The 57,671-nt window shown below is 40.8% G+C and carries 54 protein-coding genes, 3 pseudogenes, 1 riboswitch and 1 other annotated feature (2 of these 59 cut by a window edge); of the genes and pseudogenes, 50 read left to right on the forward strand and 7 right to left on the reverse strand.

Features of this window, described 5'->3' with window-relative positions:
- The 4 genes from AC3E8G_RS04800 to AC3E8G_RS04815 all read left to right on the forward strand — a co-directional run.
- Positions 1 to 631, forward strand: the 3' portion of a protein-coding gene (locus AC3E8G_RS04800) for a rhamnan synthesis F family protein (RefSeq protein ID WP_233331367.1). 1,115 nt of this gene lie to the left of the window's left edge; the window shows 631 of its 1,746 coding nt (coding positions 1,116-1,746); its start codon lies off the left edge, out of view; the stop codon is at positions 629 to 631.
- 11 nt (positions 632 to 642) lie between these two features.
- Complete coding sequence (locus tag AC3E8G_RS04805) at positions 643 to 2,127, forward strand: DUF2142 domain-containing protein (RefSeq protein WP_414285828.1); 1,485 nt, start codon at positions 643 to 645, stop codon at positions 2,125 to 2,127.
- Between the two features lie 37 nt (positions 2,128 to 2,164).
- Entirely contained in the window at positions 2,165 to 4,693 is a 2,529-nt protein-coding gene (locus AC3E8G_RS04810; RefSeq protein ID WP_485770414.1) for an LTA synthase family protein, read from the forward strand.
- 129 nt (positions 4,694 to 4,822) lie between these two features.
- On the forward strand, positions 4,823 to 5,311 hold the full coding sequence (locus AC3E8G_RS04815; protein ID WP_233331370.1) for an EbsA family protein: 489 nt from the start codon (positions 4,823 to 4,825) through the stop codon (positions 5,309 to 5,311).
- On the opposite strand, the gene AC3E8G_RS04820 is transcribed toward AC3E8G_RS04815, so the two are convergent.
- Entirely contained in the window at positions 5,308 to 5,505 is a 198-nt protein-coding gene (locus AC3E8G_RS04820) for a ferredoxin (protein WP_334228028.1), read from the reverse strand. The genes AC3E8G_RS04815 and AC3E8G_RS04820 overlap by 4 nt on opposite strands.
- Before the next feature lie 45 nt (positions 5,506 to 5,550).
- Here AC3E8G_RS04820 and AC3E8G_RS04825 point away from each other — a divergent pair, with 45 nt between their 5' ends.
- The 7 genes from AC3E8G_RS04825 to AC3E8G_RS04855 all read left to right on the forward strand — a co-directional run bounded on the left by AC3E8G_RS04825 (position 5,551) and on the right by AC3E8G_RS04855 (position 10,211).
- Positions 5,551 to 5,991 carry an SAG1386/EF1546 family surface-associated protein gene (locus AC3E8G_RS04825; protein ID WP_233331371.1) on the forward strand — a complete coding sequence of 147 codons (441 nt, stop codon included), beginning with the start codon at positions 5,551 to 5,553 and terminating at the stop codon, positions 5,989 to 5,991.
- Positions 5,992 to 6,001: 10 nt separating this feature from the next.
- On the forward strand, positions 6,002 to 6,685 hold the full coding sequence (gene cmk, locus AC3E8G_RS04830) for a (d)CMP kinase (RefSeq protein WP_414285830.1): 684 nt from the start codon (positions 6,002 to 6,004) through the stop codon (positions 6,683 to 6,685).
- A 20-nt stretch (positions 6,686 to 6,705) separates the two neighbouring features.
- Positions 6,706 to 6,836, forward strand: a sequence feature (ribosomal protein L20 leader region).
- A gap of 15 nt (positions 6,837 to 6,851) precedes the next feature.
- Positions 6,852 to 7,382 (forward strand): translation initiation factor IF-3, encoded by a 531-nt coding sequence (gene infC, locus AC3E8G_RS04835; RefSeq protein ID WP_006597373.1) that lies wholly within the window; start codon positions 6,852 to 6,854, stop codon positions 7,380 to 7,382.
- 33 nt (positions 7,383 to 7,415) lie between these two features.
- Positions 7,416 to 7,616, forward strand: coding sequence for a 50S ribosomal protein L35 (gene rpmI / locus AC3E8G_RS04840; protein ID WP_003003453.1), 201 nt, complete (start codon positions 7,416 to 7,418; stop codon positions 7,614 to 7,616).
- Positions 7,617 to 7,665: 49 nt separating this feature from the next.
- The gene (rplT, locus tag AC3E8G_RS04845) at positions 7,666 to 8,025 is read left to right on the forward strand and encodes a 50S ribosomal protein L20 (RefSeq protein WP_000124834.1); all 360 of its coding nucleotides are present in this window, start codon (positions 7,666 to 7,668) and stop codon (positions 8,023 to 8,025) included.
- A 133-nt stretch (positions 8,026 to 8,158) separates the two neighbouring features.
- A complete protein-coding gene (locus AC3E8G_RS04850; RefSeq protein WP_006597396.1) occupies positions 8,159 to 8,626 on the forward strand; it encodes a deoxycytidylate deaminase in 468 nt (155 codons plus the stop codon).
- A gap of 91 nt (positions 8,627 to 8,717) precedes the next feature.
- Positions 8,718 to 10,211, forward strand: coding sequence for a hypothetical protein (locus tag AC3E8G_RS04855; protein ID WP_414285831.1), 1,494 nt, complete (start codon positions 8,718 to 8,720; stop codon positions 10,209 to 10,211).
- Between the two features lie 41 nt (positions 10,212 to 10,252).
- Here the strand turns inward: AC3E8G_RS04855 and AC3E8G_RS04860 are convergent, their stop codons facing one another.
- Genes AC3E8G_RS04860 through AC3E8G_RS04875 form a run of 4 tightly spaced genes read right to left on the reverse strand, consistent with a single transcriptional unit; the run spans position 10,253 to position 13,199 of the window.
- On the reverse strand, positions 10,253 to 11,110 hold the full coding sequence (locus AC3E8G_RS04860) for a cysteine ABC transporter substrate-binding protein (protein WP_414285832.1): 858 nt from the start codon (positions 11,108 to 11,110) through the stop codon (positions 10,253 to 10,255).
- 11 nt (positions 11,111 to 11,121) lie between these two features.
- Positions 11,122 to 11,880, reverse strand: coding sequence for an amino acid ABC transporter ATP-binding protein (locus AC3E8G_RS04865; RefSeq protein ID WP_129269452.1), 759 nt, complete (start codon positions 11,878 to 11,880; stop codon positions 11,122 to 11,124).
- 1 nt (position 11,881) lies between these two features.
- Complete coding sequence (locus tag AC3E8G_RS04870) at positions 11,882 to 12,559, reverse strand: amino acid ABC transporter permease (protein WP_238656669.1); 678 nt, start codon at positions 12,557 to 12,559, stop codon at positions 11,882 to 11,884.
- On the reverse strand, positions 12,519 to 13,199 hold the full coding sequence (locus AC3E8G_RS04875) for an amino acid ABC transporter permease (protein WP_233331375.1): 681 nt from the start codon (positions 13,197 to 13,199) through the stop codon (positions 12,519 to 12,521). Before AC3E8G_RS04875 ends, AC3E8G_RS04870 begins: the two co-directional genes overlap by 41 nt.
- A 238-nt stretch (positions 13,200 to 13,437) precedes the next feature.
- Here AC3E8G_RS04875 and AC3E8G_RS04880 point away from each other — a divergent pair, with 238 nt between their 5' ends.
- The 12 genes from AC3E8G_RS04880 (at position 13,438) to AC3E8G_RS04935 (ending at position 25,077) form a co-directional block, all read left to right on the forward strand.
- A complete protein-coding gene (locus AC3E8G_RS04880) occupies positions 13,438 to 13,896 on the forward strand; it encodes a hypothetical protein (protein WP_414285833.1) in 459 nt (152 codons plus the stop codon).
- A gap of 193 nt (positions 13,897 to 14,089) precedes the next feature.
- On the forward strand, positions 14,090 to 15,280 hold the full coding sequence (gene metK / locus AC3E8G_RS04885) for a methionine adenosyltransferase (protein WP_490677149.1): 1,191 nt from the start codon (positions 14,090 to 14,092) through the stop codon (positions 15,278 to 15,280).
- Positions 15,281 to 15,585: 305 nt separating this feature from the next.
- On the forward strand, positions 15,586 to 16,020 hold the full coding sequence (locus tag AC3E8G_RS04890; protein ID WP_490677150.1) for a CopY/TcrY family copper transport repressor: 435 nt from the start codon (positions 15,586 to 15,588) through the stop codon (positions 16,018 to 16,020).
- A complete protein-coding gene (locus tag AC3E8G_RS04895) occupies positions 16,017 to 18,245 on the forward strand; it encodes a heavy metal translocating P-type ATPase (protein ID WP_490677151.1) in 2,229 nt (742 codons plus the stop codon). Before AC3E8G_RS04890 ends, AC3E8G_RS04895 begins: the two co-directional genes overlap by 4 nt.
- A 47-nt stretch (positions 18,246 to 18,292) precedes the next feature.
- Positions 18,293 to 18,499 (forward strand): copper chaperone CopZ, encoded by a 207-nt coding sequence (gene copZ / locus AC3E8G_RS04900; protein ID WP_490677152.1) that lies wholly within the window; start codon positions 18,293 to 18,295, stop codon positions 18,497 to 18,499.
- Positions 18,500 to 18,758: 259 nt separating this feature from the next.
- Entirely contained in the window at positions 18,759 to 20,021 is a 1,263-nt protein-coding gene (murA, locus tag AC3E8G_RS04905; protein WP_061564092.1) for a UDP-N-acetylglucosamine 1-carboxyvinyltransferase, read from the forward strand.
- 12 nt (positions 20,022 to 20,033) lie between these two features.
- Positions 20,034 to 20,585 (forward strand): GNAT family N-acetyltransferase, encoded by a 552-nt coding sequence (locus tag AC3E8G_RS04910; protein WP_048688090.1) that lies wholly within the window; start codon positions 20,034 to 20,036, stop codon positions 20,583 to 20,585.
- Positions 20,578 to 21,855 carry a CBS-HotDog domain-containing transcription factor SpxR gene (gene spxR, locus AC3E8G_RS04915; RefSeq protein WP_233331383.1) on the forward strand — a complete coding sequence of 426 codons (1,278 nt, stop codon included), beginning with the start codon at positions 20,578 to 20,580 and terminating at the stop codon, positions 21,853 to 21,855. The genes AC3E8G_RS04910 and spxR overlap by 8 nt, the downstream gene beginning before the upstream one ends.
- A gap of 18 nt (positions 21,856 to 21,873) precedes the next feature.
- On the forward strand, positions 21,874 to 22,734 hold the full coding sequence (locus AC3E8G_RS04920) for a methionyl aminopeptidase (protein ID WP_125330045.1): 861 nt from the start codon (positions 21,874 to 21,876) through the stop codon (positions 22,732 to 22,734).
- An 88-nt stretch (positions 22,735 to 22,822) separates the two neighbouring features.
- Entirely contained in the window at positions 22,823 to 23,791 is a 969-nt protein-coding gene (locus AC3E8G_RS04925) for a YihY/virulence factor BrkB family protein (protein WP_490677153.1), read from the forward strand.
- Between the two features lie 117 nt (positions 23,792 to 23,908).
- Entirely contained in the window at positions 23,909 to 24,373 is a 465-nt protein-coding gene (locus AC3E8G_RS04930) for a MarR family winged helix-turn-helix transcriptional regulator (protein ID WP_490677154.1), read from the forward strand.
- Positions 24,370 to 25,077 (forward strand): B3/B4 domain-containing protein, encoded by a 708-nt coding sequence (locus tag AC3E8G_RS04935; protein WP_272083539.1) that lies wholly within the window; start codon positions 24,370 to 24,372, stop codon positions 25,075 to 25,077. Before AC3E8G_RS04930 ends, AC3E8G_RS04935 begins: the two co-directional genes overlap by 4 nt.
- Before the next feature lie 56 nt (positions 25,078 to 25,133).
- On the opposite strand, the gene AC3E8G_RS04940 is transcribed toward AC3E8G_RS04935, so the two are convergent.
- Entirely contained in the window at positions 25,134 to 25,571 is a 438-nt protein-coding gene (locus AC3E8G_RS04940) for a GtrA family protein (protein ID WP_490677155.1), read from the reverse strand.
- A 28-nt stretch (positions 25,572 to 25,599) separates the two neighbouring features.
- A riboswitch (PreQ1 riboswitch) is annotated at positions 25,600 to 25,736 on the forward strand.
- Between AC3E8G_RS04940 and AC3E8G_RS04945 the strand changes: the two genes are divergently transcribed.
- From AC3E8G_RS04945 to pulA, 4 genes are all read left to right on the forward strand, one after another.
- Positions 25,734 to 26,243, forward strand: a complete 510-nt coding sequence (locus tag AC3E8G_RS04945) for a QueT transporter family protein (RefSeq protein ID WP_490677156.1) — start codon at positions 25,734 to 25,736, stop codon at positions 26,241 to 26,243. Its footprint overlaps the riboswitch before it by 3 nt.
- A gap of 291 nt (positions 26,244 to 26,534) precedes the next feature.
- Positions 26,535 to 28,493, forward strand: a complete 1,959-nt coding sequence (gene ligA / locus AC3E8G_RS04950; RefSeq protein ID WP_490677157.1) for an NAD-dependent DNA ligase LigA — start codon at positions 26,535 to 26,537, stop codon at positions 28,491 to 28,493.
- Between the two features lie 8 nt (positions 28,494 to 28,501).
- Positions 28,502 to 29,470 carry a diacylglycerol kinase family lipid kinase gene (locus AC3E8G_RS04955; protein WP_490677158.1) on the forward strand — a complete coding sequence of 323 codons (969 nt, stop codon included), beginning with the start codon at positions 28,502 to 28,504 and terminating at the stop codon, positions 29,468 to 29,470.
- A 76-nt stretch (positions 29,471 to 29,546) separates the two neighbouring features.
- A complete protein-coding gene (pulA, locus tag AC3E8G_RS04960) occupies positions 29,547 to 31,844 on the forward strand; it encodes a type I pullulanase (RefSeq protein WP_490677159.1) in 2,298 nt (765 codons plus the stop codon).
- A 480-nt stretch (positions 31,845 to 32,324) separates the two neighbouring features.
- On the opposite strand, the gene AC3E8G_RS04965 is transcribed toward pulA, so the two are convergent.
- A complete protein-coding gene (locus AC3E8G_RS04965; protein ID WP_490677160.1) occupies positions 32,325 to 34,511 on the reverse strand; it encodes an LTA synthase family protein in 2,187 nt (728 codons plus the stop codon).
- A gap of 243 nt (positions 34,512 to 34,754) precedes the next feature.
- Between AC3E8G_RS04965 and AC3E8G_RS04970 the strand changes: the two genes are divergently transcribed.
- From AC3E8G_RS04970 to AC3E8G_RS05080, 23 genes and pseudogenes are all read left to right on the forward strand, one after another.
- Positions 34,755 to 35,918 carry a class I SAM-dependent rRNA methyltransferase gene (locus tag AC3E8G_RS04970; RefSeq protein ID WP_490677161.1) on the forward strand — a complete coding sequence of 388 codons (1,164 nt, stop codon included), beginning with the start codon at positions 34,755 to 34,757 and terminating at the stop codon, positions 35,916 to 35,918.
- Entirely contained in the window at positions 35,915 to 36,592 is a 678-nt protein-coding gene (aroD, locus tag AC3E8G_RS04975; RefSeq protein WP_272083554.1) for a type I 3-dehydroquinate dehydratase, read from the forward strand. The genes AC3E8G_RS04970 and aroD overlap by 4 nt, the downstream gene beginning before the upstream one ends.
- Entirely contained in the window at positions 36,582 to 37,457 is an 876-nt protein-coding gene (aroE, locus tag AC3E8G_RS04980) for a shikimate dehydrogenase (RefSeq protein WP_490677162.1), read from the forward strand. The genes aroD and aroE overlap by 11 nt, the downstream gene beginning before the upstream one ends.
- A 101-nt stretch (positions 37,458 to 37,558) precedes the next feature.
- Positions 37,559 to 38,623, forward strand: coding sequence for a 3-dehydroquinate synthase (aroB, locus tag AC3E8G_RS04985; protein WP_490677163.1), 1,065 nt, complete (start codon positions 37,559 to 37,561; stop codon positions 38,621 to 38,623).
- A 20-nt stretch (positions 38,624 to 38,643) separates the two neighbouring features.
- Positions 38,644 to 39,810 (forward strand): chorismate synthase, encoded by a 1,167-nt coding sequence (aroC, locus tag AC3E8G_RS04990; protein WP_490677164.1) that lies wholly within the window; start codon positions 38,644 to 38,646, stop codon positions 39,808 to 39,810.
- A gap of 12 nt (positions 39,811 to 39,822) precedes the next feature.
- Positions 39,823 to 40,929, forward strand: a complete 1,107-nt coding sequence (locus AC3E8G_RS04995) for a prephenate dehydrogenase (RefSeq protein ID WP_490677165.1) — start codon at positions 39,823 to 39,825, stop codon at positions 40,927 to 40,929.
- Positions 40,930 to 41,031: 102 nt separating this feature from the next.
- The gene (locus AC3E8G_RS05000; protein WP_490677166.1) at positions 41,032 to 41,370 is read left to right on the forward strand and encodes a YlbF/YmcA family competence regulator; all 339 of its coding nucleotides are present in this window, start codon (positions 41,032 to 41,034) and stop codon (positions 41,368 to 41,370) included.
- A gap of 274 nt (positions 41,371 to 41,644) precedes the next feature.
- Positions 41,645 to 42,928 (forward strand): 3-phosphoshikimate 1-carboxyvinyltransferase, encoded by a 1,284-nt coding sequence (aroA, locus tag AC3E8G_RS05005; RefSeq protein WP_490677167.1) that lies wholly within the window; start codon positions 41,645 to 41,647, stop codon positions 42,926 to 42,928.
- On the forward strand, positions 42,921 to 43,406 hold the full coding sequence (locus tag AC3E8G_RS05010) for a shikimate kinase (protein WP_490677168.1): 486 nt from the start codon (positions 42,921 to 42,923) through the stop codon (positions 43,404 to 43,406). The genes aroA and AC3E8G_RS05010 overlap by 8 nt, the downstream gene beginning before the upstream one ends.
- Positions 43,397 to 44,251 (forward strand): prephenate dehydratase, encoded by an 855-nt coding sequence (pheA, locus tag AC3E8G_RS05015; RefSeq protein ID WP_490677169.1) that lies wholly within the window; start codon positions 43,397 to 43,399, stop codon positions 44,249 to 44,251. Before AC3E8G_RS05010 ends, pheA begins: the two co-directional genes overlap by 10 nt.
- Positions 44,248 to 45,573 carry an LCP family protein gene (locus AC3E8G_RS05020; RefSeq protein ID WP_490677170.1) on the forward strand — a complete coding sequence of 442 codons (1,326 nt, stop codon included), beginning with the start codon at positions 44,248 to 44,250 and terminating at the stop codon, positions 45,571 to 45,573. Before pheA ends, AC3E8G_RS05020 begins: the two co-directional genes overlap by 4 nt.
- Before the next feature lie 64 nt (positions 45,574 to 45,637).
- Complete coding sequence (gene rlmD, locus AC3E8G_RS05025; RefSeq protein ID WP_490677171.1) at positions 45,638 to 46,996, forward strand: 23S rRNA (uracil(1939)-C(5))-methyltransferase RlmD; 1,359 nt, start codon at positions 45,638 to 45,640, stop codon at positions 46,994 to 46,996.
- Between the two features lie 387 nt (positions 46,997 to 47,383).
- On the forward strand, positions 47,384 to 47,812 hold the full coding sequence (gene aac(6') / locus AC3E8G_RS05030; RefSeq protein ID WP_490677172.1) for an aminoglycoside 6'-N-acetyltransferase: 429 nt from the start codon (positions 47,384 to 47,386) through the stop codon (positions 47,810 to 47,812).
- Between the two features lie 47 nt (positions 47,813 to 47,859).
- Positions 47,860 to 48,467: pseudogene (locus tag AC3E8G_RS05035) on the forward strand (Type 1 glutamine amidotransferase-like domain-containing protein).
- 178 nt (positions 48,468 to 48,645) lie between these two features.
- Positions 48,646 to 49,398: a CPBP family intramembrane glutamic endopeptidase gene (locus AC3E8G_RS05040; RefSeq protein ID WP_021153049.1), complete on the forward strand. Its 753-nt coding sequence runs from the start codon at positions 48,646 to 48,648 to the stop codon at positions 49,396 to 49,398.
- Positions 49,399 to 49,486: 88 nt separating this feature from the next.
- On the forward strand, positions 49,487 to 49,978 hold the full coding sequence (locus AC3E8G_RS05045; RefSeq protein WP_042766118.1) for a phosphoribosylanthranilate isomerase: 492 nt from the start codon (positions 49,487 to 49,489) through the stop codon (positions 49,976 to 49,978).
- A gap of 45 nt (positions 49,979 to 50,023) precedes the next feature.
- Positions 50,024 to 50,110, forward strand: a pseudogene (locus tag AC3E8G_RS05050) (CPBP family intramembrane glutamic endopeptidase); the annotation flags it as partial.
- A 369-nt stretch (positions 50,111 to 50,479) separates the two neighbouring features.
- Positions 50,480 to 50,647 carry a hypothetical protein gene (locus AC3E8G_RS05055; RefSeq protein WP_223341516.1) on the forward strand — a complete coding sequence of 56 codons (168 nt, stop codon included), beginning with the start codon at positions 50,480 to 50,482 and terminating at the stop codon, positions 50,645 to 50,647.
- A gap of 199 nt (positions 50,648 to 50,846) precedes the next feature.
- On the forward strand, positions 50,847 to 51,854 hold the full coding sequence (locus tag AC3E8G_RS05060) for a hypothetical protein (protein WP_490677173.1): 1,008 nt from the start codon (positions 50,847 to 50,849) through the stop codon (positions 51,852 to 51,854).
- Positions 51,855 to 52,048: 194 nt separating this feature from the next.
- Positions 52,049 to 54,790, forward strand: coding sequence for a type I restriction endonuclease subunit R (locus tag AC3E8G_RS05065; RefSeq protein ID WP_490677174.1), 2,742 nt, complete (start codon positions 52,049 to 52,051; stop codon positions 54,788 to 54,790).
- A 16-nt stretch (positions 54,791 to 54,806) separates the two neighbouring features.
- Complete coding sequence (locus AC3E8G_RS05070; protein WP_490677175.1) at positions 54,807 to 55,946, forward strand: restriction endonuclease subunit S; 1,140 nt, start codon at positions 54,807 to 54,809, stop codon at positions 55,944 to 55,946.
- A 2-nt stretch (positions 55,947 to 55,948) separates the two neighbouring features.
- The gene (locus AC3E8G_RS05075) at positions 55,949 to 57,442 is read left to right on the forward strand and encodes a class I SAM-dependent DNA methyltransferase (RefSeq protein WP_490677176.1); all 1,494 of its coding nucleotides are present in this window, start codon (positions 55,949 to 55,951) and stop codon (positions 57,440 to 57,442) included.
- A gap of 127 nt (positions 57,443 to 57,569) precedes the next feature.
- Positions 57,570 to 57,671: pseudogene (locus AC3E8G_RS05080) on the forward strand (hypothetical protein) (its annotated part continues 120 nt past the right edge of the window); the annotation flags it as partial.

Below are 57,671 nucleotides of genomic sequence, written 5' to 3' on the forward strand. Positions count from 1 at the left end.
GAAATCTAAAGAAGCAGATTTCTGGGCAGGTGAATCTTGGCGCAAAGAATTGATCGAGATGTTGGTCAAACCGGCTGATCAAATCCTAGCCAATATGGAAGCCAATCCAAAAGTCGGAATCACTATCGCAGATATTCCAACTTTCTTCCGTTACAATCGAATAGTGGTTGCCTGGAATGAAGCCCTGATTTCACCAGAGATGAACAAACTCTGGGAACGGATGGGAGCGACTAAGACGATTGACTTCAAAAATCTCAATACCTTTGTCATGAGTTATGGGACCTTTGTTTGGTTTAAATACGATGCTTTGAAACCACTCTTTGATTTGAATTTGACAGCAGCAGATGTTCCAGCTGAACCTTTACCTCAAAATTCGATATTGCATGCGATCGAGCGCTTGTTGGTCTATATTGCTTGGGATCAAAAATATGACTTTAGGATCTCTCAAAATCCTCATGTTCTGACACCATTTATCGATAATAAGCAATTGAACAATCGTGAGGATCTCCAGCCGCATACCTTTGTGGACTTTAATCAAATAGGAGGGATTAAAGGTGCCTTGAAGTATATCGTTATCGGTCCAGCAAGAGCTGTGAAATATATTATATTGAGATTACTCAAGAGAAAGTAGAGGAAATTCTAGTGAGTTTATTTGACAAAGAAAAGTTAAGAAATATTGTTATTGCAATTGTTATCATTTTATTTTCGAGGATATTTTTGACCAGTTTATTTGAATTTACATTAAATAAGAATGTGCTTATTTTAATTGTGGCTTCAATTGTTTACTTGTTACTGTTTAACTCCAAAGACTCTGATAAATTACCACGAAATGCGTTTCTGTTAATAGTTATATTTGGTAGTTTTATTTCTGTTGTTAAGCCAGTTCAATATGGATTGGATGAAGAATCGCACCTACCAAACGTCATTAGTATAACAGATAGTCCGATATTTAAATATTCGGATGAAAAGCTAGAAGACTATGATTCTGTATTTGGTTACGATGCTTTAAGAAACCCCGGAAAAAAATCCTCACAGTACTGGTATAGTGTAGAACATAAAGATAGTAAGATTAGAGGAACAAGAGTTGGATTTGACAATCCTGCCTTTCTCCCAAATGCTATTGGATGGTCCATCGGTAGACTAATCTCGAAAAAAGTATATGTTTCTTATTATTTAGGTAGAATTTTTGAAGTTATAGCCTTTGCAATTTTAGCTTATCTTGCATTAAAAATCAGTAAGGTATTCAGAGAAGCTATTTATCTATTTTCTACCTTCCCAGCTGTTTTATATATTATCGCTGGTTACCATTATGATTACTTGTATTTTGGAGCTAGTTTAATTGCGTTAGCATTATTAACAAATGTACTCTCTGAGAAAAATAAAGTTGATAAAAAATATGCAATTGCTTTTCAATGTACGACATTATTATTTGCATTTTCGAAATTTCCTTTTATATTAACCGGAAGTTTGTTGTCTGTTTTACCAAATAGATATTATAAAGATAAAAAAATAAGGTCATTTTCTTCCTTACTATTTCTTTTAAATCTATTTATATCATTTATTTATGTTGGTATTATTAAATTATTCCCTTCTGGAAGTTCAATTTCAGGGGAAGGTCCAGGTCTATTTTATTTCTTAACGCATCCACTGCCATTGTTACGAACTTTATTCTTAGCACCGCATGGAATTATTAATGATTTTATTTCAGATCCATTAAAGTATGTTTCTGAAAAATCAGCATTTTTAATCGCAGCTTCAATTTTCACTTTCTTTTTCATTCTATTCATTATTATTCTTAGAAATAAGATTGAACTGCCTAAATTCTTTAAATACTACAGTTTGCTTTTACTTTTAGGTACAGCAACCCTAATTATTGTTGCGATTTCTGGAGATCCTCGTGTATATCACACAGGTGATATTGTTGTTGGTGGGGTTCAAGGTCGTTACTATTATTATATTTTAATGTTTCTACCACTTTACTTCGGCACATGGTTCCACAAAAAAGTGGGCATAGTGGATATTGCTCAAAGTGAGGATTCAAATTTTGTTATATCGTTACAATATGCACTCATTTTCTTGAACATTTTAACGATTAGTATTGGGATTTATACTCAAATTCAGGGTTGATGATTATAATTTAAACATCATAGTTATGGGGAGAAAAATGAAGAGAAAAAAGAAGTTTAATTTAAAAGAGTTTCTTATAAGAAACTATCAAAAATTAACGAGAACTCAACTGTATTCTTTTGCTCTCCTCGTGTTTTTTCTTGTCATTAATACGTATTTAGTTCAGCATGTGATTGCTGAAAAACTAGGAGCAACTGATTCCGTTATAGCATTGATTAATCACTGTGGGATCTATTTTGGGCTTGCTACAGTCATTTTGGTTGTCTTAATTTCTCAATATGATTTAAAGCGAATTTTTGCTTTAAAGATTCTTGTATCCTATAGTGTCTATTTAATTCTTTCTTATTCAGTTGAAGTTGCCCTTCATATTAATGTACCGAAATATAATGTATTCGATTTTGCCAAGAATGGTTTTTGGCAGACCAACTCAATTGTTTTTGTATCGGTATTAGTTGCTAGTTCACTCTTATTTTCAACTATTAGACAGTGGTTTGATAACAAGGCTGTTAAAAGAAAAACGAGACCAATTGGAAAACTATTTGAATACTTATTGCATTCTAGTATTTTAACAACTTTTGTTTTAACAGATTCTAAAATTCCTTCAACTCTCTATCGTACGACCTGGTATTTGATTGATGGCATTGGAAAAACCGGAGGAGGCAAGTATTCCCTGTCGCAATTCTGGTTTGTCGAGTTTAGAATGATTGGTTTCTCTATTCTTTTAACTCTTATCGGATTGTTTTTTGTCAAAGGTCAAATAGACTTAGTAAAAAATAGATCGAGTTTTTCACTGGCTGTAATGACTAGTATTAGTCTAGCTATTCTATCTAACACTGGTGTGCAACTTGGACTTGGAGCAGGAGACTTGCTTGTTGGTTATTCGATTTTTCCAGGTGGAGTCGTATTTCCTATCCTCTGTCTCGTGTTTTTATACATATCGCTATATGTATTAATTAATAGATATTGGTTTACAACGATTTTAATTGTCTTTAGTAGTGTTTCTTTTGTTGTTGCCAACGCTGTTAAATTTAGTATGAGGGGAGAGCCTATTTTACCGAGTGATTTGGTCTGGTTATCTCAACCGTCCGTTTTATTTAGCTTTGTTGATATCTCCTTTATGTTCATCGTCATAGCTGTTGCTGTAGGTCTATCGGTTACCTATATTCTCGGTAGGCGATATATTTATACATGTAAAATTATACGGTCAACGATAATTCGCTATCTTACACTTTTGGCTCTTGTACTATTTGGTTATAAAGTATATTCTATCTTTGACCAAAAAGAAAATGGCGTGATTTCGGAGAAAGTACCAGTTATCACATTATTGAATAATTTTGAGGATACAAAATGGCTGGGGAATTCGATTAATGCCAGGTATCGATCGTTAGCTTATGTGTGGTTCAATCAATTGACAACAGAGGTTATGATAAAACCTGAGGGATACAGTAAAGAAAAAATGCTGGAAATTGAAAAGAAGTACTCCATGCAAGCTTCTGAAATCAACCAAACAAGAAATGAATTTGTCGATCAACAGACTATCATTTATGTTCTGAGTGAGAGTTTCTCGGACCCGAGCAGGATCGAAGGAGTTACGATTTCAAGAAATCCTATTCCTAACATTCAGGACATAAAGTCGAAAGTGACAAGTGGTTTGATGAAATCAGATGGCTATGGTGGTGGTACGGCCAATATGGAATTTCAAACCTTGACAGGCTTACCATTTTATAATATCAGCCCTACCGTCTCTGTTCTCTACTCAGATGTTGCTCCGAAAATGCAACCGTTAATTTCGATAAGTGATTCTTTTGAACCTAAAAATAAGGAAATCATCCATTTTGAATCAAAAATTAACTATTCAAGAGATGTTATCTATAATAGACTTGATTTTGATAAGTTTGTAAGTATTGATGACAAAAAGGAATATAATGTAGGATACCAGGAAATTCATGTAAGTGACCAATCAACCTATAATGCAGTCCTAAGAGATTTAAATCCTAAGCAGAGTCAGTTTTTCTCAGTCATTACGATGCAGAATCACGCCCCATTTGTTGCAGGGGAACCATCAGATGTAACAGCTTCCGGCAAAGGTTTCTCAGAGGATGTCAATACTCGTTTGACAAATTATTCAAGGTTATTAACGTTCACTGACAAAGCCACCCAAGACTTCCTAGAAAAGCTATCCAAAATCGACAAAAAGATTACGGTTGTTTTCTATGGGGATCATTTGCCTGGTTTGTATCCGGAGTCTGCTTTTAAGAATAATCCTGAAGGGCAGTACCAAACGGATTACTTTATTTGGAGTAACTTTGAGACTCCTAAATTAGACTACCCTTTAGTCAATTCAAGTGATTTCTCTGCTATGGTCTTTGAACAGACCAACTCTAAGGTCTCTCCTTACTATGCTCTCTTGACGGAAGTTTTGAAGAAAGCAAGTGTTGACAAAAAAGCTTTAGAAGGTGAAGCAAAAGAGATTGCTGAAGATTTGAAGATGGTAGAATATGATTTAATCAGTGGCAAAGGCTATCTATCCAAAGATTTCTTCAAGGTACCATCGGCGAAAAATTAATGGAAAGAGACCAGCTTTCATCAATCTGTCATTCAGTGATTTGATTGCTAAAATTATTAAAAATAGAACAGGCTTTCCTGTTCTATTTTTGTTGATTTTATGCTAAACTAGTAGGAGGGGGTTCCGCATATGATTAAGATTTTTGGGAAAATCCGATACCATTGGCAGCCTGATTTATCCATGCTGATTACCTATTGGTCTTTATCGGTTATACCCGTCTTTATTGGACTAGCTCTGATGTATGAGAGTTCCAGTATCCCGACGGTGGTACTCTTTTCATTCTTTCTCTTTATGGCCTTGCTGGCTGTAGGAGTTCATCGCTATTTTACGATCTACGATGATGGGATTCTACGGATTATCACGGCGAATCCATTAACTCCTATAAAAGTTCCGATTTCATCGATTGAAAAAGTGGAAGTCACAAAGAATTCTATCAAGTTGATTTTCAACGATGGATCAAGAAGCCGGACCTTCTGTATGCGTAAGTGGCCCAAAAAATACTTTATCAATGCCTTAGCCTTGAATAATCATTTCAAGGGTGAGATTGAGTTGACAGATAACTTTATTCATGTGGACTATTATCAACTCTACTATGCAGATAATGAAAAAAGCTCTTAATCTTTGATAAGAGCTCGGGTTGGACAATTTTTGACCGCTTCTTGGATAGAAGCATCGGTAGGAAATTCTTTTTCCAATCGTTCATCATCAGAAGCGAACTTAACGATGCCATTATCGTGATAGTCAAAAATGTCCGAATATGTTTGGCAAAGGCCACATGCGATACAACGTTCAGGTATTAAGGTTATTTTCATATCTATATTGTAATGATTTTAACAGGAAAACACAAGGAGGAAGTTATGCCGAAAGAGCCATGGGAAGAAGAAATTTATGATGACGGAGAAGAAACATTGAAACGAACAAACAAATTAAATGGGATGAAAGCTGATCGCTTGTTGACCATCTTGGCGATTATTTTCTTTATTATTATTGTAGCGATGGTCTGCTTTTTAGTTTACCTATCTACAGGTGGAAGTGATCAGAAGAAACAAATGAGCGGTTTCTATAATGGAGAAACAACAGTCGTAGCAGCAAGCAGTGCTCCAGCTGCAGAACAGACAGAGGAAGCAAGTGCAGAAGAATCTGAAGAAGGTACGATTACTGTTCTAGCTGGTGAAGGAGAAGCAGCAATTGCAGCGCGTGCTGGCATTTCGATCGCCGAATTAGAGCAACTGAATCCATCTCACATGTCTACTGGATCATGGTATGCCAATCCAGGAGATGTCGTCAAGATTAAATAAAGGATAAGCTATGAAACAGATTCAAATCGCGATTGATGGCCCTGCATCTAGCGGGAAGTCAACTGTTGCTAAGATTATTGCTAAAAATTTAGGCTACACTTATCTCGATACGGGTGCCATGTATCGCGCAGCGACCTATCTGGCTCTCCGTCATGATCTGACTGAAGCAGATGTTGACCAGTTGGTTGATTTGCTGAACCAATATCCTGTGAGTTTTGGACGCTCTGAAGACGGCCAGCAATTAGTCTTCGTAGCTGATGTCGATGTGACTCACCCAATTCGTGACAATGAAGTGACCAACAATGTCTCTTGGGTATCTTCCTTGGCTCCTGTGCGTGAGCGCTTGGTAGCCCAGCAACAACAGATTGCTGCTCAAGGTGGGATCGTCATGGACGGTCGTGATATCGGGACGGTTGTCTTACCAAATGCAGAATTGAAGATTTTCCTAGTGGCTTCTGTAGAAGAACGTGCAGAGCGTCGCTATAAGGAAAATTTGAGCAAGGGCATTGAAACAGATTTAGAAGTATTGAAAAAAGAAATTGCTGAGCGGGACTACAAAGACAGTCACCGAGAAGTTTCGCCATTGAAACCAGCAGACGATGCTATTCATTTTGATACGACTGGTGTCGGGATTGATCAAGTGGTTGCATTTATTGAAGAAAAAGCAAAAAAAATCCTTGACAATCCATCATAAACTTGATATCATATAAAAGTTGAGAAAAGCAGAAGTGAGAACTTCTCGCCTTGCGACTAACGTTGTCTGGCCCCTACGGATCAAGTTTCAGAAATGAAATATAATCATGTAGTGCGGGTTTGCGTTAGCAAGTCCGCTCTTGTTTTTCTCTAAAATAAAAAAAGAGGTGAAAACCATAGCAAAGCAAGACTTATTCATCAATGATGAAATTCGTGTACGTGAAGTTCGCTTAATCGGTCTTGAGGGCGAACAATTGGGTATCAAACCACTTGGTGAAGCGCAAGCACTTGCGGACGACGCTAATGTGGACTTGGTTCTCATTCAACCTCAAGCTAAACCTCCTGTTGCGAAAATTATGGACTACGGTAAGTTCAAATTTGAGTACCAGAAGAAACAAAAAGAACAACGCAAAAAACAAAGCGTTGTGACCGTGAAAGAAGTTCGTTTGAGCCCAGTTATCGACAAGGGTGATTTCGATACAAAACTTCGCAATGCTCGCAAGTTCCTTGAAAAAGGGAACAAAGTGAAGGTTTCCATTCGCTTTAAGGGTCGTATGATCACCCATAAAGAGATTGGGGCAAAAGTTTTAGCCGATTTCGCTGAAGCAACTCAAGATATTGCTATCATCGAACAACGTGCTAAAATGGATGGTCGTCAAATGTTCATGCAGTTGGCACCAGCAACTGACAAGAAATAATCTGTCAGAAAGTTAAAAAAAGGAGAAAATATCATGCCAAAACAAAAAACACACCGCGCATCAGCTAAACGTTTCAAACGTACAGGTTCTGGTGGACTTAAACGTTTCCGTGCTTACACTTCTCACCGTTTCCACGGAAAAACTAAGAAACAACGTCGTCATCTTCGTAAAGCATCTATGGTGCATGCAGGAGATTTCAAACGTATCAAAGCAATGCTTACTCGCTTGAAATAATCGCGTATTTGTAAGTAAAGAATTCTAGGAAATATTGGAGGAAATATAAATGGCACGTGTTAAAGGTGGCGTTGTATCACGCAAACGTCGTAAACGTATTCTTAAATTAGCTAAAGGTTACTATGGAGCTAAACACATCTTGTTCCGTACTGCAAAAGAACAAGTAATGAACTCTTACTACTATGCATACCGTGACCGTCGTCAAAAGAAACGTGACTTCCGCAAATTGTGGATCACACGTATCAATGCGGCAGCTCGTATGAACGGACTTTCATACTCACAATTGATGCATGGTTTGAAATTGGCTGAGATCGAAGTTAACCGTAAAATGCTTGCTGACTTGGCTGTTAACGATGCAGCAGCTTTCACAGCTCTTGCAGATGCAGCTAAAGCAAAACTTGGTAAATAATTAATAAAGAGATCCGCATGGATCTCTTTTTCTTTGAGTGAAGGAATCGGCTGTGACAAAGACTTCTTTTTTTTCAGTTGATTTCGTGCTATAATGAAAAAAATTTAGAATGTTCATGAAGGAGGACAAGACTGTGGGACATAAACGATTAGCCTGGGATGAGTATTTTGCAGCACAGGCTTTGTTAATATCAAATCGAGCTACCTGTAAGCGGGCCAAGGTGGGTGCTGTTTTGGTTAAGGATCATAAGGTGGTTGCGACGGGATACAATGGCTCTGTCTCTGGTACGGAGCATTGCTTGGATCATGACTGTCTCATGGTAGAAGGACATTGTGTCCGTACCCTCCATGCAGAGGTGAATGCCATTTTACAGGGAGCGGAACGGGGGATTCCCAAAGGTTTTACTGCCTATGTGACTCATTTCCCTTGCCTCAACTGTACCAAGCAGCTGCTTCAAGTTGGCTGCAAGCGGGTGGTTTATATCCATCAATACCGTATCGATGAGTATGCTCAATATCTCTACCGTGAAAAAGAAGTAGAGCTAGTCCATCTTCCATTGGAGGTGGTCAAAGAAGCTATTGCAGAGGCAGACTTTATTTAAGAATGGATTGCTGTCTCACTACCTACAATTAAAAAGAAAGCTCGTTTTTGAGTTCACGCTTCATTGATTCGTCTAGAGGAAGGAGATTGTGATGAACCGTAAAATTTGCTACCTCATTCTCTTACTAGTCCAGGTTCTTGGGGCTCTTTTTCAAGTATTTATGCTCTTATCCGGAGAGACTGGAAATGGAGAGAATCCACCTATTATCTGGTTGTCAATCATTCAGATTCTTTTATGGCTGGCTATTCAAGTATTTCTCACAGTAAAGATCTGGAAAGGACAGGAGAAGCAGGAAGGGTTTCTTCTCTATGCTCTCTTCCTAGTCCTCAGCATCTTTTGGCCACAAGAGGTTCCCATTGCTTTGTTTGGTACGGAGGTTGTGATGAGACTTTCTCAACTTCCAACCTTAGCGATTGTCCTGATCATAATCAATAAGGTGGAGTGGCCTCGTCTTCGTTCTTTGGTTAGTCAGGAAGGAACCTGGTATCCAATCGTTCCGTTGGTTTCTTTGGGGATCAGTATCTTACAATTGGTAGATCGGATTCCTGTTGTTTTACGCTTGTGGAATATATTGGATCATTCAAAATCTGACTTTTACTGGAGATTATTTGAAGGAGTGGACCAAGAAGTCCTGCTTGTCATCTTGTTGTCCAGTTTCTTCGTCATTAAGAGTCAGAAGGTCCTATTTGTGCTCAGTTGCCTTTATGCTTGTTACTATCTCCCTTCTGTCACGCTAGACCTGCTCGTTTTAAAAACGACTTCACCCATTCCTTTTTACCATTCTGTCATTTCCCTTTATCTGGTATATAGACAGAAGGAAAGTTTGCAGAAGCTCATTGGGACGCGGTCAAGCGCCCTTGCTGACCAAGAAGGTACTGCACGTGGAGATGAAGAAGAGACAGCTGAGCGGGTAAAAAGTCAAAGAAGCTCAGATGAAGGGAGCTCCGGAAATAAGGAATCTTCATCCTTATTATCCGATTTGCTTTCTTACCCAAAACGATACGGCTATCCGAATGTATTCGTCTTGATGAAAGAAAAATTAGTTATCGCTCCTCTTGTTATGTTATTTGGGAACGAATCGAGCGACAGGGGAGAAGGAGTCGTAACAAAGGACTTAGAGGCTGGGCAAGAAAGGCTTGCAGTGGATGTGATGGTTGAGCAAGATAACAATAGCAAGCAGTCACTTGAGACATCTAGAGAGCCCCTTAACAGGAACTTAAGCAAGGAAGAAAATGCATCGTCTCCTTATTCCTATCTCTTTGCTCTTCCAAAATGGCTCGGTCTTACTTATTATGGCTTGGGCTTCGTCGGACTCATCTTGACCGGCCCTTTTGCCTTCATGATTTTTTATGCAACGAGTATCCATTTGATCCTATTCACCATCGGCTTTGTCTCAACCCAGTTCGCTTTGGCGATAGATTCTCGAATCTTTTGGGCATCAGCATGTATTTTCTACGGTCTATCAGCTGTTTATGGCTTGCTGTGGCCACTACAGGTCCTCTCTGTCTGTTTAGCCATCGATGTCTTGCTAGCTACTTTCTTTTGGGTGAAACGACCAAAGGATACTAAGAAAAACAGTTTTTGACAAGAAAAAAGGCTCTATCATTGCGATAGAGTCTTTATTTGTTATTTCACTTCGCCACCTTCAACAACGAGGTCATCCGCTTTTGCAGCATCGCCGTAGGTTGGGTGAAGAGTTTTTTCATAAGCTTTGTGGAAGAAATTTTCTTTTCCAAGCTTTTGAATGTCATCGTTAATGAAATCGAGGAGTTCTTTGTTTCCTTTTTGAACCGCTGGTGCGATCGTATCTGGATCACCAAGTGAAGTAATTCCAACTTCGTATCCTTTGTTTTCAAGGGACCAAGCAAGGACTTCTGTGTTGTCTGTTGAGAAGGCATCGCCACGTCCATCTAGGAGAGCTTGATAGGCATCGCTGTATTGGTCATATTTTTGAAGTTTCACTTCTGGATGGTTTTTTTCGAAGTAGGTTTCAGCAGTAGTTCCCTTGGTTACGATCAAGGTTTTTCCTTCCAATTGTTTCACATCTGTGATGACCTTATCTTTAGGAGACACCACACCGAGTGAAACCTTCATGTAAGGAAGGGCAAAGTCTACTTGTTTCTTCCGCTCATCTGTAACGGTAAAGTTGGCTAAGGTGATATCCACTTTATTGGAGATCAAGTATTCCGCACGATTAGCCGCATCCACTGATACATATTTCGGTTTGACACCAAGGTCTTTAGCTAATTGGTTTCCTAGTTCGATATCGTAACCTTGGTATGCTCCATCGTTATCAACATAACCAAATGGTTTTTTGTCTCCAAAGACCGCGATACGAAGCTCGCCACTTTTCTTGATTTCTTCAATAGTACGTGCTTTCGAGCCGGTAGAAGAAGATGATGACTTGCTAGAGCCACATGCAGTGATAAAGAGCAAAGCGAGAGCGAAGGTAAAAAGAACTAAAATTGGTTTAATGATTTTCATAAAAATCTCCTTTATAGATATGAGCCAAATTGGCTAAAGTCAAATACATTTAAAAATTCTTGTGCTCGTTGGGTTTGTGGGTTGGTAAAGAAGGAGTGAGCACTTCCTTCTTCGGCAATTTTACCCTGATCCAAGAAAATGATCCGATCGGCAATGGCTTGTGCGAACTGTAACTCGTGGGTCACTAGAATCATGGTCCGTCCTTCTTGGGCCAGGTCGTTGATGAGTTCTAGGACTTCCCGGACCATCTCAGGGTCTAGAGAGGCTGTCACTTCATCGAAGAGGATAATTTCTGGATGCATGAGGAGGGAGCGAACGATGGCTACCCGTTGCTTCTGTCCACCAGACAACTGCCTTGCGTAGCTATGTTTCTTCTCCAAAAGACCGACCCGTTCCAGTAATTCTTCTGCTTCCTTGATGACTTCCTCTTTAGCTCGTCCTTGAGCTTTTGTAGGACCTAGGATCAGGTTTTGGAGGACGTCTAAATGGGGGAAGAGTTCATAACTTTGGAAGACCATCCCAATCTTTTGGCGGACCAGGTGGAAGTCTTTTTGATTCTTGGTAATGGATTGACCATCCAAGAGGATATCGCCAGCCTGGATAGTTTCTAAGCCATTGATACAACGAAGAAGGGTACTCTTACCACAACCAGAAGGTCCCAAGATCACTACGACCTCCCCTTTTTGAACCTTGAGGGAAAGTCCTTGGAGGATAGGAGTGTCTCCAAAGGATTTTTTTAGGTCCTTGATTTCTAAAATGGTTTCAGACATATTAATTCCTCCAGTGGTTTTCTAACTGTCCTGCTAATTTGGAAATAGGGAAGCAGACAATAAAGTACAAGACTAAAATGGTTCCATAAATCCAAAAAGAAGCGGTTGGGATGGTCAGGCGGTTGCTATCGATGATTTGTTGGCCGACCTTGGTAACTTCTACAACCCCGATGAGGACCACTAAGGAGGTTGTCTTTATCATACGGGTAATCAAGTTAATAGCTTGTGGAAGCAATCGTCTGAGAACCTGTGGGATGATGATGTAGTGATATAGTTGGACCTTGCTTAACCCTAAGGCTTGTCCACTTTCAAACTGGTGTTTTGGAAGAGAAGTGATAGCCCCTCGGACTAAATCTCCCATCTCAGCTGTTCCCCAAAGGGTAAAGACGATAATAGCTGAACTTTCACCAGAAATGTTGATGTTGAAATTGCGGGCTAAACCGAAGTATACGATAAAGAGCAAGACCAACTGGGGCATGATCCGGATAAATTCCAGATAAAAGCGAGTGAGCAGACGAATGACTTTTGAATGAGAAGTCATGACGATTCCAAGTAGGGTTCCAAGGATCATGGATAGGAAGACAGAGATAATGGAAATCCCAATGGTCACGCCCAAGCCTTGGAGTATCCGAAGGAGATTATTTCCCTGAAAGAGTACTTGGATTCCCGAATCCTGCATGGCGTAATCTCCTTTCTATCCAACTAAAGAGAAGTGAAATCGGTAGCAAGAGAAGTAGATAGGCAATGACCAACATGGTTAGAGCGATATCTGTCTCGTAATAGAGTCCGATCAAATCTTTTGCGACATACATGAGGTCAGCTAAAGCGACTACAGAGAATACAGAGGTCTCTTTAATCAGGAAAATGACATTGGCGCTAAAGGAAGGCAGAGCCACTGCGGTCGCTTGTGGTAGGATCACATAGCGAAAGACCTGTCTGGGTGTTAGCCCAATGGAGAGACCGATTTCATGCTGGGTTTGACTGACAGCTTCTAGACCGCTTCGGAAGGACTCGGCCATATAGGAACCACCTAAAAAGATGAGACCAATCGTTGCACAGACTTCTGAAGAAAGGACGATTCCTATCCTTGGCAAGCCAAAGTAGAGGAAGAAGAGCTGAATCAAGAGCGGTGTATTTCGAGAAAGTTCGATGTAACAGCCAGCTAGTTGACTTAAAATCGGTAGACGATAATGACGGATGATACTGACAATCAGTCCTAAAAGAAATGAACCTAAAATTCCCCACACAGCAATGTGTAAGGTCAAGAAAAAGGCCTGCTGGTAGAGTGGAAAATATTGTTCAACAATTGACCAATCCAAAAATGATTTCCTCCTCTCTAATAAGCAAGGAGAAAAGGAAACTACCTTACCGATTAGAAAATAATACAGTCATTGTAACACGAAAAAAATCATTTGAATAATATGGATAATTTATCAACTTGATAGATAAAATCTATCACCAATAATCGCATATGCAATGGCTCATCAAATGGGGTATAATAGGAGTAGAAGACACCGTAAAACCAATCAATCAGATTATAAAAGAGGAGGGATAAAGATGACAGATCAAGATCCAAAGTTTGAATCAAATCAAGAGCATCAAGGTGTGCCTGAAGCGGCTGTTCAGCAACCCATGATGGGGGAAGGTCCAGAGAACCCAGTTCAACCACAAATGATGGCGTTAGGACCAGAAAATACTGTTCCTAATACGGGACTTTTAACTTTTGTATTTTTCTTAAACATCGGCTATCTTGGACTGTTTATAGGTAGTGCTCTGATAGCGGGAGGATGGGCAATTGCCTTCCTATTCTTTTTGGGATATCATCTGACTTCTTATATTATTGCAACAGTCCTGCTTGGCATTGGAAGGACATTCGCCAGTAAGGAGATTCTATTTGTTTCTGTAGCTTTCTTTTTCATCTCCATGTTTTTGGCTGGTGATCCGGATTGGTTTCTATTTCGAATACCATCTATTATTTCCACTATCCTTGTCTTAATAGGGACCTTGCTACTGTAGGGATTAGAGTTGGATAGAGGTTAAGTTCAAAAGATATAGTTTCAAGCTATATCTTTTTCTTTTTATAAAAAAAAGAAAACTGGTGGAAAATCGTGATATAATAGTTAAGTTATATGGTCCCGATAAGGTGGTAGAAGCATCTACCAGTTCTTTGTAACTCTATAACGAATATTTTTTAAGGGGGGACATTTTTATGTCAGAACGTAAATTATTCACGTCTGAATCTGTATCTGAGGGGCATCCAGATAAGATTGCAGACCAAATTTCAGATGCTATTTTGGATGCTATTTTAGAGCAAGATCCAGAAGCACACGTGGCTGCGGAAACAGCAGTTTATACTGGTTCCGTGCATGTTTTCGGTGAGATTTCAACGACCGCTTATGTCGATATTAACCGTGTGGTTCGTGATACCATTGCAGAGATTGGTTATACCAATACTGAGTATGGTTTTTCTGCTGAGACGGTGGGAGTTCACCCATCATTGGTGGAACAATCTCCTGATATCGCTCAAGGAGTTAATGAAGCCTTGGAAGTTCGTGGAAACGCAGACCAAGATCCACTTGATTTGATTGGAGCTGGAGACCAAGGTCTCATGTTTGGTTTTGCGGTGGATGAAACTGAAGAACTCATGCCATTGCCAATCTCACTCAGCCACAAATTGGTTCGTCGTTTGGCAGAGCTTCGTAAGTCTGGTGAGATTACCTATCTTCGTCCAGATGCCAAATCACAAGTCACTGTTGAGTATGATGAAAATTACCAACCAGTGCGCGTGGATACAGTGGTTATTTCAACTCAACACGATCCAGAAGTTACCAATGAACAAATCCATGAGGATGTAATCAACAAGGTCATCAAAGAAGTGATTCCAGCTTCGTATCTTGACGATGAGACTAAATTCTTTATCAATCCAACAGGTCGTTTCGTTATCGGAGGTCCTCAAGGGGACTCAGGCTTGACGGGTCGGAAGATCATCGTGGATACCTATGGTGGTTACTCACGTCACGGTGGTGGTGCCTTCTCTGGTAAGGATGCCACTAAGGTTGACCGTTCAGCTTCTTATGCAGCTCGTTACATTGCTAAAAACATTGTTGCTGCAGGTCTTGCTAAGAAGGCAGAAGTGCAATTGGCTTACGCGATTGGGGTAGCTCAACCTGTATCTGTCCGTATTGATACTTTCGGTACAGGAACAGTAGCTGAAAGTAAACTTGAAAAAGCAGCTCGTGAAATCTTTGACCTTCGCCCAGCAGGGATTATCCAAATGTTGGACCTTAAACGTCCAATCTACCGTCAAACAGCGGCTTATGGACATATGGGACGGACTGATATTGATCTTCCATGGGAACGCTTGGACAAGGTAGAAGCCTTGAAAGAAGCGGTTAACTAAGTAGAAAGAAAGGAGGCTGGGACAAAAGTCCTAGCCTCTCAATTATCTTTGGATTGTCGAGCAAGACGCAGTGGTTGAGTGGGCTCTACTAAGCTGATTTCATCAGCTTTTACAGCCCTACTCAACTGTGCGGAGGTGGGACGACGAAATCGAATTTTAACGAATGACCGATTTCTGTCCCACTCTCTTTTTATGAAATAAATCTACAAATGTAAACAAAACTATTGACAAGAAAAAAAGAAGGTGTATAATTAAACTACAAATGTAAATATATTGTCTTTGATAGGAGATAGAAAGGAAAAACAATGGCGAAAATTTCAAGTGCGGAATGGGAAGTCATGCGGGTCCTTTGGACCAAGGGGGAAGCGACTTCTACAGAAATAACCAAGATTCTCTCCACCAAGCAGGATTGGTCAGCTTCAACGGTGAAAACCCTTTTGGGGCGGTTAGCAGATAAGGGTTATCTGACGAGTCGGAGAGAAGGTCGGACCTATTTGTACCAAGCTGTCCTCAATGAAGAAGAGGCCAATTTAACAGCTGTCCAAGAAGTCTTAAGTAAGATCTGTTTGACCAAGCATAGCCAATTATTGGGAAAACTGATCCAGCAAACACCAATGACCAAAGAACAGATGAAGGACTTGCAAGAAATCCTCGCATCCAAAGAAAGCGTGGAGCGGGTTCAATGTGATTGCCAACCAGGCCAATGTCACTGTGTCAATCATGTGGAGGAAGAGAAATGAAAGAAGAAACTTTTGTCGTCAATGGGATGACCTGTGCATCCTGTGTGATCAATGTGGAGAAAGCTGTCAACCATCTGGACGGAGTTGAAAAAGCGACAGTGAACCTAACCACTGAAAAAATGACAGTTGAATACAATGGGGAACCACTAAGTCCAGAAGCTATTTCAAAAGCGGTAGCAGATGCCGGTTATGAGGCAGTAGTATATAATCCAGATACAGCTAAGAGCCAAGAAGAGCGAGAAGGTGACAAGCTACAATTGATCCGAAAACGGCTCTTTTGGTCTTCCATCTTCACCCTACCACTCTTTTATCTAGCAATGGGGCCCATGATTGGCCTGCCTGCACCTGCATTTGTTTCACCTGATCAAGCACCAGTGGCTTATACTCTTATTCTTTTGGCCTTGACTATCCCTGTGATGATCTTCGGACGAGCCTTTTATCGAAATGGCTTCCGGACCCTTCTAAAAGGCCATCCCAATATGGATGCTTTGGTGGCTTTGGCTACTAGCGCAGCCTTTCTTTATAGTCTTTATGGAACTTATCACATTTTGCTTGGTCACCACCATCACGTTCATCAACTTTATTTTGAATCTGTAGCCGTGATTTTGACCCTGATTACTCTAGGTAAATATTTTGAAACCCTGTCCAAAGGACGTACTTCTCAAGCCATTAAAAAGCTCATGCATCTGGCGGCTAAAGAGGCAACAGTCCTACGTGATGGAAAAGAAGTAAAACTGCCTGTAGAAGACTTGGTCATTGGAGATCAGATTCTAGTCAAACCTGGTGAAAAAATAGCCGTTGATGGTCAAGTGGTTTCCGGACAATCAGCCATTGATGAAAGCATGCTGACGGGTGAATCTATCCCCATCCAAAAAAATGAAGGCAGTCCAGTTTACGCTGGTTCCATTAATGGACAAGGTAGTTTGGTCTATCAGGCTGAGAAAGTTGGACGGGATACCTTACTAGCACAAATCATTCAGCTGGTGGAAGATGCCCAACAAACCAAAGCACCGATTGCCAAGATTGCGGATCAAGTGGCAGGGGTCTTTGTCCCTGTAGTCATGGGGATTGCCCTCTTATCAGGCCTCTTTTGGTACTTCATCATGGGTGAGACCTTCACCTTTGCTATGACGGTAACGATCAGTGTCTTGGTCATTGCCTGTCCATGTGCCCTAGGCTTGGCGACTCCGACAGCCATCATGGTGGGGACAGGGCTAGGGGCAGAGCATGGAATCCTCTACAAGAGGGGGGATGTCCTTGAGTTAGCTCACCAAGCGCAAGTCTTGGTCTTCGATAAAACAGGGACCATCACTCAAGGTAAACCTCAGTTGTCTTCTTCCTATACCTATGGTCAAACGAACCATGCCTTACAAATACTAGCCTCTCTGGAAGCCAAGTCCGAACATCCATTGGGACAAGCTATTTTGGATGCTGCGAAAGAAGAGCATATAGACTTATTAGAGATGGAAAACTTCTCTAGTCTAACAGGAAGGGGCCTCACTGCTAACTATGGTGGGAAGGTTTATCTGGCTGGGAATCAAACGCTCATGGATGAGGAAGGAATCGATATTCATCTTGCCAAGGCTGACTTGGAGGACTTAACTCAGGATGGACAAACCCCGATTTTCTTAGCTGAAGATGGAAAACTCATGGCCCTATTTGGGGTAGCAGACCGGATCAAGGAAGATAGTTTAGAAATGGTTGTTAGCCTAGAAAAAATGGGCAAGAAGGTCATCATGCTGACTGGGGATAATGAACGAACTGCTCAAGCCATTGCCAAGAAGGCTGGAATCCAGCAGGTCATCAGTCAAGTTCTTCCTCAAGAAAAATCACGGGTAATCCAAGATTTGCAAGCAGAAGGCAAGTCTGTGATCATGGTGGGAGATGGAATCAACGATGCCCCAGCTCTTGCAACCGCGGATATCGGGGTTGCCATGGGATCTGGGACAGATATCGCCATGGAAAGTGCGGATATCGTAGTCATGAAACCACAATTAATGGATGTTGTCCGAGCCTTGGAAATTAGTCGTTACACAATTAAGACCATCAAAGAAAACTTGTTCTGGGCCTTTATCTACAATGTTTTAGCCATTCCGGTGGCGATGGGCCTTCTCTATCTCTTTGGTGGCCCACTCTTAAACCCGATGCTAGCAGGTCTAGCCATGAGTTTTAGTTCAGTATCTGTTGTACTGAATGCTCTCAGATTAAAGAGAAAGAAATTGTAAGAACTTGGAGAAAAACATCTCCTCATGCAAAAGAAAGGAAAATAATTATGTCAAAAACATACGAAATTACTGGAATGAAATGCCAAGGTTGTGCTAATGCTGTCACGGAAAAATTATCTGCTGTGAAAGGTGTGGAAGAAGTAAGTGTCAATTTAGAAAAGCATCAAGTAACCATTGAAGGAAAACCTTGGAAATGGTCTTTGAGTCGAGCTCTAAAAGGCAGTAAATACGAACTAGGAAATGAAGTGAAATAAAGTCAGAAAAGGCAGTCGGAAAAGGGCTGCTTTTTTGATTAAAAAGAATACACTACACTTAGAGCCAAACAGTTATTGGCATAAATAAATTAGGAAAAGGAGCGAAAATATAAAATAATAGTAAAACATAAAGTCGAGGTTTTCCAGGGCTTGAATTCATTGATATAAAGATAAGAAAGAGTGGAAAATGAAGCGTTTTTATGATATAATAGATGCGGTAATTTTTACCGAATGATTGAAAGAGCTTATATAAATTAACATGAAAAAAATTATTATTAATGGTGGTCGCCCTTTAAAAGGTGAGGTGACCATTAGTGGTGCCAAAAATAGCGTGGTAGCCCTCATTCCAGCGACTATTTTAGCAGACGAAATTGTGACCCTTGATGGTGTTCCAGATATTTCAGATGTGGCTAGCTTGATTGACATTATGACCCTCATGGGGGCAAAGGTGGAGCGAGATGGGGAGACTCTTATTATCGATCCACGTGGTGTACAGGATATGCCAATGCCATTTGGAAAGATTAACAGTCTTCGGGCATCTTACTATTTCTACGGAAGTCTTTTGGGACGTTATGGCCAGGCAACTGTCGGTCTACCAGGTGGATGTGACCTAGGTCCGCGTCCCATTGATTTGCATTTGAAGGCCTTTGAGGCGATGGGTGCTAAGATGACCATGGATGGTTCGAGTATGAATCTTTCCACAAATGGACAGCGTCTTCGTGGGGCAGCGATCTATATGGACACCGTAAGTGTCGGAGCAACTATTAATACTATTCTAGCTGCTGTCAAGGCGGAAGGTCGTACCGTTATTGAAAATGCTGCTCGTGAACCTGAAATCATTGACGTCGTGACCCTTCTCAATAATATGGGAGCACACATTCGTGGTGCGGGTACAGATATCATTACGATTGAAGGAGTGGACTATCTCCACGGCACGCGTCACCAAGTGATCCCTGATCGCATCGAAGCAGGGACTTATATCGCCCTTGCTGCAGCTGTGGGAGAAGGGATTCAAATTACGAATGTCCTCTATGAACATCTGGAAAGCTTTATTGCCAAGCTGGAAGAAATGGGAGTTCGGATGACCATTTCTGAGGATAGTGTGTTTGTTGAAAAGCAAGAAAATCTGAAAGCTGTTCATATTAAAACCTCTCCTTACCCTGGCTTTGCAACGGATTTGCAACAACCCTTGACTCCCTTGCTCTTGACCGCTAATGGAAAGGGAAGCATCGTAGATACCATTTATCAAAAACGGGTCAACCATGTGGCTGAATTGATGCGCATGGGTGCTACCATTGAAACAGTTGGTGATCGCATTGTTTACCAAGGACCAAATCAATTAACAGGTGCTCCAGTTAAGGCGACAGACCTGCGTGCAGGCGCTGCCTTGGTGATTGCTGGTTTGATGGCTCAGGGTAGAACAGAAATTACCAATATTGAGTTTATCCTTCGCGGCTATTCGCATATTATTGAAAAATTGCAACAATTGGGAGCTGACATCGAGCTGATTGATGAAGCATAACGAACGATTTTTATGAACATTTGGACGCAACTAGCAGCATTTTCATGTTTTGAAACAGAGCGCCTCTTCTTGAGGCCCTTTCTATATAGTGATGCCGCTGACTTTTATACCATATCCTCCAATCCAGAGAATTTGCCTTTTATTTTCCCAGCACAAACGTCCCTAGAGGAATGCCAGTATGTCTTGGCCAATTATTTTCTAAAGAATCCTTTAGGAATATGGGCGATTTGTGACAAGGGAACAGACCGTGTGATTGGATCGATTAAGTTTGAAAAGTTGGATGAAATAAAGAAAGAAGCAGAACTTGGTTATTTCTTACACAAGGACTATTGGGGTCAAGGCCTCATGACAGAGGTTGTCAAAGAGATCACCTTCTTGTCCTTTCAGGAATTTCATCTCAAACAAGTCCGAATTATTACCCATGTTGAAAATATTGCCAGTCAACAGGTAGCCTTACATGCCGGTTATAGCTTAAAACGGCAATTCAAGGGAAGTGACCGCTATACCCGAAAGATGCGGGATTATTATGAGTTCTGCATAGATAGAGGAGATCTCAATGAGTAAACACCAAGCGATCTTAGATTATTTGGAGAAACTACCAATTGGCAAACGTGTCAGTGTGAGAAGTATCTCGAACTATTTGCAGGTGAGTGATGGGACCGCCTATCGGGCCATTAAAGAAGCTGAAAATCGTGGAATTGTTGAAACGAGACCTCGTAGTGGGACTGTTCGTGTCAAGTCCAAAAAGGCTGTCCTAGAACATCTGACTTTCCGAGAGATTGTAGAAATTACTGGTTCGGAAGTCTTGGCAGGAAAAGAAGGGCTGGAACGAGAGTTCAACAAGTTTTATATCGGGGCCATGACAGAAGAGCATATTTTGGACTATGTCTCTGAAGGTGGGCTTCTTATTGTGGGAGACCGGACCAATATCCAGCGCCTGGCTCTTCAACATGACAATGCAGTTCTTGTAACGGGTGGCTTCGACGTTGATCCTTCTGTTTTGGAACTAGGTCGCAGTGGTCAAACTCCTATCTTACGTACCAAGCATGATACCTATACCGTGGCGACCATGATCAACCGTGCTCTCGCCAACATGCAAATTAAAACAGATATTTTAACGGTTGAACAAGTCTATTCGCCCATGCATGAATATGGTTTTTTACGGGAAACAGATACCGTACGAGATTATTTGGACTTGGTAAGAAAAAGCCGGTTTAGTCGTTTTCCTGTCGTCAATCAACACCAGATGGTTGTTGGAGTGGTGACCATGCGAGATGCCGGAGACAAGACACCCCAGACAACTCTGGACAAAGTCATGTCCCGTACGGTCTTTACGACAAACCTGTCTTCTAGTATCGCCAATGTTAGTCAACGCATGATTGCAGAAGATTTTGAGATGATCCCTGTCATTCGGAGCAATCAGACCCTATTAGGAGTTATTACCCGTCGTGCGGTCATGGACCGGATGAGCAAGGAACAACTGTCTGGCTTGCCTACTTTCAGTGAACAAATCAGTCAAAAAGTAGTTCTGCAAGCCAATCATTTTGAATTGACGGTTGAACCAAGTATGTTAGAAAAGAGTGGTGTTCTCTCGAATGGCGTTCTCACTGAAGTTCTCACAACAGTCACTCGCCAGCTCATGATGAATTCTGGAAAAAATTTAATTATCGAACAGCTCTTGGTCTATTACCTCCAAGCTGTTCAAGTGGACGATACCTTGCGGATTGAAACGCGTATTGTCCGCCAGACTAGACGATCAGCTATCATAGATTTTGATTTGTATTTGAATCTACAGTTGGTCACCAAAGCCACTGTCACTTTGAAAATTAATTAGAATGGAAGTAGGAAATAGATGATTACATTGAAATCACAGCGTGAAATCGAAGCCATGGACCGTGCAGGAGACTTTCTTGCTAGTATCCATATTGGCCTTCGGGATTTGATCAAACCAGGTCTCGATCTTTGGGAAGTAGAAGAGTATGTTCGACGTCGCTGTAAAGAAGCCAATGTTTTGCCCCTTCAGATCGGTGTAGAAGGAAGCTTGATGGACTATCCCTATGCGACGTGTTGTGGGATCAATGATGAAGTGGCTCACGCCTTTCCTCGCCACTATGTCTTAAAAGATGGTGACCTCTTAAAGGTGGATATGGTCTTGTCCGAGCCCTTAGACAAGTCTGTTGTTGATGTCTCAAAATTAGACTTTGATAATGTACCCCAGGTGAAAAAGTATACAGAAAACTACTCTGGTGGTTTGGCTGATTCTTGCTGGGCCTATGCAGTTGGGAATGTTTCCCAAGAGGTCAAAGATCTCATGGATGTCACCAAAGAATGTCTCTATAAGGGGATTGAACAGGCGGTTGTTGGAAATCGTCTAGGTGATATCGGAGCTGCCATCCAAGAATATGCTGAAAGCAAAGGCTATGGTGTAGTACGTGATTTGGTCGGTCACGGTGTAGGACCAACTATGCATGAAGAACCAATGGTGCCTCATTACGGACGTGCAGGACGTGGCTTGCGCTTACGTGAAGGGATGGTACTCACCATTGAACCAATGATTAATACCGGAACTTGGGAAATCGATACCGATATGAAGACAGGTTGGGCCCACAAAACCCTTGACGGTGGACTTTCTTGTCAGTACGAACACCAGTTTGTGATTACAAAAGACGGTCCGGTTATTTTGACCAGTCAAGGCGAAGAAGGAACCTATTAAAACAAGTAGAGAGGAAAGAATGGAGCTGAATATAAAAAACGGTTTCGCTCTTTTCTCTTTTTATGACTTTGTTTAGGGGAGGAAAGATATGAAAAAGTTTCTAAAATGGCTAGGCCAACGACCGTTTATTAAGGGGTTCCTGCGCTTTTATATGGCCTCTGAATCGGACATCACAAGTATAGCAGTAGCCTATTATTTATTGATTTCGATTCTCCCTTTATTGTTGATTGCAGCCAATATCCTCCCTTACTTCCAGATTCGTCCGACTCAGATTTTGCTGACCTTGCGTGAAGTATTACCTGCTTCCATGTACCGGATTGTCTTGCAAGTAATCTCAACGGTGCTTACCAAGCCGTCTACTGGTTTGCTGAGTTTCTCCATCATTTCGGCTTTATGGGTCTCCTCACAGTGTATCGCTTACCTGCAAAGGGCCTTCAATAAAAGTTATGGAGTGGAGAAGGAGCGGGGGATTATCTGGGCGAGAATCTTCAGTATTTTGATTAGTTTTGCTCTGCAAGGTCTGTTCGGTCTTTCTCTGGTTTTGACCATGTTTGGCCGGATGATTATTCGTTCCGTCTATGAGATTTTTAAGTTTGACGAAAGTATCTACCTTCGCCTCCTAAATATTTCAGGCCCTTCGGTTTACTTCCTGCTCTTTTTAACCTTGCTCTTGCTCTATTACACCCTACCCAATATCAAAATTCCAAAGTTTCGCTATGTCTTTCCAGGAGCCATCTTTGTGACAGCAGTCCTTTATTTGACCTTGAATATTTTCTGGAAATATGTTGATCACTACATCACGAGTTTCCTAGATGCTCGTTTCTTCGGGTCAGTCCTTTTAGCAGTTATTATGTTCTGGTTTATCCTGGTAGCTAAGGTGTTGATTATTGGCTGTATCTTAAATGCTAGTATTCAATATGCTATTGAAGCGAGATTTGAAACAAAAGACGGTGATGTGGTAGCTAAGTACAAATCTGCTCGAGTAGCTTTTCACCAAAAAGAGGCTTCATTCAAGCGTCGTTTCCGTCTTAAAAACTTGAGAAAAAATCAGGACTGATGTTAAAGAATAAAATAGGAGCAAGCCGGTTTTCAGCCGGCTTTTTTGTGGTTGTTATTTTTTGTTGCATTTGCAATAAAAACGTGATAGAATCATTCATAAAGAAAGGAGGAGCAGATGAAGGTTCTAAGAGAGATTGGCATCATAGCCCGAGCCTTAGATTCGATTGCCAATATTGAGTTCCGAGATTTGGAACTGGCAAGAGGCCAATACCTATATTTAGTACGGATTGGGGAGCAACCAGGAATTATTCAAGAGGAGTTATCCGATTTGTTAAAAGTGGATCGCTCAACAGTAGCCCGCTCTGTTAAAAAATTAGCTGATAAAGGTCTCATCCGAGAATTAACTGATCATTCCAATCGAAAGATAAAAAAATGGATTCTAACGGAAAAGGGACAAAAGCTTTATCGTTTTATCCTTTCTGAGCATGCTTATTCTGAGAACACCGCCTTAAAAGGTTTTTCACAGGCAGAAATCCTTCAATTAGAGGAATGGCTGGCTAAAATGAGGGAAAACGTAGCAGCGGATTGGGAGTTAGTGAAAATGGGTCAAAATAGAAACTATAGTGAGGAAAAGAAATGAAATTTACAGTAGATCAAGAGTTTTGGGACTTATTTCCCCAAGCACAAGTAGTGGTGATGACAGTAGAAGATATCGACAATCATGTTGACGAGAGTAAGGATCCTTATTTTAAGGATCTTCTCGACAAGGGAGTTGCACGATCAAAAGTCTTCATTGATGAAGAGCAGTTCACTGCTAGTCCAGTCGTTCAAGAATGGCGTCAGGCTTTTACCAAATTTAAGACCAAAAAAGGAGCTCGTTCTTCCATTGAAGCCTTATTGAAACGTGTGTCACAAGGACGGGAGTTTTATCCCATTAATCCGTTGGTTGATCTCTACAATAGTGTATCTCTTGCTTATGCTATCCCCTGTGGTGGTGAAGATATGGAAAAGTTAGCTGGAGGCTTATCTCTTGGAAAAGCCAAGGGGGGAGAGCCATTCTTCCCGCTAGGAGCGGAGGAGGATGCTCCAGCTTTGCCGGAAGAAATTATCTATTATGATCAAGAGGGAGCTGTTTGCCGTTGTTTAAACTGGCGGGAAGCCCAAAGGACCATGCTGACAGAAGAAACTCGACAGGCCATTCTTGTGATGGAAGCAGTGACTGAAGAGCAAGCAGAACGGGCCAAAGAAGCGATGGATGAATTAAAAGGCTTGGTCAAGGACTATTTTGGTGTGGAAGGAAAAATCTCTTATTTGAGCGCCCAAGAAGCTAGTCTAGAAGTATAAAAAAATACCGTCAGAGACCATAAGAGTTCTGACGGTTTTTTTTAGTTATTTGGAACTTACTTCTTATTTCGGAAGACAAAAAGTTTGCTGAAGACATAGTTCAAAATGACAATCATAAATTGAGCGGCAAAGGTTTCGATGGTATTAATTGCCGTCCGATTCATATTGACAAACTGGCCGATGATTTGCGGATACTGGGTCACAAAGATGGTGGTCATCAGGAGGTCCAGCACGAGGGTACCCATTCTAGCAAAAGAGAAAACAATCAACCGTTTCAACCAGCCTTTTCTTTCTTGTTTAAAGACAATAGTATCGTTAGTAGCAAAAGCAAAAAGTATTCCTGCAATATTTCCAATCAAGGTAGCTAGTTGTTCTTGGTCTGTCAGCTGGAAAACAATCAGCCGAGTAGCAACAGAAACAATCGTCGTAGCTACACCAAAGATTAGGTAGGACAAAATTTCATTATCAAAGATTCGATGGACTAGTTTTTTCATACAATTAGTCTATCATAATTCCCTTATTTGTGCTATACTTATAAAGTTGATTTGTCGAATGTAACTCGTTCAAATGAGCTTCATTGGCAAAGCTCAACCCTTGGTGCTTAGCTTCTTTCACCAAGCATATTAGACGCGGGAAAACCGCTAAAGGAGAAAACGATGAAAAACTATACTGTTCGTGACTTGGCACAGATTGCATTAGTTGCAGCTCTCTATGTGGCCTTGACCATTACGCCTCCGTTGAATGCTATCGGAAGCAACGAGATCCAATTCCGTGTTTCTGAAATGCTCAACTTCATGGCTTTCTACAATCGGAAATACATTTGGTCTGTTACCATTGGGTGTATGATTTCTAACTTCTTGAGTTATGGAATTGTCGACGTGATCGTTGGTGGTGGATCTACCTTGGTCTTCGTTACACTTGGAGTTTACCTATTTAAACGCTATGAAGAGACAGATCTCTTTAATGGATGGATTCGCAAGGATCATTTCTTATTCTCAATTTTCTTTGCCCTCTCTATGTTCACGATTGCCCTAGAATTGCATATTATAAACAAAACACCATTCTTCTTGAATTGGTTGACAACTGGTTTGGGTGAATTTGCTTCCCTGATTGTCGGAGCTATTTTGATCAAAAAGATTGCTCAACGAATTGATTTGACTCAATAATCCACTAGAGAGTGGGACAGAAATCGGTAATTCGTTAGAATTCGATTTCGTCGTCCCACCTCCGCACAGTTGAGTAGGGCTGTAAAAGCTGATGAAATCAGTGTAGTAGAGCCCAGTCAACCACTGCGTCTTGCTCGATAATTCAAAGACAATTGAGAGGCTAGGACTTATGTCCCAGCCTCTTTTTTTGATGCCATGGCTTCATCCGATTCATTCTGAAAAACGATATTTTTTCGCTAGTGAAGTAGTCAGAAAGCCCCCAGTAAAGCGTTTTTATGGTAAAATAGGGATATGGAAACCAGAATGAAAGAGCTAGTGACACTCCTGAATCACTATGCAGAAGAATATTATACAAAAGATGCTCCGTCCGTATCGGATTATGAGTACGATAAACTCTATCGGGAATTGGTCGCGTTAGAGGAAGCCCATCCGGAGTTGGTCCAGCCCAACAGCCCAACCCATCGGGTCGGAGGAACGATTCTTAAAGGGTTTGAAAAGTACCAGCATACTTACCCACTTTATAGCTTGCAGGACGCCTTTTCTTATGAAGAATTAGTGGCCTTTGATCAACGGGTTCGCAAAGAATTCCCTGCTGTCACCTATGTATGTGAATTAAAAATTGATGGACTGTCTATTTCACTTTCTTATGTCGAAGGAGTTCTTGAAACGGGTGCTACACGTGGGGATGGGAGCATTGGAGAAAATATCACTGAGAACCTTAAGCGAGTTCGCGATATTCCTCTAGTCTTGACAGAGCCTCTTACCTTAACCGTTCGCGGAGAATGTTATATGCCCCGTGCGTCTTTTGATGCTGTAAATTTGTCCCGTCAAGAAAATGGGGAGGCAGAGTTTGCGAACCCTCGGAATGCAGCAGCTGGTACTCTTAGACAGTTGGATACGAAGATTGTTGCAGAGCGAAAACTCGCGACCTTCCTCTATCAAGAAGCGAGTCCAACTGACCAAACGAGTCAAGAGAAGGTCTTAGCTAAATTAGAACGACTCGGTTTTGTTGTCAATCCTCATCACAAGACAGCGACTAGTATCGAGCAAGTCTGGGCCTATATTCAAGAAGTTGCAGCTATGCGAGACCAGCTTCCTTATGATATTGACGGGGTCGTGATTAAAGTAAATGATCTAGCTGTTCAAGAAGAACTTGGCTTTACCGTCAAGGCTCCCAAATGGGCAGTGGCTTACAAATTCCCAGCTGAGGAGAAAGAAGCAAAACTCTTGTCAGTTGATTGGACAGTCGGTCGGACTGGAGTGGTGACACCGACGGCTAATTTGACGCCAGTTCAGTTAGCTGGTACGACGGTTAGTCGAGCTACTCTTCATAATGTGGATTACATTGCTGAGAAAGATATTCGCAAGGATGATACGGTCATTGTTTATAAGGCCGGGGACATTATCCCAGCTGTCTTGCGTGTTGTCATGGATAAACGAGTATCAGAAGAGCGATTGGAGATTCCAAGTCACTGTCCGAGTTGTCAGAGCGAGCTTCTTCATTTTGAAGATGAAGTGGCCTTGCGTTGTATCAATCCCCGCTGTCCGGCTCAAATAAAAGAAGGACTCGCTCACTTTGCCAGCCGAGATGCCATGAATATAACAGGGCTGGGGCCAGCAGTGGTTGAAAAACTGTTTGCTAAAGAACTAGTTCAAGACGTAGCAGGTATTTATCGCCTAACCGTCGATGACCTCTTGCAATTGGATGGATTTAAAGAAAAATCTGCCCAAAAATTAGTAGATGCGATCCAGACATCAAAGGGAAATTCTGCTGAAAAACTATTGTTTGGTCTGGGAATTCGTCATGTGGGAAGTAAGGCTAGCCAGCTCTTGCTCCAGGAGTTTCATTCCATTCCAGCCTTAGCAGAGGCAGAAGTTGAAAAGATTGCGGCGATAGACAGTTTAGGAATGGTGGTTACAGAAAGTCTTAAGCGTTATTTTGCCCAGGAAGGCTCTCAACTTCTTTTAGAAGAGCTTAAGGATGCTGGGGTAAACTTAGATTACCTAGGACAAAAGGTTGCAGCGGACGCACCATTATCTGGAAAAACAGTTGTCTTAACTGGTAAACTGGAACGTCTAACACGTTCGGAAGCTAGGGCTAAATTAGAAGCCTTAGGGGCTAAGGTCACAGGCTCCGTGTCCAAGAAAACTGACCTATTAGTTGCAGGTAGCGATGCGGGAAGTAAATTAAGCAAAGCTCAGGAATTATCAATTGAAATACAGGATGAAGCCTGGCTTGAAAGTTTATAGAGGCATGTATGGAAAATAAGATTAAAAAAGCACGAGTGATATATAATCCGACCTCTGGTCAGGAAATCATTAAAAAGAACATCGCAGAAGTATTGGATGTGTTAGAGGATGTCGGCTACGAAACAAGTGCCTATCAGACCACTCCAGAGCCCTTATCAGCTCAATTAGAAGCAGAACGGGCTGCTAAAGCAGGATTTGATTTGATCATTGCTGCTGGTGGAGATGGGACCATTAATGAGGTAGTGAACGGGGTTGCTAGTCTCGAACACCGTCCCAAAATGGCTTTTATCCCTACGGGAACAACCAATGATTACGCACGTGCTCTGAAGATTCCGATGGGAAATCCAGTCGCTGCTGCGCGGATCATTGAGAAGAATCAAACCATTCAGATGGATATCGGACGTGCATACGGAAGTAAATATTTTATCAATATTGCTGCCGCAGGGACCTTATCTGAATTGACCTTTAGTGTGCCGAGTGAGGTGAAGTCGCGCTATGGCTACTTTGCTTATGTGGCTGAAGCGGTTAAGAAGTTCCCTAAAAATAAAACCCGCAAGGTGCGGATTGAGCACGACAATGGGGTCTATGTTGGACCAGTTTCGCTTGTCTTCGTGGCTTTGACCAATTCAATCGGTGGCTTTGAAAGTGTGGCCCCAGATGCTAAACTTGATGATGGGAATTTCACCTTGATTTTAGTGAAAACCGCTAAATTATTTGATATGTTGTCCCTCATTATGCAAGCCGTCAATGGTGGAAAACACGTCAACGATTCAAATATTGAATATCTTAAAACCTCTAAATTGAAGATTGAAGTTTTGGACAACAAGGAAGAGTTCAAGATCAATTTAGATGGTGAATACGGTGGAGATACACCGGTGGAACTGGAAGTCTTCCACAATCACTTGGAATTTTTTGCCAACATCGATGAAATTAATGACGATGCCTTGGTCCATTCAGAATACAAATCAGAAGAATAATGGTGAAATATTGCTGAGAGTGGGCAATGCCAGTTTCTTCTTACTTAGTTAATTAGGAAATAGGAAATACAATAGGATGCATCAGTATCAAGTAAAAATCCACTACCATCATCCCGTAGGTGATTATTTTGCCCGTGATATGTGGAAGTGGCATGAAGGAGTATGGGGAGAGGAAGTCTCTTTCTCCAAGCTCGATTATTTTGGAGTTGAGGGGCTCCTAGTTTATAACTGTGAGACACCTCAACACATTGGCCATGTCATCATCAAGGAAGGAAACTGGCTTAGTCAGTCGGATGAATACCATATTGAGCTTTTGCCAGAAGGGAAGGTGCGGGAAGTCTGGTTGATTCAAGGGGATGACACCGTTTATTATTCCTTGCAGGCTGCAATGACCAGTCATGAATACAGCCGTCGGAAACCACACGCTTTTGATATGGCGACCCACTATCAAGAATTTGATGCCAAATGGGGCTATCAGGGTTGGTTGGGGTATCGCCAGCAAGATGATGATTATCGCTTTAAACTTTGGGCACCTACTGCCAATAAAGTAGACCTTCTCATCTATGATTCTGTCGCCAATGACAGCAAGGTCTGGAAGATTGTCCCAATGGTTCGTGGTCAGAGAGAATCTAGCGACCATGTTCGCAATAACTGTGGTGTCTGGTATGCGGATGTCATGGGAAACCTCAGTGGACTAGCCTATCAGTATAAGGTTTATTTTGATTACCATACAGAGATTGCGCGTGATCCTTATACGATCGCTACCAGTGAAAATGGGAAAAAATCTGCCATTCTTTCTCATCAGGATTGCATCTTCCCTGCCTTTCAGTCAGAAGCTTATGAAAAGGCTGACTGGCGTCTGGATAATCCTTGTCAGGCGGTTGTCTATGAAATGCATGTCCGGGATTTGACCATTTCTCCGACTTCCGGTGTGGATGAAGCCTATCGAGGAACCTACCGAGGAGCTCACCAGACTGGGACAAAGAACGCCCAAGGAGATGCCACAGCCTTTGACTATATCAAGGAATTAGGGGTCAATGTGGTTCAACTGCAACCAGTGACCGACCGCTATAAGACCTATGATGAAGACGGGAATGTCCTCTACAATTGGGGCTATGATGTGCAGAATTACTCTGCTCCAGAGACTAGTTACTCGACCAAACCTCACGATCCTAAGACCACCATGCGTGAGTTAAAAGAAATGATACACGCCTATCATGAAGCGGGTATTTCGGTAGTCATGGATGTGGTCTATAATCATATCTATTCGACAGAAGATGGAGCCTTCCAAACAACCGTTCCTGATTATTACTACCGGATGAATCCAAATGGATCCTTCCAAAATGGTACAGGAGTTGGGAATGAGACGGCCAGTGAGCATGAGATGTACCGCAAATTCATGATTGATTCCTTGACGTATTGGGTAACAAAATATAAGATTGACGGTTTTCGCTTTGACTTAATGGGGATTCACGATGTGGATACCATGAATGAAATCCGTGAAGCCATGGACGCGATTGATCCGCGGATTCTCCTTTATGGAGAAGGTTGGGATATGGGGACAGGCTTGGCTCCAGAAGATAAGGCCAAAAAGAACAATGCTTATCAAATGGCCCAAGTCGGTTTCTTTAATGATACCTCTCGAGATGCCATTAAGGGAGCTGAAGTCTTCGGATCCATCAAACGTGGGTATGTTAGTCGGAAGTCTACAGAAGACATCATTGCGCGTTCCGTTCTGGGAAGTGCAGAGTTGGGATCCTTCCTAACTCCAAGTCAAGTACTCAACTATGTTGAAGCCCATGATAATTACAACCTCTATGATTTACTTTCTTATGTCCATCCAAATGATTCTCAGGAGAAAATTAAGAAGCAGGTAGAAATGGCGACAGCCATGAATCTCCTCTTCCAAGGGATGGCCTTTATGCAGGTTGGACAAGAGTTCCTACGAACCAAACTAGTTGCAACGGGCGAAGATGGAGAAGTGACACATGAAGATCGAGAACGGGCTATGAATTCCTATAATGCGCCAGATGCCGTCAACCAAGTCGATTGGGATTTAGTATCTGTCAACAAGGATACAATCGAATATGTGCGTCAAATCATTCATTTGAAGAAGACACTACCTGCCTTGTCCCTCGAATCTTATGAGGAGATTTATCAACATGTCTTTGTCCATACTGCCGATATGGGTAGTGGGGTTGTGGTCTTTGAATTGACCTGGGATAAACACTATTATGTTATCTTTAACACCAGTGGACTACCATTCTATCTCCAGAACGCAAATCATCTTGAGCTCCTTGTTGGAAATAGCCGAAACAAACGTCCATTCTATGTAGAGAATTTAACAGCATCTGTCTTTGAATGGAAGAAATGAGAGTGGGACAGAAATCGGTAATTCGTTAGAATTCGATTTCGTTGTCCCACCTCCGCACAGTTGAGTAGGGCTGTAAACGCTGATGAAATCAGCGTAGTAGAGCCCACTCAACCACTGCGTCTTGCTCGACAATCCAAAAATAATTGAGAGGCTAGGACTTTTGTCCCAATCTTATTTTAAATAGAAGATAATGCCCACTTAAAAATTAAAAATTTTCCTTAGGTGAGTACGGAGGTTAGGTGAAATTATCCAGTGGATGATTTCAGCAATGCAGGAAGTTCCAAGACTTAGTTTTGAACCTAAAGTTTCAAAACTCCCGAGTACTTGAAACACTATGTTTCAAGTACTTTTCTCACAGCGGAAAGTTTTAGATTTGCTTTAATAATCCAAGGTAATAGAAGTGTTTTTTAAAAAAGTCCAGCTTCCTTAAAGTAAAAACAGTTTGTCTATATTCAAAAATAAGATTGGGAGGTCCCAATCTTATTTTTTTTCTGATGAAGATGAGCTTGAGCTACTTGAGCTGGAATCTTCACTTGAAGAAGATGAACTGAACTGTTCAGGGTGGAGTTCCTTATAGCTTGGAGCTTTGAAGAGATCAACGGTTGATTGATTGCCTCTTTGGCTATAGAGGCTGGTTGAGGCATCCCCTTTTTCTTTTTCAATTTTCTTCAATGCTTTCATCGAGTTGTTGTAGGAGTAGTCATCTGGGTTAACTTTACCAAGATCATTTCCAGTGTAGAATCGTAAGAGGTCTCCTGTTTGGATACTATCACTAATCTTAAGTTGTAAATTCGCTGCCTCACGGATTTTATCCAGTTGCTCTTTCGTTGTTTCGTCCGGATTGGTGATTTCTTCACCAGTCTTGGTGTAATAGGTCCGGCCACTGTAACTTGTATACTCAGGAGTCACAAAGTAGTTAGCAGAACGGAAAGCCACGATTTGACTGTGATCAGGAGATAACAAGTCTTGACCAACTTGAAGGAAGTTCTTAGAATCAATGCCTAACAAGTGTTCCAATGTTGGAAGCATATCAATCTCTCCACCATAGGTCTCAATGACTTTTCCCTTGTTCATACCAGGAATGACCACCATATACGGTACCCGTTGCAACATGGCATTGTCATAACTTGACCAAGTCTCAGAGTTCTTATCAAGCAAAGGAGCCAGGGATGGATTTCGAGAATTAGAAATACCGTAGTGGTCTCCGTACAATACGATAATGGAGTTCTCATAAAGGCCAGAAGCTTTGAGATAATCGAAGAAGGCCTTGATAGAAGAATCTAAGTAGTTGGCTGTTGCGAAATAGCCATTAATGGTTTCATCTTGCGTCTCTGCAAGAGGGAAACCAATCTCGTCACCAATCAGACTCGTCGTATAAGGATAGTGATTGGAAACGGTAATGAACTTAGTATAAAACGGTTGTTGCATGTGTTCCAAGTACTTGATGGAATCCTTCAACATGATCTTGTCATTAAGTCCATACTGGAAGGAATTGGTTTCATCTTGCTTGGTAAAGTATGACGCATCAAAGAAGTAATGGTAGCCCCATTGTTTGTAGGCTGTATTACGGTTCCAGAAACTTCCGGCATTTCCGTGGAAAACAGCGCTGGATTGGTAACCATTCTTAGAAAGAATGAAAGGAGCTGCTTGCTGGGTATTGGTCCCACCGTAATTTACCATAAAGGAACCTTGGTTCAAACCGAACAAGCCTGTTTCAATCATGGTCTCTGCATCCGATGTTTTACCAGCTTTTACCTGGTTGAAGATATTGGCAAATGCAAAGGTTTCGTTTGAATGGTAGAGCGAGTTGATAAAAGGGGTCACTTCGTATTCTTTGTCATCGACTTTCAATTTATAGTCGATCAAGAATTGTTGGAAGCTTTCCAAATGGATATAGATGACATTTCGTCCCTTGGCGAGACCAAAAGTTTCAGGGTTTGGTTGAGCATAATGGCTAGCAACATACTCTTCAACTGGCTTCAAGTCAACTTCAGAAGCTTTTGAGCGTTCTTTATTGGCCATGTAGGTCTGGTTGGCACTGTAACCCAAGAAGGCTGGCAAACCAAGCGCACGAACCACATAGTAGTTGGAGAACCCACGCGTCAACAATTCTGGGCGGTCAATCTCTGCTAAGAAAAGGTTGGCCGAGAAGAGCATGGCAGAGAGCGAAGTCACTGCAAAACTTGCCCGTTTGTTAAAGGGACGGGGATCTAGTTTAACCAATTTCTTTAAGAAGAGGAAAGCTAGAATCGGGAAGTCTAAAACATAGATAATATCCCAGGGACGGAATAATTCTAAGGCTGCAGCTCCAAGACCAGCGGAAACCTTACTAGAGGCCAGCATGGTATTAACCGTTACGAAGTCTGTAAACTCACGATAATAAATCGAGTTGGAAATCAACCAGATAAATAAAATGACATAGATGCTAAAAGATAGCAAATAAAAGAGTTTGGTTCTCTTAATATAAAAAGCGAGACCAATCAATAAGAGGCTTAACGGTATCGGGTTAATGACCGCGAGAAAAACCTGATAGAAGCCTTGAATATCTAAATTAAAGTCTACTGTATAGGCCCACATGGTTTTAAACCAATAAAGCAACAGTAGGGTAAAGACAAATCCTAGTCTGGTACTCATAGCATCGAGTATCGTTTTGGTAATTTTTTTCACAAAAATATACTTCCTTGCCTTATTTCCTAAAAATTTTCTTACAACAGTATACCATAATTTAAAACGTTTTGAAAATAAAGCAAGCGGATAATGAAGGAATGAAAGTAGAGGATTGAGATTTGTCATCCATTACTAAACAAAAAGAGAGAGAATGTTCAAAGTGATGGTGAAGCCTATGTTATTAATCGCTTTTTTAAGGAAGAGACTTTGTGAATTTTTGAAAATTTTGATACAATAGAGAGTATGAAAAAGCTGACAATTAACCGACAAGTTGAGAAGAAAATCCATAAAGGTTATAAGATTTTAGAAAAGATTGACTTTGGGCAACTCCCCTTTGACAATGAGGTGGTCGAGCTGGTCACAGCTTCGGGCCATTTTCTTGGGACAGGCTATCTATCAGAGCAAAACAAGGGACTTGGTTGGGTCATTTCTACGAAGAAAATCAACTTGGATCAGGCTTACTTTAGTCATCTATTTGCTAAGGCCAAGTCCAAGCGCCAGTCTTATTATCAGTCGGAATTGGATACAGCTTTTAGAGTTTTTAATCAAGAAGGCGACGGATTTGGTGGCCTGACAATTGATCTCTATGGAGATTATGCCGTCTTTTCCATTTACAATGCCTTTGTTTATCAAATTAGAGAGCTTCTTGTTACGGCTTTTCAAGAAGTCTTTCCAGAGGTTTTGGGAGGATATGAAAAAATCCGTTTCAAGGATCCAGGTTATGAGTCAGCCCATCTTTTTGGTCAAGAAGCTCCAGAGCATTTTTTGATTTTGGAAAATGGTGTTCGCTACCAAGTCTTTCTGAATGATGGCTTGATGACAGGGATTTTCTTGGACCAACACGATGTGCGTGCTAGTTTAGTAGATGGCTTAGCTGCAGGTAAATCCTTACTCAATATGTTTTCCTACACGGCGGCTTTTTCGGTAGCAGCGGCTATGGGAGGAGCAGTAGAAACGACTTCTGTAGATCTGGCCAAGCGGAGTCGCGAACTATCCGAAGCTCATTTTGTGGCAAATGGTTTAGAACTGGATCACCACCGCTTTATTGTCATGGATGTTTTTGATTATTATAAGTATGCCAAACGTCATGGTTTGACTTATGATGTGATCGTTCTAGATCCTCCGAGTTTTGCTCGCAATAAGAAGCGTACCTTCTCAGTTGCGAAGGATTACCACAAACTGATTGAGCAGTCCCTAGAGATTTTAAATCCAAATGGTATTTTGATTGCAAGTACGAATGCTGCCAATGTCAGTCGGGATAAATTTAAGAAAGAAATTGAAAAGGGCTTCAAAGGCCAAAAACATCGCTATATCAGTGAAGTGGGACTTCCAGCTGATTTTCGTTACAATGAAAGGGAAGAAAGTAGTAATTACTTGAAAGTTTTTACAATTAAGGTGGATCAATGAAATTAGTCGTTTCTGTAATGCCAAGAAATTTTGAAGAAGCACAGGCCATTGATGCCAGTCGTTATCAAGATGCAGATGTGATTGAATGGCGTGCGGATTACTTGGACAAAAATGATATTTTACAGGTTGCGCCTGCCATCTTTGAGAAATTTGCAGGCCGTGAAATTTTATTTACGCTACGGACACGGGAGCAGGGAGGAGAAATTGAACTTTCTGGTGAAGAGTACGTAGCCCTTATCCATGATATCAACAACATCTACCATCCGGATTATGTCGATTTTGAGTACTTTGGTCATCAGGCCGAGTTTAATCAGATGATGGATTACTCCAATCTTTGCTTAAGCTACCATAATTTCCAGGAAACCCCTGAAAATTTGATGGAAATTATGTCTGAATTAACGAGTCTTACACCAAAGCTGGTTAAAGTTTCGGTTATGGCCCAAAGTGAGCAGGATGTTCTGGATCTAATGAACTATACACGTGGCTTTAAGACGCTTAATCCTGAACAAGAGTTCGTAACCATTTCTATGGGGAAAATCGGCCGAATCTCTCGCATTGCTGCCGATTTAACCGGTTCTGTTTGGTCCTATGCCAGTGTTGGAGAGCAAAGTGCACCAGGTCAAATTAGCTTGTCCAGCATGCACAAGATTCGGGAGATCTTAGATGAAGATTGATGGCTATACGCGTATGGCGGCCGTGATTGCCAAGCCCATTCGTCATAGTATCTCACCCTTTATTCACAACCGGGCTTACAAATTAACCGCGACCAATGCAGTCTATCTTGCTTGGGAAATGGAAGAAGAACAAGTCGAACAAAGTCTTCAACAGTTACGGGTACTGGATATGTTGGGCGCTAATATTTCCATGCCATACAAGAAAAGGGTCTTGCCATTTTTAGATCAGGTAGATGGAAGCGCACAACTTATTGGTTCGGTCAATACGATTGTTCAGAAAGATGGTCGTTTAACAGGCTACAACACAGACGGACTTGGTTTTCTAAAGAGTCTCCCCAAGACTTTTTCGATAAAGAATAAGAAACTCGTACTTTTAGGCGCGGGTGGTGCTGCGACTGCTATTGTTGTAGAGGCTATTCGGCAAGGAGTTGGCGAAATTCATTTATTTGTTCGTCCAGAAAGCTTAGATAAGCATCAGGCTATCTTTGCTCCACTATCTGAAGTTCTTGCTTTTTCAATTGTCCTTCATGACCTATCCAGTCGGGATCAGTTAAATGCAACGATAGAAGAGACGGATTTATTGATCAATGCTACAGGACTAGGAATGGACGGGTCTTCTCTCCCTATTCCGAAAGAGTTTAACTTTCCTAAAGGATGTCTAGTGGCTGATTTAGCTTATTATCCCGCCAAGACACCTTTTCTTCAATTAGCTGAAGAACAAGGGGCGCAAACCTTAAATGGCTTGGGAATGCTCTTCCATCAAGCAGCCGTTGCCTTCGAACTGATGACGGATAAATCTTTCCCGGAAGAGGAAGTCTGGCAAGCTTTGAAATTGGAATACCCAGATTATGTATTAGAAAAATGATGGAAGAAAACAGAAAAACTTAATCAAGTATGCTCTGTTTTCTATTTTTATACAATAGTGAAATTGTAATCTTTTTCACATGGATTTGAAAGGAGATCCTTATGAAGGTGAAAGTTGATCTACCAAAGAATGGTTACGAGATTGTCATTGAGAATGGCGCAATCCAAAAGGTTGGAACCTGGCTCAGTCAATTATGGAAAGCTCAAAAAGTAGCAGTCATAACAGACAACCATGTAGGATCTCTTTATGCAAGTCAGGTGGTAAAAAGCCTTGAAAGTGAAGGATTTACAGTGATTAGCTATGAGTTCCTAGAAGGAGAAGCTAGTAAAAATCTGACGACCGTTCAGAAAGTCTATGAATTCTTAGCCAAGAATGGGATGACACGATCAGACGGCATCCTCGCTCTTGGGGGTGGTGTTGTCGGTGATCTAGCAGGCTTTGTGGCTTCCACCTATATGCGGGGGATTCATTTCGTCCAAGTACCGACTAGTTTGACGGCTCAGGTCGACTCCTCTATCGGAGGCAAGACCGGAGTCAATACACTCTATGCTAAGAACATGGTAGGAACCTTTGCCCAACCGGATGGGGTGTTGATTGACCCTGAAGTGCTGCGGACTCTTGGCAAGCGCGAGTTGATCGAGGGCATGGGGGAAGTCATTAAGTACGGTCTCATCGAAGATCCAGTCTTATGGGAAGAGCTGGATCAAATGGATGGCTCGGTTGAGTCTATTTATGAGCATGCAGAATCCCTGATTGCCCATTCCTGTCAAGTCAAGCGCAAGATGGTCGTCGAAGATGAGCTAGATCAAGGCATTAGGCTATATCTAAATTTTGGTCATACCCTTGGCCATGCGATCGAAGCAACAGCCGGTTATGGCCAGGTCATGCACGGAGAAGCCGTAGCGATTGGAATGGTGCAAGTTACTAAGGTGGCCGAAGCTAAGGGATTGGTTCAAGCCGGTTTAACGCAGGCTATTCGTCAAATGTGTCAAAAATTTGGCTTACCAGTAGAATTCCATACTTGGGATAAGGAAAAGCTTTATCAGGCCTTGACCTTGGACAAGAAGGCGAGGGGCAATCAATTGAAACTCGTTTTGGTACCTGAAATTGGAACTTGTCAGATCCATCCAGTCCCATTGGAAGAAATGAGAGACTTCTTACACTAGAAAGCGACAAAGGAGATAGCATGCGTTATTTAACAGCAGGAGAATCACACGGGCCACGTCTAACAGCTATTATCGAAGGAGTGCCAGCAGGGCTCCCATTGACAGCTGATTATATCAATGTCGAATTAAAACGCCGTCAAGGGGGCTACGGTCGTGGAGCACGGATGAAGATTGAAAGCGATCAGGTCGAGATCACGTCAGGTGTTCGACATGGCTTGACCATGGGAGGTCCTATCACCTTGAATGTCACCAATCTAGACCATCAAAAATGGTTGGAGATCATGTCTGTTAGTGATGTGGAGGAAAAGAAGAAGGGGCTCCGGAAAATTACCAAGCCTCGTCCAGGCCACGCTGATTTGGTCGGCGGCATCAAGTACCGTTTCGATGACTTACGAAATTCTTTGGAACGCTCATCCGCTCGGGAAACAACCATGCGGGTAGCAGTAGGTGCAGTAGCCAAACGTCTATTGGAAGAGATTGGGGTTCAGGTAGCCAGCCACATCGTCAATTTCGGTGGCATCGAAGTAGAGGTTCCGGAAAATCTAACGGTTTCCCAAATCAAGGAAGCGGTTGCTCAGTCAGAAGTTTCCATCGTCAATCGAGAGCGAGAAGAGGAAATCAAGGCCTATATCGATAGTGTGAAGAAAGAAGGGGAAACCATCGGAGGGATCGTCGAAACGATTGTAGGTGGTGTGCCTGTCGGTCTGGGATCTTTTGTCCAATGGGACAAGAAATTGGATGCCAAGATTGCTCAAGGGGTTGTCTCTATCAATGCCTTTAAAGGTGTAGAGTTCGGTCTAGGATTTGAAGCAGGTCGTCGAAAAGGCAGTCAAGTCATGGACGAAATTCTCTGGTCTGAGCAGGATGGGTATACTCGTCGAACCAATCATCTGGGCGGATTTGAAGGCGGCATGACCAATGGAGAGCCGATTATCGTCCGTGGAGTAATGAAACCAATCCCAACTCTTTATAAACCCCTCATGAGTGTCGATATTGAAACGCACGAACCGTATAAGGCAACGGTGGAGCGGAGTGACCCAACAGCGCTTCCAGCTGCAGGGGTTGTCATGGAGGCAGTTGTGGCAACGATCTTAGCCACAGAAGTCTTGGACAAGTTCTCATCTGATAATCTGGAAGAATTGAAGGAGGCTGTCGAGCGTCATCGGGCCTATACCAAAGCTTTCTAACTGGAGAAATAGATGGAAGAAAAGGTTGTTTATATCGTCGGTCTTGGACTGATTGGCGCTTCGTTAGCCATGGGCATCCGAAAAGCCCATCCGCAAGTGACTTTACTAGGCTATAATCGTAGTCAGGCATCACGTGATATTGCTCTAAAGAAGGGAATTGTTGATGAGGTGACGGCTGATTTGAAAGAGTTTGCTAGTCGTGCAGATATCATCATCGTCTCCCTACCTGTCAAGCAAACGATTCAAACCTTTCAGCAACTGGCGAAAATATCATTGAAAGAAGGAGTCATTGTGACAGATGTGGGCTCCACCAAGGGGGCCATTGTAGAAGCTGGCGAAAATGCTTTTAGACATCTCCCAGTCCGTTTTGTCGGCGGGCATCCCATGGCAGGGAGTCACAAGACAGGAGCTGCCTCAGCTGATTCTACTCTCTTTGAAAATGCCTACTATATTTTTACCCCAACAGCTACGACTGACCCAAGTGCGGTCTTGGAATTGAAAGCTCTACTCTCAGGGCTTGGAGCCCGCTTCATCGAGGTGGATCCAATGGAACACGATCGGGTCACTTCCCAGATCAGTCACTTTCCCCACGTATTGGCAGCTACCCTGATGGGACAAGCAGCTGCTTATACAGAAGAGCATGCCCTAGCAGGTCGCTTTGCTGCAGGAGGATTTCGTGATATGACGCGGATTGCAGAGAGTGAGCCCAGTATGTGGACCTCAGTCTTGCTATCTAATCCAGCTGCTGTTCTCGATCGGATAGTAGACTTTCAGGCTCGCCTTGACCAAGTTGCTGATATGATTCGCCAAGGACAAGAAGATGCCATTTGGTCCTTCTTTGACCACAGTCGAGAGCAACGGCAACATATGCAGATCCATAAGAGAGGAGGGGTGGAAAGCACCTTCGATATTTTTGTGGATGTTCCAGACGAAGAAGATGTCATTCTTCGAATCCTGGAGTTGCTTCGTGGTACCTCCTTGGTCAATATTCATATCAATGAAGAAAACCGGGAAGATGTCTACGGGATTCTTCAGATTTCCTTTAAGACGGCTGCTGATCAAGCGCGGGCTGAAGCCCTGATCACCGAGCAAACGAATTATAGTGTGGTGATCAAATAGTAGGTCCTAAGTAGGATTTTTACAAAAATAGCAGTTTCTAACACAAGATCTACCAGAATCTTTGTATAATAGAAAAAAACCAAATCCTTAAGGAGAAATCACATGTCAAATATTTATGATCTAGCCAATGAGTTGTCACGTGGAATTCGTGACTTACCAGAATACAAGGTAGTTCTTGCTAGTAAGGAAGCCATCAATGCCGATGCCGATGCAAAAGCTTTATTCGGAGACTATCTGGCTTTCCAACAAGAAATTCATGGAGTCATCCAGTCTGGACAAATGCCAACTGAAGACCAACAAAAGAAGATGCAAGACTTTGCTGGAAAATTACAAGGAAACCCAATTGTGAATGAATTTTTCACCAAACAACAGCAACTATCAGTTTATCTAGGAGATATTGAACGGATTATTTTTGATCCAGTTCAAGATCTATTTAAATAAGGGAGAGAGAGTGGGACAGAAATCGGTAATTCGTTAGAATTCGATTTCGTCGTCCCACCTCCGCATAGTTGAGTAGGGCTGTAAAAGCTGATGAAATCAGCGTAGTAGAGCCCACTCAACCACTGCGTCTTGCTCAACAATCCAAAGACAATTGAAAGGCTAGGACTTTAGTCCCAGCCTCTTTCGTTTCTCTTCTTAGAGGACCTTCCAAGTGAACGTTGAAAATGGCTGCTTTTTATGGTAAAATTTTTAGAAAAGCTTGAAGGGGTAAGCCATGAAATTACAAACGAATTGTAAGGGTTTAAATGGAATCATTCGTGTTCCAGGAGATAAATCGATCAGTCATCGTTCGATTATCTTTGGTAGCCTTGCGCATGGAACCACTAAGGTTTATGATATCCTACGTGGTGAAGATGTCTTATCCACTATTCAAGTATTTAGAGACCTAGGCGTTTCTATCCAAGATGATGGTCAAGTGATCACCATCGAGGGAAAAGGTTTTGAAGCCTTTCAACAACCTAAGAATGATCTGGATATGGGGAACTCAGGCACCTCTACTCGATTGATAGCGGGTGTCTTAGCAGGAAGTCCCTTCCCAGTTACCATGGTTGGAGATGATAGCTTGTCCAAACGACCAATGGATCGGGTGGCGATCCCCCTTCGAGAGATGGGAGTCACTGTTCAGGGGCAAACTGAGCGAGACATGCTTCCTCTTCATCTTCATGGAACAAAAGAGCTACAACCAATCCATTATTCATTACCGGTAGCCTCTGCTCAGGTCAAGTCGGCTCTTCTATTTGCTACCATGCAAGCAGAAGGGGAGTCAGTCATTCTAGAGAAAGAACTGACACGGAACCACACCGAAGATATGATCCAGCAGTTCGGTGGCCAGATCAGCGTGAAGGGCAAAGAAATTCGCCTACGTGGGCCTCAAAGCTTCCAAGCCTGTGAGGTGACAGTACCAGGTGATATTTCCAGTGCAGCCTTTTGGTTGGTAGCTGGTTTGATTGTCCCTAATAGTCAGATTCGTCTAGAGAATGTCGGGATCAATGAGACTCGTACAGGTATTCTAGAGGTTATTGAAAAAATGGGAGGCAAGCTTCAAATCTTGGATGTTGATCCCCTTGCTAAAGCTGCGACCCTTGTCGTAGATACGTCTGACCTTCATGGGACGGAAATTTCGGGTGATTTGATTCCTCGCTTGATTGATGAGCTTCCAATCATTGCCCTTTTAGCTACCCAAGCTTCTGGCCAAACCATTATCAAAGATGCTGAAGAATTGAAAGTCAAGGAAACGGATCGCATCCAAGTAGTGGCAGATAGTCTAAATGCTATGGGAGCAACCATCACACCAACAGAGGATGGGATGATTATTGAGGGGAAAACGCCCTTACATGGTGCCAGCCTGCAAACCTTTGGTGACCACCGGATCGGTATGATGGGAGCTATTGCAGCCTTGCTTGTAAGCGATGGTGAAGTGGAGCTTGCGCGTGCTGAAGCTATTAATACCAGCTATCCTACCTTCTTTGCAGATTTAGAAAAGGTGTCTCATGCCTAAAGTACTACTCGGCTTTATGGGAGCAGGGAAAACGACCATTGGCTCTTTATTGGACCCAGCTTTTGCAGATATGGATGAACTCTTGGTCCAACGCTTAGAAATGCCGATTTCTGACTATTTTGCTCGTTATGGAGAAGACAGTTTTCGCCAGCAAGAGTCGCTTTTATTGCAAGAGTTACTCAATCAAGAGAGCTTGGTCATTTCAACTGGTGGGGGCATCGTCCTGAAACCAGAAAATCGCAAGCTTCTCAAGAAGAATGCTTGTAATATTTATTTACGGATTGATTTTGAGCGGCTTTATCAAAGACTGGCTGCCGATCCTGCAACTAAGCGCCCTCTCTTTCTTAATAAAAAACCAGAAGAGTTTCGTGCCTTGTATGAGCAACGCCTGCCCCTTTATGAAGAAGTAGCCACACATGTGATTGATGTTGCTGATAAGACACCAGAAGAAATTGTGGAGATCATCCGATGCTTGTAGCTTATCTCGGTCCTAAGGGATCCTTTACCCATCATGTAGCCCTTGAAAGTTTTGAAGAGGCGACCTTATGCCCTTACGGGTCTATCACAGAAGTGATCAAAGCTTATGAGTCCGACCAAGTAGATTATGCGGTCATACCTGTTGAGAACTCTATCGAAGGTAGTGTCCATGAGACGATTGACTACCTCTTTCACCAGGCTCATTTTCAGGCTATTGCAGAAGTGGTCTATCCCATTAAGCAACAACTCTTAGCAGTTAAGCAGGATCAAGCCATTGAAGTGATCTATTCGCATCCTCAAGCATTAGCCCAAGGGAAAGCCTATGTCCAGGAGCATTTCCCTCAAGCCAGACTAGAGATGACAACATCGACATCCTATGCAGCTCGATATGTCTCTCAACACCCGGAACTTCCTATTGCAGCCATTGCGCCTTTGGAGGCTAAGGATGAATATGGTTTGGAAGTGGTAGCTAGTAATATTCAGGAAATGGATCAAAATTTCACCCGCTTTTGGATCCTTGGTCAGCGACCTTTTGAAGGCAGTCGCTCGCTGAAGAAAGCTGCTAGTAAGGATAGTTTGGCGATTACCTTACCAAGTAATATTGCGGGCTCCTTATGCCAGGCCCTATCTACATTTGCTTCAAGAGAATTAAATTTAACAAAAATTGAAAGTCGTCCTTTAAAGACGGCCCTAGGGGAGTATTTTTTTATCATCGATGTGGTGGATGCTGACGAATTACTGTTTGCTTCTGCCTATCAAGAACTGGAGTCCCTGGGGGTATCTATCAAAACCTTAGGCCACTATTGGGTCTATGTGCTAAACGACAATGAAACGGAGAACGTATGAGTAGAGAATCAGAAAACCTATCCTATCATGAACAAAAAAGATTGGATTATCTTTATTCCAACTACCATTACCTAAATGAAAAGGAGCAGTTGGAATATAAGTATTTAAAAAATAAATCAGAGGGACGCTTCCAAGACGATCCCGTTTCAGCAAGAGCAGAAAAGTCTGTTGCTCCTTCAAGTAAAAGAGAAGACAATTCTGACGAATTACCAGTCTATCCATCACGTAGCCGGAAGGACAAGCCAAAAACCAATAAAAAGAATCGAGAGGAAGTAGCCACTCTTCCCAAACGTAAGAAGGGAAGAAAAATCCGCTTCAAACGTATTTTAAAATGGATAGCCATCTTCTTCTTATTGGTCATCGGTGGGATGGTCTTTATGTTTCTCAAAGGCTTGAATAGCAAACCTGGTGGTACCAATGCCCAACCAGCTGTTAAAGAGTATTTTAACGGTCAGAAGACCAAAGACGGGGTCAATATCCTGATCTTGGGGACAGATGGTCGGATCGGGGAAAGCTCATCTGAGACGCGAACAGACTCTATCATGGTGGTCAATGTCAATAACAAGGACGGCAAGGTGAAATTGGTCAGCTTCATGCGAGATACTCTGGTTCATATCGATGGCGTTAGCCAACAAACGGATCCAGAATATCAAGATTACTATGACCAGAAGCTGAATACGGCCTTTACCATTGGAGAGCAGAATAACAACCAAGGAGCAGAGTTGGTCCGTCAGATGCTCAAAGATAACTTTGACATTGATATCCAATACTATGCCATGGTCGATTTCCAAACCTTTGCGACAGCTATCGATACTCTCTTCCCGAATGGAGTGGAGATGAATGCTCAGTTCTCCACCATTGATGGTGAAACTGTCTCTGAGGTTGAAGTCCCTGATGACTTGAATATGAAGGATGGGGTCGTTCCTCAACAGACCATCAAGGTTGGAAAACAACGGATGGATGGCCGGACACTCCTCAACTATGCTCGTTTCCGTAAAGATGATGAGGGTGACTTTGGTCGGACCCGTCGCCAACAAGAGGTTATGTCTGCCATTATGCACCAAATCAAGGATCCAACCAAGCTCTTTACTGGATCTGAAGCACTAGGAAAGGTCTTCGCTATGACCTCAACCAATGTACCCTTCTCCTTCCTATTGACCAATGGGATTGGCTTAGTCGGAAGTGCCAGCAAGGGGATTGAACGCATCACCATCCCAGAAAATGGGGATTGGGTCGATGCCTACGATATGTATGGTGGCCAAGGTCTCCTGGTGGATTTTGAAGCATACAAAAACAAATTGTCCCAAATGGGCTTAAGATGATATAATTAAGGGATAGGAGTTTTGAAAACTCCATCCCTTTTAATTTGTAGAAAGATTGAACACCATGTTAAAGAAAAATGAAATTGTAACCGTTGAGATTGTCGATTTGACACACGAAGGAGCAGGAGTAGCTAAGGTCGATGGCCTGGTCTTTTTTGTGGAGAATGCCCTGCCAGGAGAAGTTATCCGCATGCGCGTGCTCAAGGTCAATAAGAAGATCGGCTACGGAAAAGTAGAGGAATACTTAGAAAAATCTCCTCACCGTAATGAAGAGCTAGACTTAGCCTATTTGCGAAGCGGCATTGCCGACTTGGGCCACCTAGCTTATCCGGAGCAGCTGAAATTCAAGGCCAAGCAGGTCAAGGATAGCCTTTACAAGATGGCAGGAATCTCTGATATCGAAGTGCCCCTGACCTTGGGGATGGACCACCCCGTCCAGTATCGCAACAAGGCCCAGGTGCCTGTCCGTCGTGTCAATGGTCAGGTAGAGACAGGCTTCTTTCGCAAGAACTCTCATGATTTGATGCCGATTGAAGATTTCTATATCCAAGATCCAGTCATTGACCAAGTTGTCTTGGCTCTTCGAGATTTGATTCGTCGGTTTGACCTCAAGCCTTATGATGAAAAAGAACAATCAGGCCTGATTCGCAATCTGGTAGTCCGCCGAGGTCACCATTCAGGAGAAATCATGGTCATTTTGGTCACTACTCGTCCCAAGGTTTTCCGTGTGGACCAGTTGATCGAGCAGTTGATCAAGCAATTCCCAGCCATCAAATCCGTTATGCAAAATATCAACGACCAGAATACCAATGCCATTTTTGGGAAAGAATGGCGTACGCTTTATGGTCAGGATTACATTACTGACCAAATGTTGGGAAATAGCTTCCAAATTTCTGGACCAGCCTTTTACCAGGTCAATACCGAAATGGCAGAGAAGCTCTATCAGACAGCTATTGACTTTGCGGACTTGAGAGCAGAGGATATCGTGATTGACGCCTACTCCGGAATTGGGACCATTGGCTTGTCAGTTGCCAAGCATGTCAAGGAAGTTTATGGAGTTGAGGTCATCCCAGAAGCAGTGGAGAATAGCCAGAAGAATGCTAGCTTAAACGGCATCAGCAATGCTCATTATGTCTGCGATACAGCAGAAAATGCCATGAAGAACTGGCTCAAGGAAGGCATCCAACCAACCGCTATCCTAGTCGACCCACCACGCAAGGGCTTGACCGAAAGCTTCATCAAAGCAAGTGCCCAAACAGGCGCTGACCGCATCGCCTATATCTCCTGTAATGTGGCTACTATGGCGCGTGATATCAAACTCTACCAAGAGTTGGGCTATGAATTGAAGAAAGTGCAGCCGGTGGATCTTTTTCCGCAGACGCACCACGTTGAGTGTGTTAGCTTGTTAGTAAAACGCAGTTAATCCTCAAAAGGTTCCCCGAACCTTTTGAATCCCGCAGACGCATCATGTGGAGTGTGTGAGTTTGTTGGTAAAACGTAGCTAATCCTCAAAAGGTTCACTGAACCTTTTGAGTCCCACAAATACATCATGTTGAGGCAGTATCACTGCTTGTACGAGCTACATAGTAGCGAAGTAGAAGTAGATGCTCCGCCCATGGGATAGGACTCGTAGAATGAGGGGGAAACCGACGAAATGATACGGTAAGTTCGAACCGCTGAGTGTGCGACTCTGCTCTTCCAATCTGAGACAGCGAAAAGTAGAAGGGTATGGTATTGGTATCAATCAATGAGTAATAAAGTAACAGGATGATTCGAAACATTTGCTTGTAATTTGCGGAGGAACATCAATATGGATGGAATAACAAAAGATTCTATAAAAACGGCTGAACTAATGAAACAATTATGGCCCCAATTGACCGATAAAGAAGCTATTGATGAAGTAAAAAGATATACGAATGGAAAAAATACTGCAATCTTTACTGAAGTTGAAGGTGACACAATTGTAGGTCTAGCACTATGTTCACTCAGATTTGATTATGTTGAAGGCTGTAAATATAGTCCTGTTGGATTTTTAGAAGGGATTATTGTCGACGAGGAATATTGTTTAAGAGATATTGCTAAAAATCTCTGTACAAAATGTGAGGAATGGGCGAAAAATAAAGGATGTAAGGAATTTGCAAGTGACTGTACTTTAACCAATACGGATTCTATAAGATTTCATCTCAATATTGGATTTCAGGAGGCAAATAGAATTATTCATTTTAAGAAGAAATTATAATTTCAGAATGTGGTCAAAATTTATGTATCTTTAGAAAGTGTGAAAGATTGGACGAACAAATTTTTTTGATGGGTGGAAATCCGCCAATAAAAAATCATACCATTGTTAATAAAATAGTGTCATCAAGTACGATCGAAAGAATTGTCATTTTTACAGTTTATCGAGAAAATTGGGAACCGTATATGAAAAAGTACACGGAAGTTATCCAAAGCCATTTTCCTAACTTAAACACTGATTACTTACTCTTGGACACTGAGCAGATTGATTTTGATAGCTATCTAGATGCTGATCTAATTATTATCGGTGGTGGAAATACGGAAAAGTATTTAGCTACTTACGTCAATCAGCAGTTCAAAAATTATATCGATTGCATGCTGAATAAAGGGGCGAAAGTTATGGGATTTTCTGCAGGAGCCCTATTATTAGGAGAAAAAGTCTATGTTTCACCTAATGATAATTCAGATCATCAGTAAAGATAAAAAATGGATTAGGATTCTTTAGTCAGTTTTTAATTAGTGTCCATTATGATTCATGGAATGATAAAGCTAATAAGGATAGAGCTGAAGAACTCGTTAATGTTCCCATAATTCCACTAAATGATCATTCCTGTCTTGTATTAGATAAACTTGGAAACATCACAGAGAAAATTGACTAGTTTTGATCATGTGAATCTGAATCTACGAAACTAAAGTATTGACGAAATGAATAATGAAAAGCCTTGATTGTAAGGCTTTTTTTGTGTTTTTGTGATAGAATATAGGTAGTTATAATCGACAGCAAGTAAGAAACAGTAAAAAAATTTTATACGTAGAATAATCAAGATTAGGAAAAAAATGACAGAAATTGACAAAAAGAATTTAAAAAATTATCTTTATTGTACATTTGGAATTACTTATATAGCTTGGGGAATTCTTACCATCTTTACGCAATCTCATATTTTGGGATTAGAAACATTTATAGGGAGAATGTTACATATAGTAGGTGCACTTGGTCCAGCTATTGCAAGTGGCTTTTATTTGAAAAGGAATAATATAAAATTTAAACAATTTTTATTTAGTAAGAAAGAAAATAGTAGTATTTATTTCATTATTCATCTGTTAGCAATTTTGATACTATTTTCTGTATCTTCCTTAGAATTAAACGGAGTATCCATTTATCTGATGCCATTATTCTTTATACAACTAATTTTTTTTGGTGGTGGACATGAAGAATTAGGATGGAGAGGAATATTACAGCCGTTACTTGATAAAAAATATACTTATTGGCAATCTAATTTGATTGTAGGATCAATCTGGGGAATTTGGCATCTGCCTTTATGGTTTATAGTTGGAGAAAGTCATCAAGGATTTCCTTTTATTTTATTTTTTATATATACATTATTTTTAAGTTTTGTTTTAGGGCTTCTTTACCGTCAAACGAAATCTGTGGGATACTGTATAATATTTCATGCGTTCGCAAATTTGTTAAATCTCTATTTTGTGTTAAAAATTAATGTTATTTTTATTATCATTTTTATTGCTTATTTAATTTATACAATATTGGCGAGTAATAGAATTAGTAAGGAAAAGAGTTTGTATCCAAAATAACTGGATATACTCTAGAAAATGAAGATGATTTTGTTCAAGGGAATAAAGTAGAAATAACGAACATTTAGATGAAAGGTTTAGAGTAAATATGAGTCTCTTATTTGAAGAATTTAAAACCATTTGTTTCCATTTAAATCGAGTCGGAATTACACCGACACTGATGGGTTCTTTGGGATTGGAGTTTAGAACGAAAGAAAATTGGGGGCCGTCTGACATTGACATTCATGTACCTGGTGACCCTAGAGGTTGGGAAGCACCTGATCATCTCAGAATTTATGACTGGTTCAAGATAATGAAAGTGATGAAAGACTTAGGCTACGTCTTAATAGATATTCATGAGCATGAATTCCAAAAGGATAGAGTGAGTGTTGAATTTGGAAGTATCGATTCCTTACTTGATTTTGCAGGAGTTTCGGAATCGGATATAGAGCTTATTCACATTGAAGGCATCACTTTTCGTCTTCCAAGTCTGGAGCAGTATCTAAGTATTTACAAAGCTTCTTCTCAAGACTCCTATCGAAATGATCACAATAACAATAAGGATTTTAAAAAGATCGAGTGGCTGGAAAGACATTTGTAAATTATCATATGAAAAGTAGTAAGTTGTAAGACTGGTTACTTTTTTATTTTTATTATCATTTTTATTGCTTATTTAATTTATACTATATTGGCGAGCAATAGAATTAGTAAAGAAAAGGATTTTAAATTTTAGAATGGATGTCGTTTCTTTTTTGAAGAAGCGATCAACTTTCCGTTCCACAGTATCATTTCAAAATCATTGTCATTGCCTTTCGTCCATTAGTATAAAGAAAAATAGCATCACACATTGAAGCAGATGATCCGCCCATGCGACAAGGTGAGACCGAAGGTCGAGAAGGTGCCCTGGGGTATAGGACTCGTAGAATGAGGAGGGAGACCGACGAAACGATACGGTAACAGCGAACCGCTGAGTGTGTGAGTTTATTGGTAAAACGCAGCTAAACATCTCGCTTTTACATTTCAAGGCGAGATGCTTCAAAGCTCCACTGGAGCTTTGAGCTCCCCTTACCTTTTGAGTCCACAAACGCATCACGTTGCGCTATTGTCCAAACTAGATGTCGACAACCATATCAAACTTGAAATTAATGAAGAAGATATTGAGTCACTTTCCATCAGAAAGGATGCGACTTATCCAGAAATCAAAGACCATGTTTTGAAGAAATATGGTTTTAAGGTTTCTAGTTTTTACATTGCACAAGTGAAACGATAGTTTGGCTTGATTGAACGTGAGAATTTCAACAAATCAAGCAAAGAGGAACGCGATCAACGTGTTACAACTTGTCCACCTGAAAAAGAAGAAGCAATCAAAGATACTTTGGCTTGGTTTGGGATAATTTAAGTTTATAAACTATCTCCATTAAGTATTTTCTTAGTGGGGATTTTTTATTATCAGATGATATAATTGATTTATGGATAAAAATAAAGAAGTTAATCAAGACGAAGTTATTGAAGATAAAAAAATTGAAGAGGTAATGCTTGAAAATCCAACTATATCATTAACTCCTCAAGTAGAAGGTGTTGCAAATAGTGTTAAGACACTTAAGGAGTTATCTGCTTACAAAGATATTGCTAAAATTTCTTCTCACTACAATTCACAATTGTCTAAAATGGCAATTGTTTTAGGTGAATCATTGAGTAAAGCCTCGGTTGTTTACAATAAAGATATCTTACCTCAAACTTTAAAATCAATCCAAGCAATTTCTGAATCTGCTAAAAGGATTGTCGAAACTACTCAGATAAATTATGCTGATATTATTTCTGGGTTAGGTGAAATAGTCCAAAAAATTCCAAAACCTTATACAGATGAAGAATATGAAGATATAAAATTTCATATTGAAAAAACAGCAGATAAGGGATGGGTTGTATATTACTTTGTAGGTAATACATTCGAGCGTTTGAAATCTGCTGATATATCTGAAATTGAAAACGAGTGGGTAGAATTACTTAAAAGGGATTTAGATAACAAGGATACAATTGAGAAACTAAGTAAGTGCCATTGGTATTCTTCTTATCTGATTGATTCAATGTATGACTGTTACAAGTGCAAAAATTATTACGCAGCTTATACTCTTGCTACATTAGCTATCGACGGTGCTGTAAACAGAATAGCTGAAGAGTTAAGCATAGAAGATGGCACAAGCAGAAAGAGAAATATAGTCGGTTATAGAGCTGTAAAGGGGATAGAGGATAAAATAGAAAAACATTCCTTGACCTATTTTGGTTTATTTAAATGGCTATATAATTTTTTTCAATATACGGAAATGTTTACACTTGATGAACCTAATCGACATATGATTGGACATGGTCGCTGGGATAAGGAAATTTCAGAATTACAATTTTTAAAAGTATTCAATACCTTATTATTTATTTCGGATGGATTGTTATTAGAATTTGATGATGTTTTAATTGATTATTAGTCTCTAAAAATCAGCTGTGTAATTGCTTTATCCGATGTCGGCTTAATAGGAAAAATAGTTTTGAAATGATATAATATACTTAAATAAAAAATTGCGAAGGGTACCCTTCCTTTATGCTATCACCATAAAGGAATCCTATTAGTCCTTCAACAATTTTGAATGAAAGCTCTTTTTGAGCTTCAGGAGAATGAGAAATGACACCAGAACAAGAAGCTAGAATTATTATTGATAAAAAATTAGAAGAAGCTGGATGGACACTTCAAAAAATGGAGGAATTAAATCCGCGGGCTTCATTGGGAGTTGCCGTTCAAGAATTTGCAACGGATACAGGACCAGTAGATTATGTCCTTTTTATTGATGGTGAAGCTGTTGGGGTAGTAGAAGCAAAACCTACAGATGAAGGCGAAAATATTACTGTTGTTGAAAATCAATCTAAGCGCTATGCAGAGAGTGAATTTAAGAGAATCAAAAAATCACCTGAGATTCGTTTTGCCTATGAAGCAACAGATTTACTAATTCGTTTTACGGATTATAAAGATGAGAAATATCGTTCTCGTGAAGTATTTTCTTTTCATAGACCTGAATTTTTGGAAGAGTTGCTAGAACAAGATGATACCGTACGGAATAACTTGAAAAAGGTCCCAGAGTTGGATGAGACAGGTTTCCGTGATTGTCAGGTTACTGCGATTACCAATCTAGACCAATCTTTTGCAGAAAACAAACCTCGTGCTTTGGTTCAAATGGCAACAGGAGCAGGTAAAACTTTTACTGCAATTACACAAGCCTACCGTCTCTTGAAATATGGAAAAATGAAACGTATCCTTTTTCTTGTGGATACTAAAGGTCTAGGCGAGCAAGCTGAATCAGAATTTCTTGCCTATAAACCAAATGATGATCCAAGAAGTTTCTCTCAATTATACGGTGTTAAGCGTCTATCAAGTTCTTACATACCAAATGATGTCCAAGTATGTATTAGTACGGTACAGCGAATGTATTCCATTCTAAAAGAAGAAGATTTGGATGATGCTGATGAAGAAGAGTCATTGGAAACATATGTTACCGCAGATAGTAAAACACCTAAAGAGGTTGTTTATAATGAAAAATACCCTCCAGAGTTTTTCGATTGTATCATTATTGATGAGTGCCATCGCTCGATTTATAATGTTTGGCAACAGGTTTTAACTTATTTCGATGCCTTTTTGATTGGTTTGACTGCTACACCAGATAAAAGAACTTTTGCTTTCTTTAATGAAAATCTAGTCAGTGAGTACAGACGTGAACAAGCCATTATTGATGGCGTCAATGTTGGGGAGGACATTTACCATATTGATACAGAGGTTACTCAAAAAGGTGGTCAGATTCTGAAGAGATATATTGAGTATCGTGAACGTAAGAGTCGGAAAAAACGCTGGGCGGAGATGGATGAAGACATCGAGTATGATAAAAGTACGTTAGATAAAAGTGTCGTAAATCCAAGTCAAATTCGTACAGTCATTAGAACATTTAAGGAAAAGTTAAAGACTGAACTTTTTCCGTATCGAAAAGAAGTTCCTAAAACGCTGATTTTTGCTAAGACGGATAGTCATGCAGATGATATTATCAATATTGTTCGTGAAGAATTCGGAGAAGGGAATGAATTCTGTAAGAAAATTACCCATGCTGCCAAGGATGCGGATACGGTATTGACCTCTTTTCGAAATGACTTCTATCCTCGTATTGCAGTCACAGTGAATATGATTGCTACAGGAACAGATATCAAACCACTTGAGTGTTTGATTTTCATGCGTGACGTAAGAAGTAAAAACTTCTATGAACAAATGGTTGGTCGTGGCACACGTACACTGAGCTTGGAAGACTTAAAAAAAGTTTCTCCGTCAGCTACTGAAAGCAAGGATCACTTTGTTATTGTAGATGCGGTAGGTGTTACGAATTCTAAGAAAATAGAAACAAAGTCATTTGAGCGAAAATTGGGTATTTCTCTTAAAGAGTTGATGCTGAATGTTGCTTTAGGTGATGATAGTGAAGACACGTTGAATTCACTGGCAGAACGCATTACAAGACTGGATAAGAGATTGACCAAGAAGGAGCAGAAAGATTTTGTTGTAATCGTGGGTGCTTCAGCGCGTGATATAGCTTACAATTTATTACACGCTCATGATGAAGATACTATTTTTGAGCGAGCACAAGAGTTGGCTAGTTCGGACGCACCAAATGAAAAAGAAATCAAAAAAGCTCAAAAATCTTTGCTGAGAGAAGCGACTGATCCATTCTTTAACCCAGATGCTCGAGATTTTATTGAGAATGTCCATAAGAACCATACGCAAATAATTGATAGTGTGAATATTGATTCAGTCTTGTTTGCTGGATATGATTCACAAAAAGATGAAAATGTCAGCAAAACCATTCTTACTTTCCGTGAATTTATTGAGGAGAATAAGGATGAGATTATTGCATTGCGCATCATTTACAACGAATCCTATAAAGATAGACCAATGGTTATCCAGCAATTGAAAGCTTTGTATGAGACATTACAACAGAAAAACTTAACTGTGGATCGAGTTTGGGAAGCGTACGCGACTAAAGATATTGAAAAAGTGAAAAAACGTAGCACAATGGCACAAATCACGGATTTGATTTCATTAATTCGTTATGAAATGGGAGTAGTAACTGAATTGTCGCCCTTTGCAGACTGTGTGAACCAAAACTTTAAGGACTGGACCTTTAAAAAGAATGCAGGGTATTTGCAATTCACAGAAGAACAGATGGACTGGTTGCGTTTGATTAAAGAGCATATCATTTCTTCTTTGAGTATTCTGGAAGAAGACTTTGATCGGACACCGTTCGATCAAAAAGGTGGATTTATTGGCTTTTATAATGTCTTTGGAGAAAGTTATAAAGATATTATGGAAGAATTGAATATGGAACTTGTAGCATAAACGAGGAGGAGTGGAGTTGAAACTTACTGAATATGAATTGGGGGAGTTGTTAATTTACGAACAACCTACTGCCTATATTGTTAATTCAACTGAATATAGTGATAGCTACAAAACTCCAGTTTTAACAGCCGGAAAGTCTTTTATCCTTGGATATACTAATGAAACTGATAATATCTTTGGTAAATTACCTGTAATTCTTTTTGATGATTTTACGACAGCTACTCAATTTGTTAATTTTAAATTTAAAGTAAAATCTTCAGCTATGAAGATTTTGAACGTAAACACTGAGTTAGTGAATCCTAAGTATATTTTCTATAGAATGCAGACTATTCAGTTTGACCACAGTACACATAAACGATATTGGATTCAGCAATATTCTAAATTAAAGGTACAGATTCCTCCTATTGTAGAACAAGAACGCATTGTTGCAAAGATTGAGGAACTATTCTCTGACCTTGATAATGCTGTGGAAACTTTGAAAGCGACAAAAGCACAGCTAAAGCTATACAAACAAGCTGTATTAAAGAGTGCTTTTTCTAGATGCATCGAATTAAAAAAAGCTGAAGATTTATGCTTCTTCATTACAAAAGGAACTACGCCCAAAAAAGCGGAGTTTCAACTTGAGGATAAGAGTATACCGTTCATAAAGGTATATAATTTAACTTTTGATGGAAGTTTAGATTTTACTATCGAACCAACATTTATTGCAAAATCTATTCATGAGACTTCATTAGGACGATCTATTGTTTATCCCGGAGATGTATTAATGAATATTGTTGGTCCACCTATGGGCAAAGTATCAATAGTTCCAAGTTCCTATGATGAGTGGAACATCAATCAGGCCATTGCACGTTTTAGATGCAAAGAGGAGTTAAATAATAGATATTTAGCATATTTTCTTATGTCTTCAGAAACTGTAGAAAAAATGAGTAAACAAACTAAAGCTACCGCGGGACAATTCAATTTAACTCTTGAAACATGTAGAAATATAGACATTCCTGTATGTTCAATAAATGAACAACTTAAAATTGTAGATAATCTTGATACGCAACTTACTGCATATAACAATATAGAGAAAACAGTAAATGATGCCTTGCAACAAGCTACTTCTATGCGTCAAAGCATACTGAAACAAGCCTTTGAAGGGAGACTCTAATAATGGCAACTGGAAATTCAAGCTCAATTATTTCTAAAGTTTGGGCGATGTGCAATCCCCTTCGAGATGACGGAGTAACTCACGGGGATTATTTGGAACAATTAACTTATCTGCTTTTTTTGAAGATGGCTGATGAGTATTCAAATCCACCATATAACCGAGATACTGGAGTTCCAGCTGGTTATACTTGGAAAGAGCTCAAAAATGCAAAGGGTGCAGAGTTAGAGACACAGTATAAAAGTACCTTGGAGGAACTTGGTGAGAAGCCAGGCATGCTCGGTCAAATATTCAAGGGAGCTACCAATAAAATCACAAATGCAGCTATCCTTTATCGCATCGTTCAGATGATTGATAATGAAACTTGGGTAGCTATGTCGAGTGATGTAAAAGGTGAAATATATGAAGGACTTTTGCAACGAAATGCGGAAGACCAAAAGAGTGGTGCAGGTCAATACTTTACACCACGTCCTGTTATCAATGCAATGGTCCGATGTGTAGCACCAGAGCCAATGAAAACTATTGCAGACCCATGTTGTGGTAGTGGTGGATTTTTCCTTGCTTCACAATCCTATATTTCTGACCCAAGTAATTATACGCTTGATCGAGAACAGAAAGAATTTTTGAAAGATAAGACATTCTATGGAAATGAAATTGTCGGTGCGACCTTCAAAACGGCTTTGATGAATTTATATTTACATAATATCGGTGACATCTATACAGAAGCGCCAGTAACCTTAGGAGATGCTTTGTTACTCGATCCAGGTTATCGTGTAGATTATGTCCTTACTAACCCACCATTTGGTAAAAAATCTTCACTTACTTTCACGAATGAAGACGGAGAGCAAGAAGAAGAAGAACTTATTTATAATCGTCAAGATTTTTGGACGAGAAGTTCCAATAAACAGCTGAACTTTATTCAGCATATCAACACGATTCTGAAGTCAACCGGTAAAGCAGCAGTTGTCTTACCTGATAATGTATTGTTTGAGGGTGGAGCAGGTGAAATTATCCGTAAAAAGTTGCTTGAAACAACTGATTTACATACTATTTTGAGATTGCCAACAGGTATCTTTTACCGTCCTGGTGTAAAAGCGAATGTTCTGTTTTTTGATAAGAAACCAGCAAGTCCAGAAGCTCAAACGAAAGAGGTTTGGGTATATGATTTGAGAACGAATGTACATTTTACACTTAAGAAAAATCCAATGACTGATGCCGATTTGCAAGATTTTATCCAATGCTATAATCCCTCTAATCGTCATAATCGGACTGAAACTTGGTCAGAAAGTAACCCTTATGGCCGTTTCAGGCGATTTAGCTTAGCTGAAATTATGTCTCGCGACAAGACAAGCTTGGATATCTTCTGGATTAAAGATAAGTCTCTAGCTGATCTAGATAATCTTCCATCACCAGATGAATTGGCAGGAGATATCATCGATAATTTACAGAGTGCTCTAGATAGCATTAAAGAGTTGCAAGCACAATTGGAGAATAATTAAGTTTAAAACTTACGAGCATTGCCGAGTATTTGGTGATGCTTTTTTCGAGTCATTATTTCTTTAAAAATGATATACTAAACATATAGAAAAGCGAATGTGGGCTTGAGCTGTTCTTGTTTTTACGCCTATCAAAATAAGAGAAGCAAACTTCCGCAAGGCAAAAGTGTTCTTAGAAAGTATAGGGTATGAAGTCGATCGGAGCTATTTTGGAAGTTAAGATGGCGAAGAG

The sequence above is a fragment of the Streptococcus sp. SCPM-O-B-15294 (M123) genome, assembly GCF_058200455.1.

What these genes read in the sequence shown, in the direction of transcription:
- aroD (WP_272083554.1), top strand. Translation starts at nt 35,915, where the DNA reads ATGAAATTAGTCGTTTCTGTAATGCCAAGAAATTTTGAAGAAGCACAG.
- copZ (WP_490677152.1), top strand. Translation starts at nt 18,293, where the DNA reads ATGTCAAAAACATACGAAATTACTGGAATGAAATGCCAAGGTTGTGCT.
- AC3E8G_RS05065 (WP_490677174.1), top strand. Translation starts at nt 52,049, where the DNA reads ATGACACCAGAACAAGAAGCTAGAATTATTATTGATAAAAAATTAGAA.
- rpmI (WP_003003453.1), top strand. Translation starts at nt 7,416, where the DNA reads ATGCCAAAACAAAAAACACACCGCGCATCAGCTAAACGTTTCAAACGT.
- AC3E8G_RS04810 (WP_485770414.1), top strand. Translation starts at nt 2,165, where the DNA reads ATGAAGAGAAAAAAGAAGTTTAATTTAAAAGAGTTTCTTATAAGAAAC.
- aroE (WP_490677162.1), top strand. Translation starts at nt 36,582, where the DNA reads ATGAAGATTGATGGCTATACGCGTATGGCGGCCGTGATTGCCAAGCCC.
- AC3E8G_RS05040 (WP_021153049.1), top strand. Translation starts at nt 48,646, where the DNA reads ATGACAGAAATTGACAAAAAGAATTTAAAAAATTATCTTTATTGTACA.
- AC3E8G_RS05060 (WP_490677173.1), top strand. Translation starts at nt 50,847, where the DNA reads ATGGATAAAAATAAAGAAGTTAATCAAGACGAAGTTATTGAAGATAAA.
- AC3E8G_RS04860 (WP_414285832.1), bottom strand. Translation starts at nt 11,110, where the DNA reads ATGAAAATCATTAAACCAATTTTAGTTCTTTTTACCTTCGCTCTCGCT.
- AC3E8G_RS04815 (WP_233331370.1), top strand. Translation starts at nt 4,823, where the DNA reads ATGATTAAGATTTTTGGGAAAATCCGATACCATTGGCAGCCTGATTTA.
- AC3E8G_RS05010 (WP_490677168.1), top strand. Translation starts at nt 42,921, where the DNA reads ATGCCTAAAGTACTACTCGGCTTTATGGGAGCAGGGAAAACGACCATT.
- rplT (WP_000124834.1), top strand. Translation starts at nt 7,666, where the DNA reads ATGGCACGTGTTAAAGGTGGCGTTGTATCACGCAAACGTCGTAAACGT.
- AC3E8G_RS04870 (WP_238656669.1), bottom strand. Translation starts at nt 12,559, where the DNA reads ATGCAGGATTCGGGAATCCAAGTACTCTTTCAGGGAAATAATCTCCTT.
- AC3E8G_RS05000 (WP_490677166.1), top strand. Translation starts at nt 41,032, where the DNA reads ATGTCAAATATTTATGATCTAGCCAATGAGTTGTCACGTGGAATTCGT.
- spxR (WP_233331383.1), top strand. Translation starts at nt 20,578, where the DNA reads ATGAGTAAACACCAAGCGATCTTAGATTATTTGGAGAAACTACCAATT.
- AC3E8G_RS04995 (WP_490677165.1), top strand. Translation starts at nt 39,823, where the DNA reads ATGGAAGAAAAGGTTGTTTATATCGTCGGTCTTGGACTGATTGGCGCT.
- AC3E8G_RS04825 (WP_233331371.1), top strand. Translation starts at nt 5,551, where the DNA reads ATGCCGAAAGAGCCATGGGAAGAAGAAATTTATGATGACGGAGAAGAA.
- AC3E8G_RS05075 (WP_490677176.1), top strand. Translation starts at nt 55,949, where the DNA reads ATGGCAACTGGAAATTCAAGCTCAATTATTTCTAAAGTTTGGGCGATG.
- AC3E8G_RS05020 (WP_490677170.1), top strand. Translation starts at nt 44,248, where the DNA reads ATGAGTAGAGAATCAGAAAACCTATCCTATCATGAACAAAAAAGATTG.
- AC3E8G_RS04895 (WP_490677151.1), top strand. Translation starts at nt 16,017, where the DNA reads ATGAAAGAAGAAACTTTTGTCGTCAATGGGATGACCTGTGCATCCTGT.
- AC3E8G_RS04890 (WP_490677150.1), top strand. Translation starts at nt 15,586, where the DNA reads ATGGCGAAAATTTCAAGTGCGGAATGGGAAGTCATGCGGGTCCTTTGG.
- AC3E8G_RS04940 (WP_490677155.1), bottom strand. Translation starts at nt 25,571, where the DNA reads ATGAAAAAACTAGTCCATCGAATCTTTGATAATGAAATTTTGTCCTAC.
- AC3E8G_RS04865 (WP_129269452.1), bottom strand. Translation starts at nt 11,880, where the DNA reads ATGTCTGAAACCATTTTAGAAATCAAGGACCTAAAAAAATCCTTTGGA.
- aroA (WP_490677167.1), top strand. Translation starts at nt 41,645, where the DNA reads ATGAAATTACAAACGAATTGTAAGGGTTTAAATGGAATCATTCGTGTT.
- pheA (WP_490677169.1), top strand. Translation starts at nt 43,397, where the DNA reads ATGCTTGTAGCTTATCTCGGTCCTAAGGGATCCTTTACCCATCATGTA.
- AC3E8G_RS04855 (WP_414285831.1), top strand. Translation starts at nt 8,718, where the DNA reads ATGAACCGTAAAATTTGCTACCTCATTCTCTTACTAGTCCAGGTTCTT.
- metK (WP_490677149.1), top strand. Translation starts at nt 14,090, where the DNA reads ATGTCAGAACGTAAATTATTCACGTCTGAATCTGTATCTGAGGGGCAT.
- rlmD (WP_490677171.1), top strand. Translation starts at nt 45,638, where the DNA reads ATGTTAAAGAAAAATGAAATTGTAACCGTTGAGATTGTCGATTTGACA.
- ligA (WP_490677157.1), top strand. Translation starts at nt 26,535, where the DNA reads ATGGAAACCAGAATGAAAGAGCTAGTGACACTCCTGAATCACTATGCA.
- aroB (WP_490677163.1), top strand. Translation starts at nt 37,559, where the DNA reads ATGAAGGTGAAAGTTGATCTACCAAAGAATGGTTACGAGATTGTCATT.
- pulA (WP_490677159.1), top strand. Translation starts at nt 29,547, where the DNA reads ATGCATCAGTATCAAGTAAAAATCCACTACCATCATCCCGTAGGTGAT.
- AC3E8G_RS04880 (WP_414285833.1), top strand. Translation starts at nt 13,438, where the DNA reads ATGACAGATCAAGATCCAAAGTTTGAATCAAATCAAGAGCATCAAGGT.
- AC3E8G_RS04970 (WP_490677161.1), top strand. Translation starts at nt 34,755, where the DNA reads ATGAAAAAGCTGACAATTAACCGACAAGTTGAGAAGAAAATCCATAAA.
- AC3E8G_RS04945 (WP_490677156.1), top strand. Translation starts at nt 25,734, where the DNA reads ATGAAAAACTATACTGTTCGTGACTTGGCACAGATTGCATTAGTTGCA.
- AC3E8G_RS04820 (WP_334228028.1), bottom strand. Translation starts at nt 5,505, where the DNA reads ATGAAAATAACCTTAATACCTGAACGTTGTATCGCATGTGGCCTTTGC.
- AC3E8G_RS04925 (WP_490677153.1), top strand. Translation starts at nt 22,823, where the DNA reads ATGAAAAAGTTTCTAAAATGGCTAGGCCAACGACCGTTTATTAAGGGG.
- AC3E8G_RS04910 (WP_048688090.1), top strand. Translation starts at nt 20,034, where the DNA reads ATGAACATTTGGACGCAACTAGCAGCATTTTCATGTTTTGAAACAGAG.
- AC3E8G_RS05045 (WP_042766118.1), top strand. Translation starts at nt 49,487, where the DNA reads ATGAGTCTCTTATTTGAAGAATTTAAAACCATTTGTTTCCATTTAAAT.
- AC3E8G_RS04955 (WP_490677158.1), top strand. Translation starts at nt 28,502, where the DNA reads ATGGAAAATAAGATTAAAAAAGCACGAGTGATATATAATCCGACCTCT.
- aroC (WP_490677164.1), top strand. Translation starts at nt 38,644, where the DNA reads ATGCGTTATTTAACAGCAGGAGAATCACACGGGCCACGTCTAACAGCT.
- murA (WP_061564092.1), top strand. Translation starts at nt 18,759, where the DNA reads ATGAAAAAAATTATTATTAATGGTGGTCGCCCTTTAAAAGGTGAGGTG.
- cmk (WP_414285830.1), top strand. Translation starts at nt 6,002, where the DNA reads ATGAAACAGATTCAAATCGCGATTGATGGCCCTGCATCTAGCGGGAAG.
- AC3E8G_RS04920 (WP_125330045.1), top strand. Translation starts at nt 21,874, where the DNA reads ATGATTACATTGAAATCACAGCGTGAAATCGAAGCCATGGACCGTGCA.
- AC3E8G_RS04930 (WP_490677154.1), top strand. Translation starts at nt 23,909, where the DNA reads ATGAAGGTTCTAAGAGAGATTGGCATCATAGCCCGAGCCTTAGATTCG.
- AC3E8G_RS04935 (WP_272083539.1), top strand. Translation starts at nt 24,370, where the DNA reads ATGAAATTTACAGTAGATCAAGAGTTTTGGGACTTATTTCCCCAAGCA.